Source organism: Mesorhizobium australicum WSM2073 (genome assembly GCF_000230995.2).
In the GTDB taxonomy this organism is placed as follows: domain Bacteria; phylum Pseudomonadota; class Alphaproteobacteria; order Rhizobiales; family Rhizobiaceae; genus Mesorhizobium; species Mesorhizobium australicum.
On sequence record NC_019973.1, the window covers coordinates 457,766 to 511,911 of the forward strand.

At 63.2% G+C, this 54,146-nt stretch carries 60 protein-coding genes (2 of these 60 running past the window's edge); 33 read left to right on the top strand and 27 right to left on the bottom strand.

Annotated features, from left to right (window positions below):
- From yidC to MESAU_RS02115, 4 genes are all read left to right on the top strand, one after another.
- Window positions 1–1,786 carry the 3' portion of a membrane protein insertase YidC gene (gene yidC / locus MESAU_RS02100; protein ID WP_015314391.1) on the top strand. The gene continues 35 nt to the left of window position 1, outside the view, so 1,786 of the gene's 1,821 nt are visible here — the last part of the coding sequence; the start codon falls outside the window, past its left edge; it ends in the stop codon at window positions 1,784–1,786.
- A 374-nt stretch (window positions 1,787–2,160) separates the two neighbouring features.
- Window positions 2,161–2,379, top strand: coding sequence for a hypothetical protein (locus tag MESAU_RS02105; protein WP_015314392.1), 219 nt, complete (start codon window positions 2,161–2,163; stop codon window positions 2,377–2,379).
- A gap of 135 nt (window positions 2,380–2,514) precedes the next feature.
- Window positions 2,515–4,485: a protein-L-isoaspartate(D-aspartate) O-methyltransferase gene (locus MESAU_RS02110; protein ID WP_015314393.1), complete on the top strand. Its 1,971-nt coding sequence runs from the start codon at window positions 2,515–2,517 to the stop codon at window positions 4,483–4,485.
- 213 nt (window positions 4,486–4,698) lie between these two features.
- Window positions 4,699–5,259 carry a fasciclin domain-containing protein gene (locus tag MESAU_RS02115; RefSeq protein ID WP_015314394.1) on the top strand — a complete coding sequence of 187 codons (561 nt, stop codon included), beginning with the start codon at window positions 4,699–4,701 and terminating at the stop codon, window positions 5,257–5,259.
- A gap of 207 nt (window positions 5,260–5,466) precedes the next feature.
- On the opposite strand, the gene MESAU_RS02120 is transcribed toward MESAU_RS02115, so the two are convergent.
- From MESAU_RS02120 to MESAU_RS02130, 3 genes are read right to left on the bottom strand one after another with little or no spacing between them, the layout of a single operon-like run.
- Window positions 5,467–7,014 (bottom strand): DHA2 family efflux MFS transporter permease subunit, encoded by a 1,548-nt coding sequence (locus MESAU_RS02120; protein WP_015314395.1) that lies wholly within the window; start codon window positions 7,012–7,014, stop codon window positions 5,467–5,469.
- A complete protein-coding gene (locus tag MESAU_RS02125) occupies window positions 7,011–8,303 on the bottom strand; it encodes an HlyD family secretion protein (protein ID WP_015314396.1) in 1,293 nt (430 codons plus the stop codon). Before MESAU_RS02125 ends, MESAU_RS02120 begins: the two co-directional genes overlap by 4 nt.
- The gene (locus MESAU_RS02130; protein WP_015314397.1) at window positions 8,296–8,760 is read right to left on the bottom strand and encodes a MarR family winged helix-turn-helix transcriptional regulator; all 465 of its coding nucleotides are present in this window, start codon (window positions 8,758–8,760) and stop codon (window positions 8,296–8,298) included. Before MESAU_RS02130 ends, MESAU_RS02125 begins: the two co-directional genes overlap by 8 nt.
- Window positions 8,761–8,937: 177 nt before the next feature.
- On the opposite strand from MESAU_RS02130, the gene MESAU_RS02135 reads away from it, so the two are divergent.
- The 3 genes from MESAU_RS02135 (at window position 8,938) to yihA (ending at window position 10,669) form a co-directional block, all read left to right on the top strand.
- Window positions 8,938–9,252, top strand: a complete 315-nt coding sequence (locus MESAU_RS02135) for a hypothetical protein (RefSeq protein WP_015314398.1) — start codon at window positions 8,938–8,940, stop codon at window positions 9,250–9,252.
- A gap of 122 nt (window positions 9,253–9,374) precedes the next feature.
- Window positions 9,375–10,013 carry a CatB-related O-acetyltransferase gene (locus MESAU_RS02140; RefSeq protein ID WP_041163589.1) on the top strand — a complete coding sequence of 213 codons (639 nt, stop codon included), beginning with the start codon at window positions 9,375–9,377 and terminating at the stop codon, window positions 10,011–10,013.
- Complete coding sequence (gene yihA, locus MESAU_RS02145) at window positions 10,010–10,669, top strand: ribosome biogenesis GTP-binding protein YihA/YsxC (protein ID WP_015314400.1); 660 nt, start codon at window positions 10,010–10,012, stop codon at window positions 10,667–10,669. The genes MESAU_RS02140 and yihA overlap by 4 nt, the downstream gene beginning before the upstream one ends.
- Before the next feature lie 95 nt (window positions 10,670–10,764).
- Here yihA and MESAU_RS02150 read toward each other — a convergent pair whose 3' ends face one another.
- On the bottom strand, window positions 10,765–11,499 hold the full coding sequence (locus tag MESAU_RS02150) for a TetR/AcrR family transcriptional regulator (RefSeq protein WP_015314401.1): 735 nt from the start codon (window positions 11,497–11,499) through the stop codon (window positions 10,765–10,767).
- A gap of 127 nt (window positions 11,500–11,626) precedes the next feature.
- On the opposite strand from MESAU_RS02150, the gene MESAU_RS02155 reads away from it, so the two are divergent.
- Window positions 11,627–12,814 carry an HlyD family secretion protein gene (locus MESAU_RS02155; protein WP_015314402.1) on the top strand — a complete coding sequence of 396 codons (1,188 nt, stop codon included), beginning with the start codon at window positions 11,627–11,629 and terminating at the stop codon, window positions 12,812–12,814.
- 85 nt (window positions 12,815–12,899) lie between these two features.
- Window positions 12,900–14,495, top strand: a complete 1,596-nt coding sequence (locus MESAU_RS02160) for a DHA2 family efflux MFS transporter permease subunit (protein ID WP_015314403.1) — start codon at window positions 12,900–12,902, stop codon at window positions 14,493–14,495.
- A 118-nt stretch (window positions 14,496–14,613) separates the two neighbouring features.
- Here MESAU_RS02160 and msrB read toward each other — a convergent pair whose 3' ends face one another.
- The 4 genes from msrB to MESAU_RS02180 all read right to left on the bottom strand — a co-directional run bounded on the left by msrB (window position 14,614) and on the right by MESAU_RS02180 (window position 17,380).
- On the bottom strand, window positions 14,614–15,117 hold the full coding sequence (gene msrB / locus MESAU_RS02165; protein ID WP_015314404.1) for a peptide-methionine (R)-S-oxide reductase MsrB: 504 nt from the start codon (window positions 15,115–15,117) through the stop codon (window positions 14,614–14,616).
- A gap of 225 nt (window positions 15,118–15,342) precedes the next feature.
- The gene (locus MESAU_RS02170; protein WP_015314405.1) at window positions 15,343–15,900 is read right to left on the bottom strand and encodes a fasciclin domain-containing protein; all 558 of its coding nucleotides are present in this window, start codon (window positions 15,898–15,900) and stop codon (window positions 15,343–15,345) included.
- Window positions 15,901–16,121: 221 nt separating this feature from the next.
- Window positions 16,122–16,844, bottom strand: coding sequence for an anti-sigma factor (locus MESAU_RS02175; RefSeq protein ID WP_015314406.1), 723 nt, complete (start codon window positions 16,842–16,844; stop codon window positions 16,122–16,124).
- A complete protein-coding gene (locus MESAU_RS02180) occupies window positions 16,841–17,380 on the bottom strand; it encodes a sigma-70 family RNA polymerase sigma factor (RefSeq protein ID WP_015314407.1) in 540 nt (179 codons plus the stop codon). Before MESAU_RS02180 ends, MESAU_RS02175 begins: the two co-directional genes overlap by 4 nt.
- A gap of 181 nt (window positions 17,381–17,561) precedes the next feature.
- Between MESAU_RS02180 and MESAU_RS02185 the strand changes: the two genes are divergently transcribed.
- The 3 genes from MESAU_RS02185 to argB all read left to right on the top strand — a co-directional run bounded on the left by MESAU_RS02185 (window position 17,562) and on the right by argB (window position 20,642).
- On the top strand, window positions 17,562–17,993 hold the full coding sequence (locus tag MESAU_RS02185) for an SgcJ/EcaC family oxidoreductase (protein WP_015314408.1): 432 nt from the start codon (window positions 17,562–17,564) through the stop codon (window positions 17,991–17,993).
- 100 nt (window positions 17,994–18,093) lie between these two features.
- On the top strand, window positions 18,094–19,593 hold the full coding sequence (locus tag MESAU_RS02190; RefSeq protein WP_015314409.1) for an amidase: 1,500 nt from the start codon (window positions 18,094–18,096) through the stop codon (window positions 19,591–19,593).
- 155 nt (window positions 19,594–19,748) lie between these two features.
- Window positions 19,749–20,642, top strand: a complete 894-nt coding sequence (argB, locus tag MESAU_RS02195; RefSeq protein WP_023772298.1) for an acetylglutamate kinase — start codon at window positions 19,749–19,751, stop codon at window positions 20,640–20,642.
- Window positions 20,643–20,651: 9 nt separating this feature from the next.
- Here the strand turns inward: argB and bchE are convergent, their stop codons facing one another.
- Complete coding sequence (gene bchE, locus MESAU_RS02200; RefSeq protein WP_015314411.1) at window positions 20,652–22,217, bottom strand: magnesium-protoporphyrin IX monomethyl ester anaerobic oxidative cyclase; 1,566 nt, start codon at window positions 22,215–22,217, stop codon at window positions 20,652–20,654.
- 110 nt (window positions 22,218–22,327) lie between these two features.
- Entirely contained in the window at window positions 22,328–22,804 is a 477-nt protein-coding gene (locus tag MESAU_RS02205; RefSeq protein ID WP_015314412.1) for an Lrp/AsnC family transcriptional regulator, read from the bottom strand.
- A gap of 134 nt (window positions 22,805–22,938) precedes the next feature.
- On the opposite strand from MESAU_RS02205, the gene phhA reads away from it, so the two are divergent.
- The gene (phhA, locus tag MESAU_RS02210; protein WP_015314413.1) at window positions 22,939–23,775 is read left to right on the top strand and encodes a phenylalanine 4-monooxygenase; all 837 of its coding nucleotides are present in this window, start codon (window positions 22,939–22,941) and stop codon (window positions 23,773–23,775) included.
- 66 nt (window positions 23,776–23,841) lie between these two features.
- Here the strand turns inward: phhA and MESAU_RS02215 are convergent, their stop codons facing one another.
- Window positions 23,842–24,246, bottom strand: a complete 405-nt coding sequence (locus MESAU_RS02215) for a VOC family protein (protein WP_015314414.1) — start codon at window positions 24,244–24,246, stop codon at window positions 23,842–23,844.
- Between the two features lie 104 nt (window positions 24,247–24,350).
- Here MESAU_RS02215 and MESAU_RS02220 point away from each other — a divergent pair, with 104 nt between their 5' ends.
- Window positions 24,351–24,983, top strand: coding sequence for a TetR/AcrR family transcriptional regulator (locus MESAU_RS02220; protein WP_015314415.1), 633 nt, complete (start codon window positions 24,351–24,353; stop codon window positions 24,981–24,983).
- 135 nt (window positions 24,984–25,118) lie between these two features.
- Here the strand turns inward: MESAU_RS02220 and MESAU_RS02225 are convergent, their stop codons facing one another.
- Complete coding sequence (locus tag MESAU_RS02225; protein WP_210161497.1) at window positions 25,119–25,565, bottom strand: Lrp/AsnC family transcriptional regulator; 447 nt, start codon at window positions 25,563–25,565, stop codon at window positions 25,119–25,121.
- Window positions 25,566–25,988: 423 nt separating this feature from the next.
- Here MESAU_RS02225 and MESAU_RS02230 point away from each other — a divergent pair, with 423 nt between their 5' ends.
- The 3 genes from MESAU_RS02230 (at window position 25,989) to MESAU_RS02240 (ending at window position 29,100) form a co-directional block, all read left to right on the top strand.
- Window positions 25,989–26,753, top strand: a complete 765-nt coding sequence (locus MESAU_RS02230) for a transporter substrate-binding domain-containing protein (RefSeq protein ID WP_083883137.1) — start codon at window positions 25,989–25,991, stop codon at window positions 26,751–26,753.
- 77 nt (window positions 26,754–26,830) lie between these two features.
- Complete coding sequence (locus tag MESAU_RS02235) at window positions 26,831–28,135, top strand: NAD(P)/FAD-dependent oxidoreductase (protein WP_015314418.1); 1,305 nt, start codon at window positions 26,831–26,833, stop codon at window positions 28,133–28,135.
- Window positions 28,132–29,100 carry an amino acid ABC transporter permease gene (locus tag MESAU_RS02240; RefSeq protein WP_015314419.1) on the top strand — a complete coding sequence of 323 codons (969 nt, stop codon included), beginning with the start codon at window positions 28,132–28,134 and terminating at the stop codon, window positions 29,098–29,100. The genes MESAU_RS02235 and MESAU_RS02240 overlap by 4 nt, the downstream gene beginning before the upstream one ends.
- Before the next feature lie 17 nt (window positions 29,101–29,117).
- On the opposite strand, the gene MESAU_RS02245 is transcribed toward MESAU_RS02240, so the two are convergent.
- The gene (locus MESAU_RS02245; protein WP_015314420.1) at window positions 29,118–29,609 is read right to left on the bottom strand and encodes a MarR family winged helix-turn-helix transcriptional regulator; all 492 of its coding nucleotides are present in this window, start codon (window positions 29,607–29,609) and stop codon (window positions 29,118–29,120) included.
- A gap of 94 nt (window positions 29,610–29,703) precedes the next feature.
- Between MESAU_RS02245 and MESAU_RS31435 the strand changes: the two genes are divergently transcribed.
- Window positions 29,704–29,871: a hypothetical protein gene (locus MESAU_RS31435; protein WP_015314421.1), complete on the top strand. Its 168-nt coding sequence runs from the start codon at window positions 29,704–29,706 to the stop codon at window positions 29,869–29,871.
- A 68-nt stretch (window positions 29,872–29,939) separates the two neighbouring features.
- On the opposite strand, the gene MESAU_RS02250 is transcribed toward MESAU_RS31435, so the two are convergent.
- From MESAU_RS02250 to MESAU_RS02260, 3 genes are all read right to left on the bottom strand, one after another.
- On the bottom strand, window positions 29,940–31,379 hold the full coding sequence (locus MESAU_RS02250) for a GMC oxidoreductase (RefSeq protein ID WP_015314422.1): 1,440 nt from the start codon (window positions 31,377–31,379) through the stop codon (window positions 29,940–29,942).
- Window positions 31,376–31,561: a hypothetical protein gene (locus MESAU_RS02255; RefSeq protein ID WP_015314423.1), complete on the bottom strand. Its 186-nt coding sequence runs from the start codon at window positions 31,559–31,561 to the stop codon at window positions 31,376–31,378. Before MESAU_RS02255 ends, MESAU_RS02250 begins: the two co-directional genes overlap by 4 nt.
- A gap of 184 nt (window positions 31,562–31,745) precedes the next feature.
- Window positions 31,746–32,507: a GGDEF domain-containing protein gene (locus tag MESAU_RS02260; protein WP_015314424.1), complete on the bottom strand. Its 762-nt coding sequence runs from the start codon at window positions 32,505–32,507 to the stop codon at window positions 31,746–31,748.
- Between the two features lie 163 nt (window positions 32,508–32,670).
- On the opposite strand from MESAU_RS02260, the gene MESAU_RS02265 reads away from it, so the two are divergent.
- Window positions 32,671–33,375, top strand: coding sequence for a pyrimidine 5'-nucleotidase (locus MESAU_RS02265; protein WP_015314425.1), 705 nt, complete (start codon window positions 32,671–32,673; stop codon window positions 33,373–33,375).
- 87 nt (window positions 33,376–33,462) lie between these two features.
- Here MESAU_RS02265 and MESAU_RS02270 read toward each other — a convergent pair whose 3' ends face one another.
- On the bottom strand, window positions 33,463–34,311 hold the full coding sequence (locus MESAU_RS02270; RefSeq protein ID WP_015314426.1) for an LOG family protein: 849 nt from the start codon (window positions 34,309–34,311) through the stop codon (window positions 33,463–33,465).
- 142 nt (window positions 34,312–34,453) lie between these two features.
- On the opposite strand from MESAU_RS02270, the gene dapD reads away from it, so the two are divergent.
- From dapD to MESAU_RS02290, 4 genes are all read left to right on the top strand, one after another.
- The gene (gene dapD / locus MESAU_RS02275) at window positions 34,454–35,308 is read left to right on the top strand and encodes a 2,3,4,5-tetrahydropyridine-2,6-dicarboxylate N-succinyltransferase (protein WP_015314427.1); all 855 of its coding nucleotides are present in this window, start codon (window positions 34,454–34,456) and stop codon (window positions 35,306–35,308) included.
- Between the two features lie 71 nt (window positions 35,309–35,379).
- Complete coding sequence (locus MESAU_RS02280) at window positions 35,380–35,742, top strand: DUF805 domain-containing protein (protein WP_015314428.1); 363 nt, start codon at window positions 35,380–35,382, stop codon at window positions 35,740–35,742.
- Window positions 35,735–36,118: a DUF805 domain-containing protein gene (locus MESAU_RS02285; RefSeq protein WP_027143826.1), complete on the top strand. Its 384-nt coding sequence runs from the start codon at window positions 35,735–35,737 to the stop codon at window positions 36,116–36,118. The genes MESAU_RS02280 and MESAU_RS02285 overlap by 8 nt, the downstream gene beginning before the upstream one ends.
- A 69-nt stretch (window positions 36,119–36,187) precedes the next feature.
- A complete protein-coding gene (locus tag MESAU_RS02290; protein WP_015314430.1) occupies window positions 36,188–36,964 on the top strand; it encodes a hypothetical protein in 777 nt (258 codons plus the stop codon).
- On the opposite strand, the gene MESAU_RS02295 is transcribed toward MESAU_RS02290, so the two are convergent.
- Complete coding sequence (locus MESAU_RS02295; RefSeq protein WP_015314431.1) at window positions 36,864–37,907, bottom strand: 2-dehydropantoate 2-reductase; 1,044 nt, start codon at window positions 37,905–37,907, stop codon at window positions 36,864–36,866. The two genes, MESAU_RS02290 and MESAU_RS02295, sit on opposite strands and share 101 nt — an antisense overlap.
- Before the next feature lie 125 nt (window positions 37,908–38,032).
- Here MESAU_RS02295 and dapE point away from each other — a divergent pair, with 125 nt between their 5' ends.
- Together dapE and MESAU_RS02305 are read left to right on the top strand one after the other, a co-directional pair.
- Window positions 38,033–39,226, top strand: coding sequence for a succinyl-diaminopimelate desuccinylase (gene dapE, locus MESAU_RS02300; RefSeq protein WP_015314432.1), 1,194 nt, complete (start codon window positions 38,033–38,035; stop codon window positions 39,224–39,226).
- A 5-nt stretch (window positions 39,227–39,231) separates the two neighbouring features.
- Window positions 39,232–39,864, top strand: a complete 633-nt coding sequence (locus MESAU_RS02305) for a hypothetical protein (RefSeq protein ID WP_015314433.1) — start codon at window positions 39,232–39,234, stop codon at window positions 39,862–39,864.
- A gap of 31 nt (window positions 39,865–39,895) precedes the next feature.
- Here the strand turns inward: MESAU_RS02305 and truA are convergent, their stop codons facing one another.
- From truA to def, 4 genes are read right to left on the bottom strand one after another with little or no spacing between them, the layout of a single operon-like run.
- On the bottom strand, window positions 39,896–40,648 hold the full coding sequence (truA, locus tag MESAU_RS02310; protein ID WP_015314434.1) for a tRNA pseudouridine(38-40) synthase TruA: 753 nt from the start codon (window positions 40,646–40,648) through the stop codon (window positions 39,896–39,898).
- Window positions 40,649–40,671: 23 nt separating this feature from the next.
- Window positions 40,672–41,178: a GNAT family N-acetyltransferase gene (locus tag MESAU_RS02315; protein WP_015314435.1), complete on the bottom strand. Its 507-nt coding sequence runs from the start codon at window positions 41,176–41,178 to the stop codon at window positions 40,672–40,674.
- Window positions 41,175–42,128, bottom strand: a complete 954-nt coding sequence (gene fmt / locus MESAU_RS02320) for a methionyl-tRNA formyltransferase (RefSeq protein WP_015314436.1) — start codon at window positions 42,126–42,128, stop codon at window positions 41,175–41,177. Before fmt ends, MESAU_RS02315 begins: the two co-directional genes overlap by 4 nt.
- Before the next feature lie 4 nt (window positions 42,129–42,132).
- Complete coding sequence (gene def, locus MESAU_RS02325) at window positions 42,133–42,663, bottom strand: peptide deformylase (RefSeq protein WP_015314437.1); 531 nt, start codon at window positions 42,661–42,663, stop codon at window positions 42,133–42,135.
- 103 nt (window positions 42,664–42,766) lie between these two features.
- Here def and MESAU_RS02330 point away from each other — a divergent pair, with 103 nt between their 5' ends.
- On the top strand, window positions 42,767–44,023 hold the full coding sequence (locus MESAU_RS02330; protein ID WP_015314438.1) for a DNA recombination protein RmuC: 1,257 nt from the start codon (window positions 42,767–42,769) through the stop codon (window positions 44,021–44,023).
- A gap of 3 nt (window positions 44,024–44,026) precedes the next feature.
- Here the strand turns inward: MESAU_RS02330 and MESAU_RS02335 are convergent, their stop codons facing one another.
- The 3 genes from MESAU_RS02335 to MESAU_RS02345 form a co-directional block, all read right to left on the bottom strand.
- On the bottom strand, window positions 44,027–44,431 hold the full coding sequence (locus tag MESAU_RS02335) for a GFA family protein (protein ID WP_015314439.1): 405 nt from the start codon (window positions 44,429–44,431) through the stop codon (window positions 44,027–44,029).
- Between the two features lie 126 nt (window positions 44,432–44,557).
- Entirely contained in the window at window positions 44,558–45,511 is a 954-nt protein-coding gene (locus tag MESAU_RS02340; protein ID WP_015314440.1) for a cation diffusion facilitator family transporter, read from the bottom strand.
- Between the two features lie 118 nt (window positions 45,512–45,629).
- Window positions 45,630–46,439, bottom strand: coding sequence for a transglutaminase-like domain-containing protein (locus MESAU_RS02345; RefSeq protein ID WP_015314441.1), 810 nt, complete (start codon window positions 46,437–46,439; stop codon window positions 45,630–45,632).
- A 211-nt stretch (window positions 46,440–46,650) separates the two neighbouring features.
- Between MESAU_RS02345 and MESAU_RS32165 the strand changes: the two genes are divergently transcribed.
- A complete protein-coding gene (locus MESAU_RS32165) occupies window positions 46,651–46,776 on the top strand; it encodes a hypothetical protein (protein WP_015314442.1) in 126 nt (41 codons plus the stop codon).
- Window positions 46,777–46,973: 197 nt separating this feature from the next.
- Window positions 46,974–47,288 carry a quaternary ammonium compound efflux SMR transporter SugE gene (gene sugE, locus MESAU_RS02350; protein ID WP_015314443.1) on the top strand — a complete coding sequence of 105 codons (315 nt, stop codon included), beginning with the start codon at window positions 46,974–46,976 and terminating at the stop codon, window positions 47,286–47,288.
- A gap of 158 nt (window positions 47,289–47,446) precedes the next feature.
- Here sugE and MESAU_RS02355 read toward each other — a convergent pair whose 3' ends face one another.
- Window positions 47,447–47,875 carry a DUF6481 family protein gene (locus tag MESAU_RS02355; protein WP_015314444.1) on the bottom strand — a complete coding sequence of 143 codons (429 nt, stop codon included), beginning with the start codon at window positions 47,873–47,875 and terminating at the stop codon, window positions 47,447–47,449.
- 339 nt (window positions 47,876–48,214) lie between these two features.
- Here MESAU_RS02355 and MESAU_RS02360 point away from each other — a divergent pair, with 339 nt between their 5' ends.
- The 5 genes from MESAU_RS02360 to MESAU_RS02380 all read left to right on the top strand — a co-directional run bounded on the left by MESAU_RS02360 (window position 48,215) and on the right by MESAU_RS02380 (window position 53,612).
- The gene (locus MESAU_RS02360) at window positions 48,215–49,276 is read left to right on the top strand and encodes an LLM class flavin-dependent oxidoreductase (protein ID WP_015314445.1); all 1,062 of its coding nucleotides are present in this window, start codon (window positions 48,215–48,217) and stop codon (window positions 49,274–49,276) included.
- A 393-nt stretch (window positions 49,277–49,669) separates the two neighbouring features.
- Window positions 49,670–50,839, top strand: coding sequence for an AI-2E family transporter (locus MESAU_RS02365; RefSeq protein ID WP_015314446.1), 1,170 nt, complete (start codon window positions 49,670–49,672; stop codon window positions 50,837–50,839).
- A 70-nt stretch (window positions 50,840–50,909) separates the two neighbouring features.
- Window positions 50,910–51,743, top strand: coding sequence for an arylamine N-acetyltransferase family protein (locus MESAU_RS02370; RefSeq protein WP_015314447.1), 834 nt, complete (start codon window positions 50,910–50,912; stop codon window positions 51,741–51,743).
- A complete protein-coding gene (locus MESAU_RS02375) occupies window positions 51,740–52,741 on the top strand; it encodes an LLM class flavin-dependent oxidoreductase (protein WP_015314448.1) in 1,002 nt (333 codons plus the stop codon). The genes MESAU_RS02370 and MESAU_RS02375 overlap by 4 nt, the downstream gene beginning before the upstream one ends.
- A 76-nt stretch (window positions 52,742–52,817) precedes the next feature.
- Window positions 52,818–53,612, top strand: coding sequence for an inositol monophosphatase family protein (locus tag MESAU_RS02380; RefSeq protein ID WP_015314449.1), 795 nt, complete (start codon window positions 52,818–52,820; stop codon window positions 53,610–53,612).
- Window positions 53,613–53,659: 47 nt separating this feature from the next.
- Here MESAU_RS02380 and MESAU_RS02385 read toward each other — a convergent pair whose 3' ends face one another.
- Window positions 53,660–54,146, bottom strand: the end of a protein-coding gene (locus MESAU_RS02385) for a LacI family DNA-binding transcriptional regulator (RefSeq protein WP_015314450.1). Its footprint extends 533 nt past the window's final position; the window shows 487 of its 1,020 coding nt (coding positions 534–1,020); the start codon falls outside the window, past its right edge — the gene reads right to left on this strand; it ends in the stop codon at window positions 53,660–53,662.

The window sequence follows — 54,146 nt, forward strand, 5'->3', positions numbered from 1 at the left end:
CCTGTCGGTGCTGATCCTGGCGGTATGGCAGTACTTCTACGTGCTGCCGCGCAGCGAGGCGCAGCGCGAGGCCGCCAAGATCGAGCAGCAGCGCGTCGAGGAACAGAAGAAGGCGGCCGATGCGGCCAATCCGGGCGCATCGACACCGGCCCCAGGCGCGACCACCCCGGGCGCCATTCCCAACGCGCCCGGTGGTGACGTGGTCACCGTGGCCGGCCGCGATCAGGCGCTGGCGGCATCCAAGCGCGTCAAGATCGACACGCCGAGCCTCGAGGGCTCGATCAATTTGACCGGCGCGCGGCTCGACGACCTCAAGCTCAAGCACTACACCGAGACGGTCGACAAGAATTCGCCCGAGATCGAGCTGCTCAACCCGCAGGCGCTGCCCACCGGCTATTTCGCCGAGATCGGCTTTGTCGGCAACGACAAGACCGGCGCGGTGCCGGGTGCGGAGACGGTGTGGAGCGTGGACGGCAATCCGACGCTGACCCCGTCGACGCCGGTGACGCTCACCTACACCAATGACAAGGGCCTGACCTTCAAGCGCACCTTCTCCGTCGACGCAAACTACATGTTCACCGTGTCGGACACGGTGCAGAATTCAGGCTCGAGCGCGGTTTCGCTGTTCAACTATGGCCGTGTCACGCGCTACGACAAGCCAGCCGTCGCCAGCACCTATGTGCTGCATGAAGGCCTCATCGGCTTCACCGGCACGGAAGGCCTGCAGGAACACAAATACGCCTCGGTCGAGAAGGACAAGCAGTACCAGCCTGGCAAGTCGACCGACGGCTGGCTCGGCATCACCGACAAATATTGGGCCGTCACGCTGGTGCCGACCGAGAAGCAGCCGTTCCAGCCGCGCTATGCGTATTTCGAGGATGGCCGCCACCGTTACCAGTCCGACTTCCTGACCGACCCGATCAATGTCGAGGCCGGCCAGTCGGCGACCGTCGAGACCGAAATCTTCGCCGGCGCCAAGGAAGTCGGCAAGATCAACGCCTATGCCGAAGAGCGCCATATCAAGCGGTTCGACCTTTTGATCGACTGGGGCTGGTTCCACTTCATCACCAAGCCGATGTTCTGGCTGATCGACACGCTCTACAAGTTCCTCGGCAATTTCGGGCTGGCGATCCTGGCCACCACGGTCATCGTGAAAGCCATTTTCTTCCCGCTCGCCAACAAGTCATACGCGTCGATGGCGAACATGAAGAAGGTGCAGCCCAAGATGCTCGAGATCCGCGAGAAATACGCGGACGACAAGATGAAGCAGCAGCAGGCGATGATGGAGCTGTACAAGACCGAGAAGATCAATCCGCTCGCCGGCTGCTGGCCGGTGGCGCTGCAGATCCCGGTCTTCTTCTCCCTCTACAAGGTGCTCTACATCACCATCGAGATGCGGCACGCGCCGTTCTTCGGCTGGATCCAGGATCTGGCCGCGCCCGATCCGACCTCGATCTTCAACCTGTTCGGGCTGGTTCCGGTCACGCTGCCGCATATGCTGATGATCGGTGTGTGGCCGCTGATCATGGGCGTCACCATGTTCCTGCAGATGCGCATGAACCCGACGCCGCCGGACCCGACGCAAGCCGCGATCTTCACCTGGATGCCGGTCATCTTCACCTTCATGATGGCGGGCTTCCCGGCCGGTCTCGTCATCTACTGGGCCTGGAACAACACGCTGTCGATCCTGCAGCAGGGCGTGATCATGAAGCGCCAGGGCGCCAAGATCGAGCTGTGGGACAATCTGGTGGCGCTGTTCCGCAAGAAACCGTCACCGGCGGAATAGCCGGCGCCTCTTTGGCAAGAGAGCCCGCCCCAGCGACTGAGCCATAAAGTTGGACGGTCTCGGCAAGCAAACAGATTTGACGGCTGGGTCCTGTGTTCTACAGGGCCCAGCCTTTTAGTTTCAGCGATGCGGTGGTCCGGCACGCGATAAAACAGGCACCGAGTCGGCAATTCCTGGTCTCCGTCATTGCCGGCAAATCAGCCGGCCCTCGCCGCTGCCGGATTGTTCCGCATGGAACTTATCCTGCGTTCAAGAGTTCGCGCAAAAGGCTTCCTAAGCTCCCGCGTGAGAGGATCAGGTCGGCGCGCCCATCCAAATTCAAGGCAGTGCAGCGGATCGACCTCATCACATGCAACTTGCAGAGAGGCATTCCGATGAGCAGCAACATTCACCCAAAGACGGCCAAGCCCACCAACAAGGATTTGAAGCAGAATCCCGGAATCGGCGCCTCCAGGGGCACGATCAAGGGAGGCAATCTTCTCGACGAGGACGAGGAACTGGACGGCGAGAACACTTTCAAGGGAGATGTCGATAACGACACCACGCCGCAAGGCGGCGTCAATCCCCGGCAGACCGGGCGAACCAACCAATAAGCCTGCGCGATCGACGTGGGCTGCCGAGGAAGACCGGATGGTCTGCCGGAGCCGGGAGAGCGAATGCCACCGAAACGCCTTCGCTCTTCAGATGACATCACGTCGATCCGATCAATCGCCTGATTGGAGGCTCTCATGCTGGATTTCGAGTACGCCAGGCATCGGATGGTGGAGGCGCACATCGCGCGCCGTGGAGTGCATGACAGGCGGGTTCTGAATGCGGTACGCCGGGTTGCGCGAGAGCAATTCGTCGACGAGGGTTTAGAGGAATTCGCCTATGAGGACAGCCCGCTGCCGATCGGCAGCGGACAGACGATCTCGCAACCCTTCATCGTGGCGAAAATGGCGGAGATCGCCGAGATCGAGGCGACCGATCGCGTGCTGGAAATCGGCACCGGCTCGGGCTACGCGGCGGCCGTGCTGGCCGAACTTGCTGAACACGTCTTCACCATAGAGCGGCATCGATCGCTCGCGCAGCAGGCGGAGCGGCGGCTCAATGCCACCGGGTATCGAAATATCGAGGTCCGGGTCGGCGACGGCACAAAAGGCTGGCAGGAAAAGGCGCCGTTTGACGCCATCGTCGTCGCGGCCGCCGGAACGTCCATCCCCCTCGGCTTGCAGGAGCAGTTGGAGATCGGCGGCAGGCTGATCATCCCGGTCGGTGAAGACCTCTACTCCCAGCGGCTCGTTCGCGTCACGCGGATCGCTGCAAACAAGTTCGAGGAGGAGGACCTCGGTGGTGTCATGTTCGTGCCGCTGATCGGCGAGCACGGCGGACACGACGAAAACGCATCGGTGCGCGAGGCGCGCGCTCCTCCATTGCCGCGGCAAATTGCAAGGGCGGCCGAAGATTTGCCGCAGATCGACGATCCGGCCTTCGGCGCGATGTTCGATCGGTTCGGCAGCCGGCGCGTCGTCCTGCTCGGGGAGGCGAGCCACGGCACTTCGGAATTTTATCGTGCCCGTGCGGCTGTCACCCGACGCCTCCTCCAGCGACACGGCTTCACCATCGTGGCCGTCGAGGCGGATTGGCCGGATGCGGCGCAGATCAACCGGTATGTTCGCGGAGGGGAGCGGCGGTCGGATGCGCAGCCGCTCTTCCAGCGCTTCCCGACCTGGATGTGGCGCAACGCCGAGGTGTCCGAATTCATCGGCTGGCTGCATGAATACAACCGGGATGTGCCCGGTCATGCGCGGAAAGCAGGCTTTTATGGGCTCGATCTCTACAATATGAGCGGCTCGATCGCCACGGTGCTTGCCTATCTGGACAAGGTCGATCCCGAAGCGGCCGCCGTCGCGCGCGAGCGCTATGGCTGTCTGATGCCCTGGCAGAACGAGCCCAGCACCTACGGACGCGCGGCGCTGCGGCCGGGCTACAGAACCTGCGAAGAGGCCGTTGTGCGACAGTGCATGGATCTGTTCGAGCGATCCATGATGGAGGGCGACGGCGATCTCCTCGACGCCAAGCAGAGTGCACGTCTGGTCGCATCGGCCGAGCGCTACTACCGCGTGATGTATTATGGTGGCGCCGAGACCTGGAACCTCCGCGATCGGCACATGTTTGAAACGCTCGATCAACTTCTCGAAGCGCATGGACCGAAGTCGAAGGCCGTGGTGTGGGCGCATAACTCGCATATCGGGGACGCGCGGCATACCGACATGGGCACTGTCCGTGACGAGTTGAACATCGGCCAGCTCTGCCGGGAGCGCTTCGGTGCCCAGGCGGCGCTGATCGGCTTCGGGACGGATACCGGTACTGTCGCCTGTGCCTCGGATTGGGACCGTGAGATGGAGGTAAAGGACCTAAATCCGTCGCTGCCGGGCAGCTTCGAGCGGCTGTGTCACGAGAGCGGCAAACCGTCGTTCCTGCTGGATTTTGAGCGCCATGGCGAGCTCGGCGCCGACCTGGCGGCGCCGAGGCCGGAACGCTATATCGGCGTTATCTACAGGCCTGAGACTGAACGGCTCAGCCATTACATGGACTCGTCCGTCTCCCGCCAGTTCGATGCCTTTGTCTGGTTCGATCGAACGTCCGCGGTCACGCCGCTCAGCAAGCCGACCGACAGCATCGGCAAGGTACCGGATACATTTCCCTTCGGCATCTGAATGTCCGGGACTTACTTCCAGTGCCTGACGGGTCGGCCTGTCCGCAATCGCGCGGCCTGTCGAAAAAGCCTGGTTCGTCCAGATATTTTCTTTGGGCAGGGCTCCGTTCACGTTCCCGTGATCGGCGAAACTGCGAGCACTCGCGCGGCGTGACTGCCTGTGCGTTTCCAAAGGCTATCAATTCCGATCAGCCCTCACCCGGAGGAAGACCACATGCGCTTGCCCACATTCAGGACCATCGCCGTATCAGCCCTTGTCGCCGGCATGGCGATTGCCGCCCCAGCCCACGCCAAGAACCCGAATGTCGGCGGCGCGCCGATGTACGCCACCAAGAACATCGTGCAGAACGCGGTCAAGTCGAAGGATCACACGACGCTGGTCGCCGCCGTCAAGGCCGCCGGCCTGGTCGACACGTTGCAAAGCGCGGGTCCGTTCACCGTGTTTGCCCCGACCAACGAGGCTTTCGCGGCACTGCCGGACGGCACCGTCGATACGCTGCTCAAGCCCGAGAACAAGGACAAGCTCACCAAGGTGCTGACCGCACATGTCGTGGCTGGCAAGATTTCAGGCGCCGAGATGATGAAGAAGGCCAAGGCGATGGGCGGCAAATACGAGATGAAGACCGTCTCGGGCGACACGCTCACCGCCGAGATCAAGAAAGGCAAGCTCTACATCATGGACGAGTCCGGCGGCGAGGCGAAGGTGACGATCGCAGACGTCAACCAGTCGAACGGCGTCATTCACGTCGTCAACAAGGTGCTGTTGCCGAAGTAACGGCGTCCGGCGAAAGGGGGCGTTGGCAGGCCGTTGGGGCTTTCTCGGTCCGCCATCCCCGCCCCGTGACGAGGTGCCATGTTTCTTGGGAAGCCGTATCGGCGAGGCCGGGGTCCTGTCGTCCCTCACAGGACCCCGGTTTCTTTTTGCGTCCTGTGAGGGCGAATGGGCGTCAGCGACGCTCAACTTCCGACCGCTTCCACCGCCTCATTCCATGACAGCGCTGTGGTCGATCTTGGCCGGCGTTCCCGGTTTGCGCAGCAGGAGCACCAGCGGGATGGCGGCCAGCGACAGGAGCATCATCAGCTTGAAGTCGTTCATGTAGCTGATAACGGTCGCCTGCAGCGTCACCACGCCGTCGAGCGCGGCGCGACCGGCGGCGGTGTAGGGGTTCATCGCCTGGAAGATCGCCGGATCGTTGAACGCCTGGTTGAAGGGCGTCACATAGGTGGCGATGCTGGCGTGGTTGATCTGCACATTCTGCATCAGGAGCGCGGTGACCACCGATATGCCGACGCTGGAGCCGATGTTGCGCGACAGATTGTAGAGGCCGGTGCCTTCCGCGCGCCGCTCCGGCGCCAGCGTGGCGAAGGTTATGGTGGTCAGCGGCACGAACAGGAAGCCGAGCCCCGCCCCCTGGATGAACCCGGTGGAGATGATGGTCCATTGCGAAACGTCGGGCGTCCAGCCGGTCATATCGTACATCGCCCAGGCGGTGATCAGCAGGCCGATGAGCAGCAGCCAGCGCGTGTCGACCTTGCCGATCAGCCGGCCGACCAGGAACATGCAGGCCATCGTGCCAAGCCCGCGCGGCCCCATGATGATGCCGGCCGTCACCACGGGGTAGCCCATCAGCGTCTGCAGATAGGGCGTCATCAGCGCCAGCGAGGCCAAGTAGGTGATGCCGATGATGAAGATGAAGATCATGCCGACGGCGAAATTCCGGTCCAGGAACAGCCTCGGATTGACGAAGGTGTTGCGGCCGGTGAAGGTGTGGACGAGGAAGATGTAGAAGGCCGATGCGCAGATCACCGCCTCGACGATGATCTCGGATGACGAGAACCAGTTGAGCTGCTCGCCGCGATCGAGAAACATCTGCAAGGCGGCGATGGTGATGCTGAGCATGCCGAAACCCAGCCAATCCAGCCTCGCCTTGAAGTCCAGCTTGGTTTCCAGGACGTACAGCGACACGCCGGCGAAGGCCAAGGCGCCGATCGGCACGTTGATGTAGAACACCCAGCGCCAGCTGACATTTTCGGTCAGCCAGCCGCCGATGACAGGGCCCAGCACCGGCCCGACCATCACCGAAATGCCGAACAGCGCCATCGCGGAGCCGCGCTCTTCCACACTGTAGATATCGAGCAGGATACTCTGCGAGAGCGGCACCAGAGCCGCGCCGAACAGGCCCTGCAGCAGGCGGAAGCCGACGATTTGCGGCAGCGATTGCGCGAAGCCGCACAGCACCGAGGCGACGACGAAGCCGGTGATCGAGGTCAGGAGGATGCGCTTGCGGCCGAAGCGGTTGGCGAGGTAGCCCGAAGGCGGCGTCATCACCGCCGCCGCCACGATGTAGGAGGTCAGAACCCAGTTGATCTGGTCGGCGCTGGCCGAGACGCTGCCCTGGATGTAAGGCAGCGCGACATTGGCGATGGTGGTGTCCAGCGCCTGCATGATGACGGCCAGGATCACGCAGGCAGTGATGGCGCCGCGATTGGCGACCACCGGCGTGGCAGCTGTCGCGGACGCGCTGGTCATGACTTTTGTCCGAACAGGCCGATGAGATTGGTGACGAAGTCCGGTAGGCCGCGTGCATGGCCCGTCTCGACGTCGACCACCGCGCTCATGCCGCCGCGCAACGGCGGCTTGCCCCCGATACCATCGATCGTCACGCGCATCGGGATGCGCTGCACGACCTTGACCCAGTTGCCGGTGGTGTTCTGCGCCGGCAGCAGCGAGAAGCTTGACGAGGAGGCGGGGCTGATCGAGGCAACGGTGCCGTGCCACACGGCGCCCGGATAGGTGTCGACGCTGATCGTCGCCGTCTGCCCCGGCCTGACATAGGTCAGCTCGGTTTCCTTCGGCTCGGCCGCGATCCACAGGTCGGTCGACGAGACCAGGCTGAACGCCGGCTGCGAAGCCGGCAGGTACTTGCCGACCTGCAGTGCGTCGACATTGGTGACGATGCCGTCGAACGGCGCCTTGACCACGGAATCGCCGAGGTTGCGCTGCGCATCGTCGACGCCCGACTTGGCCTGCAGGTAGAAGGGGTTCTTCTCCACCGGCTGGTTGGCGTCGCCGCCGAGCTGGGCCAGCGTGGCCTGCGCCTGCGCCTTGGCGACGGACACTTTCTGGCGCGCGGCGACGAGGTCGTGCTGGGCGCTGTCGAAAGACGCCTTCGAGGCGGTGGAGGTCTTGAGCAGATCCTGCTGCCGCTGGAAGGCGGCCTCATAATAGGGGATGTCGGCTTGCGCCTGCTCGATCTGCGAGAGCGACTGCTGGTAGCTCGCCTCCAGGGTTAGCACCTGGTTGCGCACGGTGCCGAGCTGGGCCTGGGCGGCGGCGAGAGCGGTCTCGAAGGAGGCCGGACGCAGGCGAAACAGCACGTCGCCCTTCTTCACGGCCTGGTTCTCATGCACGTCGATCTCCTGCACCGTGCCGGAGACGTCGGTGGAGACGCCGAGCGACTGGGCCTGGATATAGGCATTGTCGGTCGTCATCAGCTGGCCGCCGGTGACATAGTAATAGCCACCGACGACGAGCGCGACCGGAAGCAGGGCAAAAAGGACCGGCCGTGTCAGGCTGCGCTTCGGTTTGGCCGGAACAGGAGGGGCGACGGCGGCGGGGGTCTGCCGTGGCTGCGGCTCCTTGGCCGGAGCCTCGAGTGCCGCAGGCTCCAGGGCAACCGGCGCTTCCAGCTCGTCATTGTCGATGACGACGTTGGCTCGCCGCTGCTCCCGCTCATTGTCGAGCCGGATGATCTGGTCTGTCCGACCCGCTGGCGTCTCGTCTCCGGCGGGCTTTTTGGGGTATGTTGATTCAGCCATGTATTTTCTCCCGGTCGACGGCCGGCTGGGTGCAAGCCGCGAGCAGATTGGATTTGATCAAGCTTAGGGTTTGCAGCAGACGCTGCTGTGTTTCAGGCGAAAGGCCGGCGAAGGCCTCGTCTCGACTTTTCTGGCCGTTGCCGCGCATGATCTCGAGCAGCGGACGGGCCTGCGGCTTCAGGTAAAGCAGCCACGCCCTCCGGTCGGCGGGATCGGGCCGGCGCTCAATGAGGCCGCGCGCCTCCATCTTGTCGAGCAGCCGGGCGAGCGTGATCGGCACGATCTCGATAAGGTCGGCGAGCTTGTTCTGGTGGATGCCTTCATGCAGCGAAAGGTACGCCAGCACCTGCCACTGGGCGCGGGTCAGCCCCGAAGCGCGCGACCGCTGCTCGAACCGCTTGCGAAGCAGGCGCGCAACGTCGTGCAGCACGAAGCTGATATTGGGGGAAGATGGCATGGCGGGAGATCGGGGTCGACAGGCAACTTTTCGTGAGCATGCTTATTATCATCATGCACATAATCCTGCTGGACGCCCCGCGCAAGACCGATTAAGCGTCGGGCAGGAAAAAACGCATGGGCCACGGCACCGCGAAGGCCGCCTGGCGATGTGGATTTGCCGGCAAGGATTTTGGCGATGAATTGGATTGGGATCGCGGCCGTCACGGCTCTCGTTGGGTGCCCCGGCGCTGCGGCTGCCAAGGATGCGGTCAGTTGTGGCGGCGCCGCCATGCTGGGCGGCGCACAGCTCAATTGCAGCCACGTCGAATCCAAGGCGCCGCCGCAGTTCTGCACGTTTAGCTGGGATCTACACACGATGGCGGGCGATCAAAAAGTCGTCGAAGGCAGCTTCATGCTGCCGCCCGGAGCGTCGAACGTGCAGGTGTATCAGGGCAGTGGGTTCGACAGCGCGCTGTCCAATCCGATCGTGATCTGCCGCGGCGACAAATGAGCATGGCGAGCAAGGAAGGCTCGCTCGTCAGCCGATTGGTGCTATAGGGCGGATCACGTTATTTTGACCAGGCGCGCGGATTGCGGATCGGCGTGGCTATCAATTCCTGGACGGACTTCGACATGGACGGACCCAACCCCGGCATCAAGCACCCGATCCCGATGCACACACGCGTCGGCTTCCTGAAGCCTCTGGTGACAGTGCCGAATATCGAGATCGGCGACTTCACCTATTATGACGACCCCGACGGGCCGGACAAGTTCGCCGAAAAATGCGTGCTGCATCACTATCCCTTCATCGGCGACAAGCTCATCATCGGCAAGTTCTGCGCCATAGCCGAAGGCGCGCGCTTCATCATGAATGGCGCCAACCACGCGATGTCCGGCTTTTCAACCTATCCGTTCAACATCTTCGGTCATGGCTGGGAAAACGGTTTTGACCCAGCCACGTGGTCGAAGGAAGTGCGCGGCGACACAATGGTCGGCAGCGATGTCTGGATCGGCATGGAGGCTGTGATCCTGCCCGGCGTGGAAATCGGGCATCGCGCCATCGTCGCCGCCAAATCGGTGGTGACGCACGATGTGCCGCCCTATGCGATCGTCGCCGGCAACGCCGCGAAAGTGGTCAAGATGCGTTTCGACGACAGGACGGTCCGGCGGCTGCTGGCGGTGGCATGGTGGGATTGGCCGGTGGACAAGATCGGCCGCAACCTCGACGCCATCAGGGGCGCCGATATTTCTCTTCTGGAGGCAGCAGCTTGAACGTTCCCAACAGCACCGCGATCGGCACCGACCTGTTCACGCGCGGGTGGATCTTCATCCGCGGCGTGCCGGCCATGAAGTTCCTGCCGCCGGAAGGGCCGCCCGAGATCGCCTTCGCCGGCCGCTCCAATGTCGGCAAGTCGTCGCTGATCAATGCGCTGGTCAACCAGAAGGGCCTGGCGCGCACCTCCAATACGCCAGGGCGCACGCAGGAGCTCAACTATTTCGTGCCGGATGGATTTTCGGGCGAGGGCACCGACCTGCCGCCAATGGCGCTGGTCGACATGCCGGGCTACGGCTATGCCACCGCGCCCAAGGAGAAGGTGGACGAGTGGACCAAGCTGGTCTTCGATTATCTCAAGGGTCGGGTCACGCTGAAGCGGGTCTATGTGCTGATCGATGCCCGCCACGGCATCAAGGCCAAGGACGACGAAGTGCTGTCGCTGCTCGACAAGGCGGCGGTGTCCTACCAGATCGTGCTGACCAAGACCGACAAGATCAAGGCCGCCGGCGTGCCGCGGCTGATCGAGGAGACGCTGGCCAAGATCAAGAAGCGTCCTGCAGCGTTCCCGTTCGTGCTGGCGACGTCATCGGAAAAAGGCGAAGGCTTGGAGGAATTGCAGGCCGCGATCGTGCTTGCGGCCAATGGCGGGTAAAAAGCTGGGATAGGTCGGCCATCAGAACGGGCAGCTCTATCTCCCTGTTTTCTCGCATTCGGACGGAAACCTGCACGCAATTTTCTGGATTGCTTCTAAGATTTCGCCTCGATTGCAATCATCTCGTGGCTTTCTTCCTCTGCCAGCCTTTCGGTGCCGTAGGCCTTCAGGAACATGTTGACGCCCGACCTGACGATGTGGTCGATCTCGTCCTGGGTCGGGGCCTTGGTGCGATAGGCGAAGATGCACTGCCGGAAAAGACCGGCCAGGCACAGTTCGGTGAACTGATAGGCGGCGAGGTCGACATCGTCGATCTCCAGCAGGCCGCGCTCGATGGCGGCGTTGAGGAACGTCACCACCTTGTCATGGCCGCGCTTGGGTCCGCGTTCGTAAAAGCGCGCGCCCATATCGGGTATTCTGTCGGAGGCGCCGATCACCGTGCGTTGCGCCTGGATGACCCTGGCCGAGGTGATCTTCATCGACAGAACCTTGCCGAACTTCACCAGCGTCTGGCGCAAGTCGTCGGCGCGGTCGAGCATGTCGTACATGTTCTTGAAGATGGTGCCGCGCTCTTCCTCGATCAGCGCTTCGAACAGCTCTTCCTTGTTGGCAAAGTAGACGTAGATGGTGCCCTTCGAGACCCCGGCCTCGCGGGTGATGTCGTTCATCGAGGCGGCCTCGAAGCCCTTTTCGATGAAGACACGACGGGCGCCATCGATGATCTGGCTGCGCTTGACCGGGTCCTGTCCAGCGGCCGGGCGGCCGCGGCGCAGACCGTCCAGCAGGTCTTCGCACGGATCGGTTTCGCTGTTGCGTACAATCTCAACCATAAAAGTCGGACCTCGAAATAATTCGAACCAATCGGTTCGATTGCCCCTTGATATGGTCCTCTTTACGCGCTATGTCAACGGCCTGATCGAACCGAACGGTTCAGTATTATAACTTTAGAGAGATGTCATGTCCTCGACCGCGTCAACATCAGCCGAAGTCCGCCCTTTCCCCAACGCCAAGGTCGCGCCGGCGACGGAAGCTCCGGAAATTCCCCTCCAGCCGGTCGTCGCACCGCCGCCGGCGGAAGCTCCGGCCAAGAAAAAGCGCTCGGTGCGCTCCTTCCTGCTGCCGATCATCGGCCTTGCCCTTCTGAGCGGCGGCGCCTGGTATGGCTATGACTACTGGACCACGGGCCGCTTCATGATCTCCACCGACGACGCCTATGTCCAGGCCGACATGGCGTTCGTCTCGCCAAAAATTTCGGGCTATGTCGACCAGGTCCTCGTCAGCGAGAACCAGCAGGTCAAGGCCGGCGATCCATTGCTGACGATCGACGCCGGCGACTACAAGATCGCCGTCGCCCAGGCCGAGGCGCAGATCGCCACGCTGGCCAAGACGCTCGACCGCATCGACGCGCAGACCAAGGCCGCGCAAGCCTCGCTTCAGCAGGCGCAGGCGCAGAAGGTCGCCGATCGGGCCGCCGCCGACAATGCCGGCCGGGCCCAGCAGCGCGCCGCGCAACTGGTCAAGACCCATGTCGGCACGCAGGCACAGCTGGACGACGCCCAGACCGCGCTCGACCAGGCCAATGCCGCGCTCGTCGGCGCCGACGCACAGATCGCCGCCGCGCAGGCCAATATCGGTGTGCTCGAGGCACAGCGCGCGGAATCCGCCAGCACGCTGGCATCCCTGCAGCTCGGCCGCGACAAGGCCGCGCGCGACCTCTCCTTCACGGTGCTCAAGGCGCCTTATGACGGCGTCGTCGGCAACCGCTCCGTCGAACAGGGCGATCTGGTCAGCCCCGGCCAAAAGCTCGCCGTGGTCGTGCCTATGGACAAGCTTTACATCGTCGCCAACTTCAAGGAGACGCAGCTTGCCAGGCTCGTGCCCGGCGAAAAGGTCAACATCTCGGTCGACGCCATCGACGGCCAGCCCATCCAGGGAACCGTCTCCTCGCTGGCGCCGGCCTCGGGCGCGGTGTTCTCGCTGTTGCCGCCTGAAAACGCCACCGGCAACTTCACCAAGGTGGTGCAACGCGTTCCGGTCCGCATCGACGTACCGGCCGATGCGCTGAAGACCGGCAAGCTGCGCGCGGGCCTGAGCGTCGTCGTCGCCGTCGACAGCCGTACCGCGCCTGCCGCCACCAGTAACTGATCGCTTTTCGGAGGGCGGCTTGGTGGCTGATTGAAGCACCGAGCCGCCCGGCCTGCCTCAACGGGGCCCCAAGGAGGGCCAGGAAATGGCAACCGCAACCATCACCGCAGGATCGCCGCCGGCAATGCCGGCTGCCCCCGACACGATTTCGACGCGCCGCGTCATCGCTTTCCTGGCGATGGTGTTCGGCATGTTCATGGCGATCCTCGACATCCAGATCGTTTCGGCCTCGCTGGCCGAGATCCAGGCCGGCCTCAGCGCCAGCTCCGACGAGATCCCGTGGGTGCAGACAGCCTACCTGATCGCCGAGGTGGTCATGATCCCGCTGTCGGGCTTCCTCAGCCGCATGCTGTCGACACGCGTGCTGTTCACCGTCGCGGCGGCGGGCTTCACCGCGGCGAGCGCCCTTGCCGCGACCGCCACCAACATCGACCAGATGATCGTCTACCGCGCCGTGCAGGGCTTCATCGGCGGCGGCATGATCCCGAGCGTTTTCGCCGCGGCCTTCACCATCTTCCCGCCCTCGCGCCGTGCCATCGTCTCGCCGATGATCGGCCTGGTGGCGACACTGGCGCCGACCATCGGCCCGACCGTCGGCGGCTATATCAGCCACGCTTTTTCCTGGCACTGGCTGTTCCTGGTCAATGTCGTGCCGGGCATCCTCGTGGCGACCGCTGCCTGGTCGCTGATCGATTTCGACAAGCCCAATCTCAAGCTGTTCTCGAAGTTCGACTGGTGGGGCCTGGCCGGCATGGCGGCCTTCCTCGGCTGTATGGAATACGTGCTTGAAGAAGGCCCGAACAATGACTGGCTGCAGGACCAGGGCGTCTTCATCTGCGCCATCGTCATGACCATCGGCGCGGTGATCTTCTTCTGGCGTGTCTTCACCGCCGAGGAGCCGATCGTCGACCTCAAGGCGTTCAGCAACATCAACTTCGCCTTCGGCTCGCTGTTTTCCTTCGTCATCGGCATCGGTCTCTATGGCCTGACCTATCTCTATCCGGTCTTCCTCGGACGCATCCGCGGCTACGATTCGATGATGATCGGCGAAGCGCTGTTCGTCAGCGGCCTGGCCATGTTCCTCACCGCGCCCATCTCCGGCATCCTGTCGAGCAAGATGGACCTGCGGCTGATGATGATGATCGGGCTGTTCGGCTTCGCCACCGGTACCTGGTGGATGACGCACCTGACCGCCGACTGGGATTTCTACGAGCTGCTCATCCCGCAGATCCTGCGCGGCTGTTCGATGATGCTGTGCATGGTGCCGATCAACAACATCGCGCTCGGCACTTTGCCGCCGGACCGGTTGAAGAATGCGTCGGGACTGTTCAACCTGACCCGCAACCTCGGCGGCGCCGTCGGCCTCGCCCTCATCAACACCGTGCTGATCGACCGTAATGCCTTCCACTATGCCCGGCTCTCCGAGCATGTGCAGTGGGGCAGTGCCGCCGCGCAGGCCAAGCTGCAGAACATGACGCTCAATTTCGAGCAGACCACCGGCCTCGACGCCACCAGTGCCGCGATCTCCAAGCTGTCGGGCATGGTCCAGCAGCAGGCGGCGCTGCTGTCCTTCATGGATGTGTTCTATCTGCTGACCGTGCTGTTCGGGACGCTGGGGTTCTTCACCATGCTGATCAGGAAGCCGGCCGCGCCCGGTGGCGGCGGAGGCGGCGGGCACTGAAGCAAGGAATCGTGGCAGCGGTTTTCGGGAAGCTCCTCCAGTCCACGCCCGAAAGCTCCGACCCACGCAAAAAACTCCGGGCCGCAAAGCCCGGAGTTTTTTTATTGCCTTTGGGTCCTCAGGCGGCGGCGGGCTTGAAGGTCAGCGCCACCCCATTGATGCAGTGGCGCAGGCCGGTCGGCGCCGGACCGTCATCGAAGACATGGCCGAGATGGCCTCCGCAGCGGCGGCAATGCACTTCGGTGCGGGTCATGCCCAGCGACCGGTCCTCGGTCTTGCCGATGCCATTGGCGATCTCTTGCCAGAAACTCGGCCAGCCGGTGCCGGAATCGAATTTCGTCTCCGAGGGATAGACCGGCAGGTCGCAGCCGGCGCAGGCGAAGATGCCCTTGCGGTGTTCGTTGAGCAGGGGGCTGGTGCCTGGATATTCGGTGCCTTCCTTGCGCAGGACGTTAAAGGCGGCCGGCGACAGGATGGCTTTCCACTCGTCCTCGGTCTTGGCGACCTCGAATTTTTCGGCGGCCTGCGCGGCCTGCGGGCTGCCCATGCGCAGCATTGCTGCCGCGGTTCCGATGACGCCGATAGCGGCGGCACCGCTCAAAAGAAAGTCGCGACGGTTCATGACCAGTTCCTCCTGTCGTCTGTTTTGCCAAACTATGCCGCCGCCCGAAAGTCAAAAGCCGGTGACGGTTGCCCCAAACGACACTCCGCGCCGTCCACTTTCGATCGTGGGCGGCGCGGAGCACGCGTGTCGATTGCGGATCACGGGAGCGAGACGGCGCGATCGACGGAGAGCTCTTGCAGCAGGTTCGTCCGCGACAAGCGCCTCGTTACATCTTCGGCCCGATCACATCTTCGGGAGCAGAACCTTGTCGATGACGTGGATGACGCCGTTGGACTGTTCGACATCGGCGATGGTCACATTGGCGACATTGCCGTTCTCGTCGGTGACGGTGACCTTGCCACCGTCGGCCTTCAGCGACAGCTCGCAGCCGCCGACCGTCTTGACCTTGTGCGTGCCGCCATCGGCCTTGGCCATGGACACCACATCCGCCGCCATCGCCTTGGCGCCAATCACATGGCAGGTCAGGATCTTGACGAGCTTGTCCTTGTTCTCGGGCTTGAGCAGCGTCTCGACCGTGCCGGCCGGCAGGGCGGCGAAGGCTTCATTGGTCGGCGCGAAGACGGTGAACGGGCCGGCGCCCTGCAAGGTCTCGACAAGACCGGCCGCCTTGACGGCGGCGACCAGCGTCGTGTGATCCTTCGAATTGACGGCATTGTCGACGATGGTCTTGTTGGCAAACATGGCGGCGCCGCCGACCATCGGGTTTTCAGCATAAGCAGCCGTGGCAAGCGCGGAGACAGCGATCGTGCCGGCGAGCAAAAGGGTGGCGAATCTACGCATTGTATCAAAACTCCTCGGGTTTTCTCTTCCCATTTTGGGGACGCAAGGAGATACGGAACACAGATGCGTGAGTTTCAGAATATTTCGCGGATTTTTGATTTATTTTCACTGTGGATGTATTTTCTGCCTTGGCAATTCGCCGGCTACCGGTCCATTTAGACATATGGAACGGAGATAGACTGAGCCTGTTCTATCCACGCGCCGCCAGTGCGAAGGCTCGATCAGATGCCCTTCAAATCGCCCGCGGCAACCACCGGCCCGGTGGGCTGCCCGGTCGGCGAACCGCCGGCGGGTTCGAGGCTGACGGCCAGCACGGCGCCCTGCGCGAGTTTCCGCTGCGTGGTGGGCGAGACGCCAATATGCGCCGTCGCACCCGCCGGGATGACGCCCATCGAGACCGGCGCGTTCTTGCCCTCGATCATCCAGAGTTCGAAGTCCTTGCCGGCGGCGAGCACGCCGGAAACATGCGAAAGGCTGACTTCATGCCGTTCGGAATCATAGACGGCGAGATATTTGACGTCGCTGCCGTCGGCGGCCAGCGAAGCGACGAGTCGCGCCTGCGGCTGTTCAGCCGGCCGGTTGACATAGGGAACGGCGACGTAGAGCGCCAGCGCGGCAACAGCCGCCACCGCAAGGCCGCGCCAGAAGGCGAGGCTGGACCACAGGCCGGCGCGTGGCTCGGCAGGCGTGGTGGCGGCGGATGAAAACAACCGGCGGTCGATCGCCGGCTTCACCGAAGCCGGCGGCTCGATTTCAAGATAGGCCGCGCCCAGCGGCGACAGGCGAACTTCCCAGCCGTCGACCAGCCGCGCGAAATCGGTCTCGGCGTCGATGCGCCTGGAGGCTATCTGCCGCTCTTCGACCGGCAGCACGCCAAGAACGTATTCGGCGGCGAACAGGTCGTCGCCTCCACGTTCCGGTCCGTTGTCCTCTGCCAGCGTCATCTTTCCAGACATTCCCTGAGTTTCATCAGGCTGCGGCGCAGCCAGGTGCGCATCGTGTTCAACGGCACGCCATGGCGTTCCGCCAGTTCGGCGTAGCTTTCGCCCTTGAGATAGGCGCCCCGGACGGCCGCCGCCCGGTCTTTCTCCAATTCATCGAGACAATGATGGATCCGCTCGGTCTCGTCGCCCGCCACCACCATCGCTTCAGGTCCCGGCGCCGGATCGGCCACATTGAGCGCGGCATCGATATCGGCGGCGGGCTTGCGCCTCGCTCGGATGCGATCGATCGCATGATTGCGCGCGATTGCCACCAGCCAGGAGATCGGGCTCAGATCGGAGACAGCAAAGCGATCCGCCTTCGTCCATATCTTGACGAAGACTTCCTGCAGCGCTTCTTCAGCATCTCCCCGGTCGTTCAATACACGAAGGCATACGCCGAAAAGTTTCGCACTGGTGTGCCGGTAAAGCAGATCGAACGCTGCCCGATCTTTCATCGAAGTCCGGACGATCAGCTTGGTAATGTCCTGCGGCGTCATGCGCGCCAAATTAGGCAATTGCGCTGTATTTGCAACGCCGGAAATATGCTGTGCACCTAAAGTTCGGCGTCCGCACACCTGCCCCGAGACAGTGTCCCGGTTTGAAGTCAAAAGCTGGCAATCGCGTTTGAGGCGCTTCCCCCGACATGCTACGCTTCAGCCGAAGCAAGGGAGATTTGTCATGGGATTGGTGCTCGCCAAACCTGAGGATGTCGCCACTGCCTTTGCCGATGCCTGGAATAGACACGATATGAACGACTTCGCGGCGTTGTTCGCCGACGACGCCAATTTCGTCAATGTCGTGGGCATGTGGTGGAAGAACCGCACCGAGATCGAAAGGGCGCACCGCGCAACTCATGAAACCATGTTTCGTGACAGCCGATTGAAGGGTGTTGTCTCGTCAGTTGTTGAATTGTCTTCCGGCATTGCATCGGTGCACTATTCATGGATCCTGACCGGCGCATCCGCTCCGGACGGCTCATCCGCCGGAAAACGAGAAGGCATTCTGCTTCTGGTTTTGAAGGAAGAACAGTCGGGCTGGCGGATAAAGGTTGCCCAAAACACCGACATTGTTCCGGGGGCGATTGCGCCCCCTTCCAACGCCGGGAGATAGCCGTTTAAAAGTCGCCGCCAAACTCCAAACTGAGACACTATCAGCCTGGATTGCCAAGGGAATTGCCGCTGACTAGCTTGGCAGCAATGGGGGAGCGCACATGTCGGTCGAACGAATCCTTTGGGAAGAAGACGCAACCGGCCTTGCCGGTCTGGTGCGCAGGGGCGAACTATCGGCGATCGAGTTGACCGAAGCGGCGATCGCCCGTGCCGAGGCCACCCGCCCCGAAATCAATGCCACGGCCGAGCCGCTCTACGAGGCGGCACGGACCCGGGCAAAGAGCATCGACCGTTCGCTGCCGCTGGCCGGGGTCCCCTTCGCCATCAAGGATCTCGGCATCGCCATCAAGGGCGTGCCCTCGCATGGCGGCAGCCGCATTCCGGCCTGGGTACCCGATTTCAACTCGGTGATGACCGAGCGCTATCTCGCCGCCGGGCTGATTCCGATCGTCACCTCGACGTCACCCGAGCACGGGCTGCGGCTGATGACGGAATCCAAGGCCTTTGGCGTCACCCGCAATCCCTGGAATACCGGCCACACCACCGGCGGCTCGTCGGGCGGTTCGGCAGCCCTGGTCGCCGCCGGCGTCGTGCCGGTGGCGCATGGGTCGGATGGCGGCGGCTCGATCCGCGTGCCTTCGGCCTGCAGCGGCCTTGTCGGCCTCAAGACCTCGCGCGGCCGTGTCCCGCTGTCCCCGCTGGTGAGCGAAAGCTGGTACGGCATGGTCGTCGATCACGCCGTCACCCGCTCGGTGCGCGACTGCGCGCTGCTGCTCGACCTCACCCATGGTCCCGATGCGCTCGCGCCTTATGCCGCGCGCCCGCCAAAGGGCTCGTTCGCCGCCGCTGCCGCGCGGGATCCCGGCAAGCTCACGCTGGCGGTGTACCGCAAGTCGCCGCTGGGCTTGCCGATTTCGGCCGAGACGCTGAAGGCGCTCGACATTGCCGTGGCGCTCGCCCGCGAGGGCGGCCACTCGGTCGAGGACATCGATCTGCCCTTTATCGGCCGCGATTTCTTCGCCGATTTCTGCACGACGGTCGCTTCCGCCGTCGCCGGCTCGTTGCGGGGTGAAGCGCTGCGCGTCGGCCGCTCGGTGACGGGCGATATCGAGCGCGCCACGCGCGTGCTCGGCCGGTTGGGCGAGATGATCTCGGCCGGCGAAACCTATGCCGGCCTGCAGCGCCTACATGCCACCTCGCGGCAACTGATCACGGAGACCGCGCGCTATGATGCGGTACTGATGCCTGTTATCGCGCACCCGCCGCTCGCCTGCGGCGCCATGGATCCGAAAGGCGCCGACGAACTGATCGAAAACCTGCTCGACAAGCTTCACCTCACCGCGCTGCTCAGGATCAAACCGCTGTTCGGCCAATTGATGGACAAGAGTCTTTGGTTCACGCATTGGCCGGCGATCCACAATGTCAGTGGCCAGCCGTCGATCGCGCTCCCCGTCCATGTCACGGACGCCGGCCTGCCGCTCGGGATCCAGGCCGCCGGCCGGCCGGGCGACGAGGAAAGGCTTTTGTCGCTGGCCGCGCAGATGGAGAAAATCTCGGGCTGGCTGACGCGGCGGGCGCCGCTGATGGTGCCGTCACAATGACGACACCGTGAACCGACTATGACAGCAATGCCATTTGCGGCTCGCGTCAATTCCGGCTAAGACGCCGCCGTCCTTACCTGATGCATGTCGCCCAAATGTGCCCAGCGGTTTGGGACAACGACATGCATAAAACCAAATACCAGGGAACCACGCTGATGACGGACGTCGCCGCCACCGCCGAAATGCAGGCCGCCCTCTTGTCGCGCGCGCTGCCCTACATGCAGCGCTACGAGCACAAGACGGTCGTGGTGAAATATGGCGGCCATGCCATGGGCGATCTCGAACTCGGCAAGGCCTTCGCCCGCGACATCGCGCTGCTCAAGCAGTCCGGCGTCAACCCAATCGTCGTCCATGGCGGCGGACCGCAGATCGGCGCCATGCTGGCCAAGATGGGCATCGAATCCAAGTTCGAGGGCGGCTTGCGCGTCACCGACCAGAAGACGGTCGAGATCGTCGAGATGGTGCTGGCCGGGTCGATCAACAAGGAGATCGTCGCGCTGATCAACGCCGAGGGCGAATGGGCGATCGGCCTGTGCGGCAAGGACGGCAATATGGTGTTCGCCGAAAAGGCGCGCAAGACGATGATCGACCCCGATTCCAACATCGAGCGCGTGCTCGATCTCGGCTTTGTCGGCGAGCCGGTCGAGGTCGACCGCACGCTGCTGGACCTTCTGGCGCGCTCCGAAATGATCCCCGTGCTGGCGCCGGTCGCGCCCGGCCGCGATGGCCATACCTACAACATCAACGCCGACACTTTCGCCGGCGCCATCGCCGGCGCATGCAAGGCCTCGCGCCTGCTGTTCCTCACCGACGTGCCGGGCGTGCTCGACAAGGACAAGAAGCTGATCGACGAGTTGACGGTCGCCGAGGCCAAGGCGCTGATCAAGGACGGCACGGTTTCCGGCGGCATGATCCCCAAGGTCGAGACCTGCATCGAGGCGATCGAGCGTGGCGTCGAAGGCGTCGTCATCCTCAACGGCAAGACGCCGCATTCGGTGCTGCTCGAACTGTTCACCGAACACGGCGCCGGCACGCTGATCGTGCCATAATGCTTGTTGTCAGCCGGCTAACCTTCTGCCTGGCAGGCCGCGATTTACGGCCGCGGGAAGCTCCGGCTTTGTAACCGGCCGCCGGACAACCATCGATTCCTCCTCGTTGTCCTGCGGTGCGCCCCAGAATTCCGCGAGCGTCGGGCCGCCTTTCACCCGGCGGTCGGTCACCAGAAAACCCCAGACCTCGCGGAACCAGACGCGGCGACCCATCTGCGTGTACCAGCGCATCGAATGCCGCTGCTCGGGATCGGGGTGGAACAGGATGCGCGCCAGCGCCTTCGGCCTCGACTGTACGGCGAGCTCAATCAGCTTGACCGAGAAGAACAGCATCCACGGCTTCAGCCGGGTCATCTGCAGCACCTGGTGCTTGTAATCCCACAGGCGGGCATCCCTCTGGATGACCTTGCGATCCCGCGCGATGCGGAAAAACGGCGTCCAGCGATGCGGCGTCACATAGAGCGCCTGGATCTGGTCGGGGTCATAGGCGAGGAGCTGGCGAAAGCCGCGCCACAGATCGCGAAATCCCTCATCCTCGAAGCCGGCGACCCAGGTTGCCATGGACAGGATGCCGTGCTTCCGCAGCAGCCGTATCGCTTCACGATCGGACGAGGTACTGCCGCCCTTGCGGATCAATTGCAGCGTCTGCTCGTCGGTGTTTTCCATGCCGAGCAGCCAGCGGATGACACCGGCCTGGCGGTAGAGGTGCAGCATATCGGCATCGCGCACGATATCGTCGGCGCGGGTCGAGCCGACGATCAGCACCGACACGTTCTCGGCAATCAAGGCTTCGAGAAAGGCGCGCCATGCCTTTTTAGAAACCGTCGGATTTTCATCCGCCAGGTTGATCAGTTCGACGCCATGCTCGCGGTGCAGCCAGGCGATCTCCTTGGCGAACTTGACTGGGTCGCGATGCCGCCAGCGGGTCCAGAAGCCACGCTGGCCGCAATAATTGCACAGATGCGGGCAGCCGCGCGATAACTGCATGACCACCGCACGCTTGCCTCCCCAGTAGCTGTATCTGCGGTGGTCGATCAGCTCCCAGCCGACGCGGTAGGCGTCGAGGTCGGCGATGGTCATCGCCGCTTGCGTAGCGAAGGGACGGTCAAGATCGTCGCGGCAGGCGATGCCGGCAACGCTTGCCGGCGGCTGGCGCATCTCCAGCGCCTCGACCAGCGCCACCACGGTCGCCTCGCCCTCGCCGCGCACGATGAAGTCGAAGGCGTCGGTTGACGCCAGGATGTCGCGCCAGTGATAGGTGGGGAAGACGCCGCCATAGAGGATGATCGTCGCCGGCGCGCGCGCCTTGACCATCCCGGCGATCAACAAGGCGGTCGGATGTGCCGAGGTCGAGCCGGAATGGCCGATCAGAACGAAGTCGGGATAGTCCTTCAGGGCTTCCGCGACAACCGAGGCGAGCGGCATCGGCCCGAACTCGGCATCGACGAGCCGCACCTGATGGCCGGCGTCGAGCAGCGGGCCGCCGATCGCCAGCAGCCCAAGCGGCGGCAAGTGATCGTCGGGCACGCGGCTGCCGATGGCGGTGTGCGGCGGATTGATCAGGACGATTTTCATGGCGGACCTCCTGGAGGAATGGTCCGTGCATGCTGGTTGGAGAGCTGGTCGCCGAAAGGGCCCGTTTCAGCAGTTTGCTTGCAGCTTTTCCGCAGAAACGCGGATGCGATTCACCGCCTGAGATGGGCGAGCGGCACGTGGCCGGGTCCCTTGATGTTCTGCAGCACCAGTTGCGTGTGGACGTCGCGCACGCCGTCGAGCCGCATCAGCCGATGCATGACGAAGGCGTTGAGCTCGTCGACCGATGGCACCATGACATGCAGCAGGAAATCGTGGTCGCCGGTCATCGTCCAGCACGACGACACCTCATCCATGCGCTGAACGGCGGCAATGAAGCTCTCGGGCGAGCCGTCGCTGTGGCTGACGAGGCGCACCTGGATGAATACCTCGACCATCAGGCCGACGGCGCGGCGGCTGATCACCGCGGCAAAGCCCTTGATGATGCCGGCTTCCTGCAGCGCCTCGAAGCGCCGGGCGCAGGGCGTGGTGGAGAGGCCGACCTCCTGCGCCAGCTCGGAAACGGGTTTGCGACCGTTGCGTTGCAGGACATCCAGCATCTTGATCTCGAAATCGTCGAATTGAGGCATTTTCACTCATCCGATGCGAATTGTGAGTGAATGATATCTCGAATGTGGCGGAGGAGCCACCATCAAAACCGAATTGCCTCGGCAGATCGGGTTAGCCTTGCGGCACGTCAACCATTGATGCGAGGAGAAAACCCATGACGACGATGAGCGTTGCCGAATACGCCCGCGACTGCGCGGCGCAAGGGTTGCGCGGGGACTATTCGGTGTGCCGCGCGGATTTCACCGTGGCGCAGGCTTATGACTATTCGACCGAGGAGCAGGCGGTGTGGCGCACGCTGTGCGACCGCCAGACCAAGCTGACGCAAAAGCTCGCCCATCACTCCTATCTCAACGGCGTCGAGAAGCTCGGCCTGCTCGACTGCATCCCCGATTTCGAGGACGTCAGCACCAAACTGCGCAAGCTGACCGGCTGGGAAATCGTCGCCGTGCCGGGCCTCATCCCGGCCGCACCGTTCTTCGACCACCTCGCCAACCGCCGCTTCCCGGTCACCAACTGGCTGCGGACCAAGCAGGAACTCGACTACGTCGTCGAGCCGGACATGTTCCATGACTTCTTCGGCCATGTGCCGGTTCTCTCGCAGCCGGTGTTTGCCGATTTCATGCAGATGTATGGCAAGAAGGCCGGCGACATCATTGCGCTGGGCGGCGACGAGATGATCACCCGGCTCTACTGGTACACGGCCGAATATGGCCTGATGCAGGAGAACGGCCAGAAGCTGAAGGCGTTTGGCGCCGGTCTGATGTCGTCGTTCACCGAGTTGCAGTTCGCTGTCGAGAGCAAGGACGCCCACCATGTACCGTTCGACCTGGAAACGGTGATGCGCACCGGCTACGAGATCGACAAGTTCCAGCGCGCCTATTTCGTGTTGCCGTCCTTCGACGCCTTGCGCGATGCCTTCCAGACGGCGGATTTCGAAGCGATCGTCGCGCGCCGCAAGAGCCAGCCGGCGCTCGACCCGGCGACGGTCTAAAACATAAAGCGCGTCGCATGAATCTGTCTCAACGCGACGCGCTTTGGACGCTTTGATCGCGCTGGGCTATTGCATGGCAGCGGGGTTCATCCACAGGAGCTCCCAGACGTTGCCGTCAGGGTCTTCGATGTGGCGGTTGAACATGAAGCCGAGATCCTGAGCGGGGTTGGGATCGGCGCGGCCGCCGGCCGCGACGCCCTTCTCGATCGTGGCATTGACCTCGTCCTTGCTGCTCGCGGTGAGTGCGATCAGCATCTGGCTGTCACGCCTGGCGTCGCCGATCTGGCGGGTTGTGAACTGGCCGTAATGCTGGTGCGTCAGCAACATCACCCCGATCGCGTCGGAAAACATGACCGAACTGGCCTGGTCGTTCGAGAACTGCGGATTGAGCGTGCCCCCGATCGCGAGATAGAAATTGGTCGCTGCCTGCAGATCCCGCACCGGCAGATTTATGAAGATCATCTTGGTCATCGGTCTAAGCCTTGCCTTCGTTGACAGGTACTAGTCAGTCCAGTACCGTTTCATGGGGCTACCACGAGAGAACGGTACCGTCTAGTACTGGTTAAGAGGGCGCCATGAAAATCGACGGTGAGACCAGATCGGCTCGCAAGGATCGTGAGATCATCCAGGCGGCCACGGCGGCGTTCACCAGCAAGGGATATGACGGGACCAGCATGGAGGAAATCGCCACCAAGGCGGGGGCCTCCAAGCAGACCGTCTACAAGCATTTCACCGACAAGGAGACGCTGTTTGGCGAAGTCGTTCTGTCAACCGCTACCCAGGTCAATGACATCATCGAGTCCGTGACGACGCTGCTTTCCGAGGCGAAATTCATGGAAGGCGGCCTGCAGCAGCTTGCCCGACGCCTGATAGCGGTTCTCATGGATGAAGAGTTGTTGAAGCTGCGGCGCTTGATCATCGCCAACGCGGATCGAATGCCGCAGCTTGGCCGCGCTTGGTACGAAAAGGGGTTTGAGCGCATGCTTGCCTCGACGGCGTCCTGCTTTCAAAAACTCACCAGTCGAGGACTGATACAAACAAGTGATCCCTATCTGGCAGCCAGCCATCTTTTTGGAATGCTTCTTTGGATCCCCATGAATGAAGCCATGTTCACGGGAGGCAACCGGCGCTCCAAGGCCGAACTGGAACGCCACGCGGATGCCTCGGTGGAGGCATTTCTGGCCGTCTACGGAGTCCAGCCGAACTAGTCGCGTCCCCTGCCCACGTTTGCAGGGGTCGAGGACACCACCATGTGCCTTTCGACCTGCAAACAGTGATGCGCACCGGCTACCAGATCGACAAGTTCCAGTGGAACGGCCGGCCGCCGGAACATTCCGCCATTCCTACAGAGCGTAGATGGTCCGGTTGAACTTCGTCTCCATCACCACGTGGGAAGCGGTTTTGACGACGCCGCTGATTTCATTCAGGGCATTCACCTCCCGGTTCAGCTTCTCGAGCGTCTCGGCGGCAAGGTGGATGATCAGATCCCATTCACCGGTTATGGCATAGACCGCCTGGATCGAGGGCATCGCCTTGATCCTTCTGGAGACGTCCGGATAGCTCTTGTTGTTCAGGGCGGCGAGGGTGAAACAGTGGACGGCGTTCTGGGCCACCGTCTTGGCCAGACGGACGGTATAGCCTTCGATGATGCCGCCGGCCTCCAGCTTCTGGATCCGCTCCTGCAGCGCAGTGCGCGACACGCCGAGCTGTCGTGCCAGTGACGCGACTGGCTCCCGCGCGTTCTTCTGCATCAGCGCGAGCAACTGACGATCCTTCTCGGTCAATTCCACAAACAAAACCTCTCGCTCGATCCGCTTAGTAACCACCGCGCGATCCTATCGGCTGAACAGCCCCCGCGACAATCCGCAATACTGGCAGCGGCGAACGGAACAAGGCCAACATATCCGGCACTTTGTCATCCCAAGGGACGCAATGACTGCGCGATCGCCAATATCCCGCATTTCGCCGGGTGGAACCCTTCTTTTTGCGACCTGACTGTCTGGGGTCACGAACGCCGGTCCGTCAGGGGGAATCAGCTTCGGCTGTGATGGGCAAAGTCCGAAACCGATCCGGTTGAACCTGCAGCTGAAGCGCTGAGGTTCGACGTCGGCCACTCAACCTATCAGTTCAACCACAAGGGAGGGATAACTTTGAAAAAACTGCTCAATTTAGCCGTTCTTGCCGCCGCGACATTCGCCATCACGACGGCAGCCATGGCCGGTGAAACCCTGGACCGCGTCACGTCGAAAAAGGCGATGGTCATCGCCACCAACGCGGCCTGGCCGCCACAGAGCTTTCTCAACGACAGCAACGAACTCGCCGGTTTCGACATCGATGTCTCGCGCGAGATCGGCAAGCGGCTTGGCGTCGAGGTCTCGTTCGAAACGCCCGACTGGGCGACGCTGACCGGCGGGCGCTGGCAGGGACGCTACGACCTTGGCGTCGGATCGGTCACGCCGACAAAAGCCCGCTCCAAGGTGATCGACTTTGTCGGCATCTATTATTACAGCCCCTACGTCTATGTCCTGCACAAGGACAGCGGCGCGAAGTCGGTCGCCGATCTCAACGGCAAGATCATCGGCGTCGAGACTGCCACCACCTCGGAGGATTTCATCCGCCGCAAGCTCGAAATCGACGCGCCTGGCCTGGCTCCCATCGAATACAAGCTCGAGCCGGGCGAGATCCGCACCTACGCGGATTCCATGCTTCCCTTCGATGACCTGCGGCTTGGCGACGGCGTGCGCCTGAATGCCGTGATCGCGCCGGAACAGACGGCGCAGAACGCCATCAAGAACGGCTATCCCGTGAAGATCCTGGAAGGCGAGTACGCCTTCCGCGAGCCGCTCGTCGTCATCGCCGAGAAGAAGGATCCCGAGTGGACCGCGAAGGTCGGGGGCATCATCACCGAAATGAAGACGGACGGCACGCTCGCCGCGCTGACCACGAAGTGGTACGGCAAGGACTACAGCGCCAAGTAAAGTCATTCCGCCGGCTGCCTCCTTGGCAGCCGGCGGGCGTCACCTCGCCTCATGAATGCCCTCACCGCAAAGTCGCCATGGCCTATCCGGACACCTATTACGCCCGCACCCTGACCGACCGGAAGACGCGGCCCCCGCTCAAAGGGGAGGCGCGATGTGACGTGGCCGTCGTCGGCGCCGGATTGGCCGGGCTGACGACAGCGCTGCAACTGGCGCGCGCCGGACTGCACGTCGTCGTGCTGGAAGCCCAGGTCGTTGGTTTCGGCGCTTCGGGACGCAATGGCGGCTTCGTCACACCCGGCTTCGCCACCGGCGGCGACACTATCGCCGCACGTGTCGGCGGGGAGGCAGCGCGCGACCTGCACCGGCTGTCGATCGAAGGCATGGACTTCGTGCGCGACACCATCGAAGCGCTCGGAATATCGGCCGCCCAGCCGCGTGCCGGCCTGCTCAGCGTCTTGCGCTACGACGGCGGCGATGCGCTGAAGGCCTATGCCGACCAGATGGCACGCGACCACGGTTACGAGCTTCAATACCTGCGCGGCGAAGACGTGCGCGCGGTGCTGAAGTCGGCTCGCTACCACCAAGGCCTGCGCGACCCAAACGCCTTTCACATCCATCCGCTCAACTATCTGCGTTGCCTGGCCGACGAGATCGAGCGGCTGGGCGGCAAGATCCATGAGAGTTCCGAGGTCGTGCAATGCGACCTGTCGGGACCGCAAAAGATGCTGCGCACGAGCCAGGGCACGCTTCGGGCGCCCCAGATCGTGCTCGCGACCGGCGGCTATACCGGCCCGGTGTTCGGCCAGCTCTACCGCGCCTTTCTGCCCATCGCGACCTATGTGATGGTTTCCGAGGCGGCTCCCCGCCTCATCGCGCAAGCCGTCGCCACCACCGATGCCGTCGGCGACAACAGGCGGGCCGGCGACTATTATCGTCTGGTAGAGAGCGGCAATCGCCTTTTGTGGGGCGGGCGCATCACCACGCGTGCCGCTTCCGCCGACGCGCTGGCGCGCGAATTGCGCCGTGAAATGGTCGGCACCTACCCGCAGCTCGCCGGCCTCAAGACCGAATTGGCCTGGTCGGGGCTGATGTCCTATGCCCGGCATCTGATGCCCCAGATCGGGGAGCTGCAATCGGGCGTCTGGTACTGCACCGCTTTTGGTGGCCATGGCCTCAACACCACGGCGATTGCCGGAAAAATTGTCGCCGAGGGCATTCTGGGCGCTTCGGACCGGTATCGGCAATTCGCGCCATTCGGACTGAGCTGGGCCGGCGGCGCCGGTGGCCTAGCCGCCGCGCAGCTCACCTACTGGAAATTGCAGGCGCAGGACTGGTGGCGGGAACGCCGCGCCACCACCAAGGACAAGGTGACGGCATGATCGGCAGGCTGATGCTCTCCCATCCAGGGCTTGCCCGCCACGCGGCGGCCGCGCTTTTTCCCGCGCTGCTGGCCGCGGCCCTCTACGCCATGGGCATCAAGTCGAGCTGGATCGGCTCGGTGATGCCGCTTGCATCCGACTGGTTGCAGGCCAATCCAGCCTTGTCGCGCGCCCTCTCGGCCGTGTTGATCGCGCTCCTGGTTCTGGTGAACTGCAAGCTGCTGCTGCTCATGCCCCGACGCCAGCAGATCGCCGGCGTCTGGATCGAGCTGTTCGCGCTGCTGATGCTGTTCTTCTATTCCTTCGACCTCTCCTTTGCCTTCATTGCCAGGAAGGTTGGCTTCCTGATCACCCAGGGCGTCACCACGACGCTTTACATTTCGGCGATCTCGATTCTCATCGCAACGACCATCGCGCTTATCGGGGCCATCGCCAAACTGACCGGCAACGGCATCGTCTACGGGCTGGCCACCTTCTACACGTCGCTGTTTCGCGGCCTGCCGTTGCTGATGCAGATCTACATCATCTATCTCGGCCTGCCGCAGGTCGGCTATGTGATCGGCGCGGTGCCGGCCGGCATCGTTGCGTTGTCGCTGTGTTATGGCGCCTACATGACCGAGATCTTCCGCGCCGGCATCGAAAGCATCCCGCGCGGCCAAAGCGAAGGCGCCACGGCGCTCGGCCTGAGCCCCGGCCAGACCATGGCGCTGGTCATCCTGCCGCAGGCCATGCGCGTCATCATCCCGCCGACCGGCAACCAGTTCATCGCCATGCTGAAGGATTCCTCGCTGGTGTCGGTCGTCGGCGTCTGGGAGATCATGTATCTCGCCCGCACGATGGGCCAGACGGAGTTCCGCCATATCGAGATGCTGATCACCGCCTCGATGATCTATTGGATCCTGTCGATCGCGCTGGAATTCGGCCAGGCCTATCTCGAACGGCGCTTCGGCCGATCGGACCGCTAGGGGTTTGACGCCTAAAATCAGCGCGGCTGCGGTGCCTCGGCCTTCAGCCGCACAAGCTGGTCGCGCTGCAGCTCGAGCGCGGCGGTGACGAAGCGCCGGATGGTGGCAAGCTCGGCGTCGCCGAACGTGGCAATGAGCTTTTCACCTTCCCGCGCGATGGCGCCGTAATAGCGCGCCGAGAGCTCCCGTGTTGTCTCCGTTGCCTCGATAACCACCTTGCGCCTGTCCTCGAGGCTGCGCGTGCGCGTCAAGAGACCGCGCGCCTCCAGCCGATCGATCAGCGCGGTCACCGCGGCCGGCGTCAGCCCGGTCGCGGCCGCGATCGCGCCGGCCGATTGCGGGCCGCCATGCAGCAGTCCGATACAGTGGCGCTCGGCCATGTTGAGGCCGAGTCTCGCGCCTACCGCATCGTCATAGGCCTGCGTCGCGTCCTGCCACTGCATGATGGCAAGGCCGATCGCGGCGGTCAGTTCGGCGCGATCTCCGCTTGACGAATTTAGTTCGATCATCTAATTATCAATCTGTCTAATATTTAGACTATTATAGCAATATGCGGCCACGGCTTGCGATAGGCAAGGGGCGGCCGCCAACGAGGAGTGGAAAATGAGCCTGATCCAACAGCGTACGCCTCTCTCGCATGAGGAAGAGTTCAGATACGCGAAGCTGGCGATGGAATGGTACGGCTGGGGATCGCCTATCGGCCTCGGCATCCTGCTGGTGTCGCTCGCCGCCGCCGCCGTGCTGGTGCGCATCGCCCTCTACGGCTTTTGAGCCTCTGCCGGCGCCATCCTTGGCGTCGGCAGAACGGGTGGTGATCCGAGCAGGGACGACGACTGCGCTCAGACCGTGACCACCTTGCTCAGATGCTCACCCAGCCGGCAGGCGAGCGCGGTGATCGTCGTCGTTGGATTGGCTTGTCCCGACGTGCAAAAGACCGAAGAGCCGCCGACATAGAGATTGTCCATGCCATGCACCTTGCAGTTGGCGTCCACCACGCTCCTGGTGACGTCGGTGCCCATGCGCGTGCCGCCCATATGATGGTGGCCCGCCGTCTCTTCGTTGGTCGGATAATCGTCGCCCTTCGAGATCCAGTCGGCAATGCGCACCCGGCCCAGGTTCTTCTGGGCAAGCGTCGTGCCGAACAGCCTTAAGCCTTCGAGAAGGGTGCGGCGTTCCAGTTCCGATTTCTTCCAGTGCAGTTCGATGCGCGGCACGCCGGCATGGTCGACCTCGGTCTTCGACAGCTCGATCTGGTTCGAAGCCAGCGGCGCCTGTTCCCAGGCGACATAAAGCTGAGCGGCGCAACGCAGGTTCTGGTCGAGCTTGCCCGACACCCATTCCGCCATGTGCGGCGCCGTACAGGCAAGATCAGCGATCAGGCTCTTGACGCCCGGATAGGGAGTCTCGATCAGCCTGATGCCGAAATTCATGATCCTGAGCCGTTCCATCGCGGCAGCCATCGGCGAGAAGAAGGCCTCCTTGACGGCATCGACCTCGAACGCGCCGTCGTCGGCCAGGATGGCATTGCCGCCCTCGAAGGTCGGATGCTCCATCCAGTAGCGGCCAAGCGCCGTCGCGTTCGGCACGACGCCGCCGTTGGAGCGCCGGTTGGACCACAAAAGCAGCCGGGAATTCTCCAGTCCGCCGGTGCAGACGATGAAATAGTCGGCGCTGAACGGGCCGGCGTCCTGCCCGTTGGACCATAATCTGGCGCCGGTCACGCGTTTGCCATCTCCGGCAAGCTCGGTGGCGTAGGTGTTGAGCACGACGGCGATGTTTTTGCTCTGGTCGAGTTGGTCGCCGAACTTTTCTGCAAACCGGACCGCCGGGCTCTTGATCAGCTGCACCCAGCGAATGTCGTCCGAGATCGGCACATCTGGCCGGAAATCGGGAAGGTCGAGGATATCGCGCACTTCCGCAAGATAGGGTTCGATGTCGGCGCGCCGGATCGGCCAGCCGGTGTCGGGTGCCCAGGCTTTCGGCTCGAAATCCTGTTTGTCGAGCACGCGACACCAACCGGCCCAGTGATTGGAACTGCCGCCCATGAACCGCAACCGGGTGATATCGAGGTCGAAGTAGAAATCGCCGACCGTGGTGCCGCGGTAGAAATCCTGCGACTCGTCGCTGAATTCCCGCGAGCCGGCTTCCAGCACCACGACCGGGATGCCGGCCGCGCCAAGTTTCCTGGCGATCGTGGTGCCGGCGGGGCCGGAACCAAGGACACAGACCTTTGGCGCGAAATTGGCGGCGCGATACGCGTCGTAGCTGTCGAAGATCATGCCAGGTCGCTCCGCTTCAGGATCCAGCCATTGACCTCGACGATCTCGTCGGGATTGGCCCGGGATGAACCGGCATGGGTGGCGTCGGCATCAGGCAGCTTGCGGAACAAGGACAGGGCAGGCAGGGCGATCAGCGCCTGCACGAGCGTGCGGCGCGACATTCTTTTGATGAAGAAACTCATGACAGGCCTCTCGGCTGGGGCTTCGATGCGCGCATGACATTCCCCGAACGGCACACGCATCGTCACGGAAGCCAGTATTGTGCCAAGCATGGCCTCACGGCGGTAAAAAGCCTGACAAGCGGCACAACCGGATGCAAACAGGGTTAGAGATTTCTTAACCGGCCGGGTGTGCTGGCCAACCCGCTCATGCGGCTTCGGAAATGTCGGTATCGAGGATCGTCAGGTTGCGGCCCGCATGCTTGGCCTGGTAGAGGCGCCGGTCCGCGGCGCGCATCAGGTCCGATACGTTGACATCCTCGCCGCACACGGTGCCGCCGATGCTAACGGTCAACGGAATGGTTCGCTCATCGACGGGTCGGAAGCGGATCAGCTCGACCTCGCGACGGATCCGTTCGGCAACGCGCTTGGCCTCCTGTTCCGTGGCTCCGGTCAGAAACGCGCCGAACTCCTCGCCGCCGATCCGGCCGAGCACGTCGCCGCTGCGCACGCCGCGCTCGATGGCGCTGGCGATCAACAGCAGCGCGTCATCCCCGGTCAGGTGACCGAAATTGTCATTGATCTTCTTGAAATGATCGGCGTCGATGATCAGCAGCGCGCCGCGGTCGGACTTGCGCCGGGAGCCGTCCAGCGCGGCAAAGAAGCTTTCCCGGTTGAGCATGCCGGTCATGTCGTCGCGGCTCGCCTTTTCCGCCAGGCGGCGGTGCGCCGCGGCGAGTTGGGCATGGGCACGGGCCAATTCGCGATGGGCATTTTTCAACCTGTCGCTCTGCCAGAACGTGCCGGCGCATGCCGTCCAGGCAAGGACCAGCGGACAGACCGTCGACGTCAGCCAGATCGTGCGCGTGACCGGGAATCCCATCGCTGGGACTATGATCAATGTCAGCAGGAGCGAGGCAGCGACGGAGGCCAAGGCGATGGCGGCGGATTTGAGAATAATGCTATTCATCGCGGGCTCCCCACAGGACTTGTCTCTGTGCCAGCAAGCCCTGAAGGCCACCTTTCCGGGATGGCTAAAATTTGAATCGTGAGGCCATTTCCGCCACTCTCGACGCGCATAAGTTGTGGATAAAGTCCCTTTCAGAATCCCTGTTTCATGCCATAAGGAGCGCATGACCACGCTTCCCGATCCCGCCCGCTTCGCCCATGTCACCGACTGGGTGTTCGACCTCGACAACACGCTCTACCCGCATCACTCGAATTTGTTCTCCCAGATCGACGTCAAGATGACCGCCTATGTCGGGGAACTGCTGGCGCTGCCGCGCGAGGAGGCGCGCAAGCTGCAGAAGGAGCTCTATCGCGAATACGGCACGACGCTGAACGGGCTGATGACGCGCCACGGCATCGATCCCGACGACTTTCTGGAGAAGGTCCATGACATCGACTATTCGTGGCTGGTGCCCGATCCTGTTCTCGGCACCGCCATCCGCCAGCTTCCCGGCCGCAAATTCATCTTCACCAATGGCGACCGCAGGCATGCCGAGCGCACCGCGCGCCAACTTGGCATCCTCGACCATTTCGACGACATTTTCGATATCGTCGCTGCCGGCCTCAATCCCAAGCCGGCGCGCCAGACCTACGAGAAGTTCGCCGAACTGCACGCCGTCACCGGCCACAATGCGGTGATGTTCGAGGACCTCGCCCGCAACCTGGCCGTGCCGAAGTCGCTGGGCATGACCACGGTTCTCGTGGTGCCGCGCAATTTCGAGCCGACCTTCTCGGAAATCTGGGAACGCGACCCGGCGCAGGAAGACGACGTCGACTACGTCACCGACGATCTCGCGGAATTTTTGACGGGAATAGTGAGTAGTGAGTAGTGAGTAGTGAGTAGTGAGTAGTGGAGGAGCACACCTTTCGCTCGCTCACTACTAATCCCTACTCACTAATTCCCACTGCCTACTCACTCACTCACTCCCTAGCTTGTAGAAGCGGCTGATGATGCCCCAGGCTTCGTCGGCTGTGTCGACGAAATCGATGATATCCTGGTCGCCCGGGCTGATCGTGCCCTGCTCGGCGAGGAAGTCGAGGTCGATCGCCCGCTTCCAGAAGGACTTGCCGAACAGGATCACCGGCACGCGCTCCATGCGTCCGGTCTGGATCAGCGTCAGCGTCTCGAAGAACTCGTCCATCGTGCCGAAGCCGCCGGGAAACACCGCCACGGCCTTGGCGCGCATGACGAAGTGCATCTTGCGGATGGCGAAATAGTGGAAGTTGAAACAGAGCTCCGGCGTCACATAGGGGTTCGGCGCCTGCTCGTGCGGCAGCACGATGTTGAGCCCGATCGACGGCGCGCCGACATCATCGGCGCCGCGGTTTCCCGCTTCCATGACGCCCGGACCGCCACCGGTCACCACCACATATTCGCGATAATATGACGTGGCCGACTGCTGCGAGCAGAGGCGGGCGAATTTGCGCGCCTCCTCGTAATATTTGCTGTTTTCCTCAAGGTTCTTCTTCTGCATCTCGTTCTTGGCCGCCCAGGCCTCGCCGCCGGGCTCCGGCAGGCGCGCGCCGCCGAACAGGATCACGGTCGAACGAATGCCGCGCTCGGCGAGGATCATTTCCGGCTTCAGCAGTTCCAGTTGCAGCCTGACGGCGCGCAGCTCGCGCCGGGTCATGAAGTCGGGATCGTTCCAGGCCAGGCGGTAGGTCTCGGCCCGCGTTTGCGGCGTGTCCGGCACGCTTTTCGACCGCTCCAGATCCTCATCCGAGTGCGGCAGCGGCGTCCATCCCGCCTTTTCCATGGGAGTCATCGAATCCACCCGTCCATTCCTTTACTTGCGCCGTCCCATGACGCTGGCGCGATTGACCCCCATTCCACCTTAACATAGGGTCCGCGCGACTTTTAAACAGGTTAAGGCGCAGCCCTTAACAGCTTGGTAATGGAGCAAATTCATGTCGAAGCCCGATCTGGCGAGCCTCGAAAAGACCATCGACAGGGCCTTCGAGGAACGCGACGCCATTTCGACCGCGACCCGCGGCGAGGTGCGCGACGCCATCCAGTCGGCACTCGACCTGCTCGACCGCGGCACCGCCCGCGTTGCCGAGCGGCAGGCCGACGGCAAGTGGCATGTCAACCAGTGGCTGAAGAAGGCGGTGCTGCTCTCCTTCCGGCTCAATCCGATGGAGATCATCAAGGGCGGCCCCGGCGAGGCCGTGTGGTGGGACAAGGTGGCGTCCAAGTTCGACGGCTGGGGCGCCGTCGATTTCGAGAAGGCGGGCTTCCGCGCCGTGCCGTCGTCGATCGTGCGCCGTTCGGCCTATGTCGCGCCGGGCGCGGTTTTGATGCCGTCCTTCGTCAATGTCGGCGCCTATGTCGATAGCGGCACCATGGTCGATACCTGGGCCTCGGTCGGCTCCTGCGCCCAGATTGGCAAGAACGTCCACCTTTCGGGCGGCGTCGGCATCGGCGGCGTGCTGGAGCCGATGCAGGCCGGCCCCACCATCATCGAGGACAATTGCTTCATCGGGGCGCGTTCCGAAGTGGTCGAGGGCTGCATCGTGCGCGAAGGCTCGGTTCTGGGCATGGGCGTCTTCATCGGCCAGTCGACCAAGATCGTCGACCGCGCCACCGGCGAGATCTTCTATGGCGAGGTGCCGCCGAATTCCGTGGTCGTCGCCGGCTCGCTGCCGGGCAAGGCATTTCCAAACAACGAGCCGGGCCCAGGTCTCTACTGCGCCGTCATCGTCAAGCGGGTCGACGCCAAGACCCGGTCCAAAACCTCGATCAACGAATTGCTGCGCGATTGATCTTTCCGCCCGGCAGGCGCACCTTCCGCCAGCGCGACAATCGGCCGCGCTGGTTCAACTGGAGGGGTGACATGGACTGGAAATATCTGCTCACAAGCTTTGATGGCCGTATCAACCGGAGCAAGTTCTGGGCTGGCATCGGCGTATTCATCGTTATCGGCGTTATTGCTTTCATTCTCGATGCGATCCTCGGCACGCGTGTCACCACGGCCAGCGGTGCCCAGATCGGCATCATCGGCATCCTCTTCGCGCTGGCATCGATCTATTTCGCGATTGCCCTCTATGCCAAACGCTGGCACGACCGCAACAAGTCGGGCTGGTGGACGCTGATTGGCTTCGTACCCGTCATCGGCGGCATCTGGCTGCTGGTCGAACTCGGCATTCTCGAAGGCACCAGGGGTGCCAATCAATATGGATCGGACCCGCTTGCCTGAAAGATCGGATCTCAACTGGCTTTTCTTCAAGACCTCGGGCCGCGTCAGCCGCGCGGCCTATTTTCTCGGCGGGTTGCTCGTCGCCATCATCCAGGCATTTCCGCTGTACCGCTTCACGCTGGTGCCGGAGGGTTCGGCCGAGAGCAACATGTGGTCGTTCATCTTCTTCATCGCCTTCATCGCCTCGCTGTGGTCGAACATCGCGCTGGCGGTGAAGCGGCTGCACGACCTCGACAAGCCGGGTATCGCCGCGCTGATCCTGTTCGTGCCGGTCGTCTCGATCGTCGCCTTCCTTGTGTTGTGCCTGTTTCCAGGGCAGCCTGGACCCAACCGTTATGGCCGGCGCACCAACGAGCCGGCAGAATCAAAGAAATAGAGCATGACGTCGTCGGAAAACCGCTTCACACTTTTCGGCATCATGCCCTAGGGGGCCGATCGGATCGCCATGCGCTACCGCACGCTTGATCCGAAACTGATCATCGAAACCGCCGAGCGGCTGGAAGGGCGTGTGGCCGACCGTTTTCCGGAGGCCGGGTTGCGCGGCGTTGCCGCCGAACTTGTGTCGCTGTCGCGCGATCTGGCCAAGGCCGCCAAGGCCCTGGAAGCGCCTATCTGGTGGCTGCGTGGCATCATCGTCGCCGCCGTCATCGCGGGCGCGCTGATCTTCCTGTTCGTCGGCACCATCCTGCCGCTCATTCACATCTCCCAGGCCGACGACGCGGTGCAGTCGGTGCAAGGCATCGAAGCCACGATCAACATGATCATCCTCGCCGTGCTCGGCTTCCTGGCCCTGATCCGCACCGAGGAGCGCATCAAGCGCAAGCAGGTGTTTCGCCAGTTGCACGGCCTCAGATCGCTGATCCATGTCATCGACATGCACCAGTTGACCAAGGATCCGGCGGCGCTGTCGGCCAGCTTCAAGCCGACGGCGCATTCGCCGGCCCGTCTCACCAATGCCGCGGATCTCGCGCGCTATCTCGACTATTGCTCCGAAATGCTGTCGATCACCGGCAAGATCGCGGCGCTGTTCGCGCAATCCGTCAATGACGCCGTCGTCATCGACGGCGTCAACGACATCGAGAACCTGGCGTACAACCTGTCGCGCAAGATCTGGCAGAAGATCACGTTGATCGACGGCCGGACGGCGGCGCCACAACCTTCTCCGGCACCAGGCTTGGCGAGCCAAGCCGCTCGGCTTCCGCCGCGCGCACCAGCGCGCTGATAAGCTGGACCGTCGGCGCCGGCGTACCGGCTTTTTCAGCGAGCCGCAAAACAGCGCCCTGCAAGTCGTCGATCTCGGTCGACCGGCCACGCTGCAGATCGTCCCACATCGACGAGCGCGCCTCGAGATCGATCGCCAGCATGCGCCGGGCCAGGAGCTTGAACAGCCAGTCGGGCAACCTGAGCACCTTCGGCAGCAGCGTCGGGCGCAGGCCGGCGATCCGCGCCGGCTCGATGCCGGAGGCCTTCATCGCCAGCAAGGCCTCGTCGATCTGGCTGGCCAGGATCAGCCGCCAGCGCCGGTCGGCAAGTTCGGCTACCAGCGGCAGGCCTGACAGCGCCACCAGCGCATTGTTCAGGTTCATCAGAAGCTTCCCCCACAGCACGGCCTTCATATCGCCACGCGTTTCGACAGCCAGGCCTTCGGTGTCGAGAAGATCGGCAAGGCCGGCATTGCCTTCTTCGACCATAACCTTGCCGTCGCTGGCGCGGTGGACGCGCAACGGCAGCTCTCCATCGGCTGATTGCACGACATTGAACGGCACCATGCCAGCCAGCACCGTTCGCGGGCCAAGCACCGCGCGCAGCCTGTCGGCGTTGTCGACGCCGTTCTGCAGGCTCACCACCACGGCATCGGGACGGGCATGGGCCTTGATGAGTGCCGCCATTTCCCGCGTCGCGCCGCTCTTGACGGTGACCAGGATCACATCGGCCCCCGGCAAGGACGCGGCCGGATCGGCGGTGACGACAAGCTCTGCCGGCTTGATCAGGCGATCGCGGCCCTCGAGGTCGCTGACGCGCAATCCGCCCTGCCGGAGCGCTGCCTCGATGCGCGGCCTGGCAAGCAGGACAACCCGCCGCCCGGCGAGCGCCAGGCAGCCGCCGGCATAACAGCCAATGCTGCCGGCGCCGGCGATGACGATTCTCTTTTCGCCGTTTGCCATCTCTTACTCCGCATCAGCCAGAACTATACGACATGAAAACCATAATGTCGGCGGTATCGTCGGCCATTGGCTTGGCCCTATGTCTGGCCGTGACAGGCCATTCGCTTTCGACTATCGCTTTTGCCATGACGCTGCCGACTGACCCCGCCGCAAACCTTGCCTCTCTCATCCGCTGTGCCTCGGTGACACCAGCCGAAGGCGGCGCGCTGAGCGCGCTGGAGGCGATGCTGAAGCCGCTCGGCTTCCTGGTCGATCGGCCGGTGTTCTCCGAAGACGGCACGCCCGACATCGAAAACCTCTATGCACGGCGCTCCGGCAATGGCCCGCATCTGATGTTCGCGGGTCATACCGACGTGGTGCCGGTCGGCGACGAAGCCGCCTGGACGCATCCGCCTTTCGCCGCCGATATCGCCAATGGCGAAATGTATGGCCGCGGCGCGGTCGACATGAAGGGCGGCATTGCCTGCTTCATCGCCGCGGTGGCGCGCCACGTCGAGGCGAATGGTGGCCCGAAGGGCTCGGTCTCGCTGCTGATCACCGGCGACGAGGAAGGGCCTGCCATCAACGGCACGGTCAAGCTGCTCGAATGGGCCGCGTCCAAAGGCGAGAAATGGGACGCCTCGATCGTCGGCGAGCCGACCAATCCGGACACGCTCGGCGACATGATCAAGATCGGCAGGCGCGGCTCGATGTCGGGTAGCATCACCGTCAATGGCCGCCAGGGCCATGCCGCTTATCCGCAGCTTGCCGACAACCCGGTGCGCGGCCTGATGAGCCTGGTGGACGCCTTGCTGCATCCCGTCTTCGACAAGGGAACCAAGGATTTCCAGCCGACCAACCTCGAGGTGACCTCCATCGATGTCGGCAACCCGGCCACCAACGTCATTCCCGCCAAGGCAACCGCCACCTTCAACATCCGCTTCAACGACAGCTGGACGGCCGAGACGGTCCAGGCGGAAATCCACAACCGCCTCGATCAGGCGGCTGGGCGCAAGAAATACCGGCCGGGCAAGAAGACGCCAGTCGACTATGAGCTGGTCTGGCGCGACCGGCCGAGCCACGTCTTCCTGACCCGCGACGACAGGCTGGTCGAGACGCTGAGCGGCTCGGTCAAGGCGGTGGTCGGCAAAAAGCCGGCGCTATCCACCTCCGGCGGCACATCGGATGCGCGCTTCATCAAGGATTATTGCCCGGTGGTCGAATTCGGCCTGGTCGGCAAGACCATGCACATGGTCGACGAGCGCGTGGCCATCGCCGATCTGGAAACGCTGACGCGGATCTACCAGCGCTTCATCGACGACTGGTTCGGACAGGGCTGATCAGCATGCTTTCGGCGGACGAAACCCAAGCTTCGCTGACCGGCGCCTGGCGGCTGATGCTCGGCAAGGCCGACGGCCTGCGCCTGCTCGACCTCACGGCCGACGGCTTCTGGAATTCGTTCTTCGCCATCATCGTCGCGGCACCGGCGCTGATCGTCGGCTGGGTCGGCATCGCCAACGAGATCGGCGATCCCGATGCCTTCGCCGGCCGCTTCAGCATGCTGGTGCGACTGGCGACAGTCGATATCGGCTCCTGGGTACTGCCGCTGGTGGCGCTCGCCTTGGTGGCGCGGCGCGCCGGCATTGGCGGGCGCTTCGTCCACTATGTCGTGGCCAGCAACTGGGCCTCGGCGATCACCGCCTGGCTGATGCTGCCTTCGGCGCTGATCAGGCTTTTCCTGTCCTCGGCAAGCCAGGTCTCGAGCCTTGTGTCGCTGCTGTTATTTTCCCTGTCGATGGTGCTAACCTGGCGCATGACCAACGCGACGATCGGCAGGGGCGCTGCCTTCGGCACCGCAGTTTTCGTCGGCATGTTCGTCGCTTCGCTGCTGGTCCTGTTCGGACTGCAGATGCTGCTTGGCATCTCCGTGCCGGACGATGTCGGGGCCCAGAGCCTTTCCGGGCTTTATCCTGGATAGAACCAGGGTTCTACCCGGCAGAACCAGGGTTCTACCCGGGATAATCGACGCCGATGAGAAAAAGCCCGTCGGGCGGCGCTACCTGCCCGCAGGCGGCGCGGTCTCGCGCCTCGAGCGCCGCCTTGAGGTCGCCCGATGTCCAGCCGCCGTCGCCGACCCGCTTCAGCGAGCCGACCATCGAGCGCACCTGGTTGTGCAGGAAGGATCGTGCAGATGCCCTCACCTCGATCAGATCATCGCCCGCCCGGCTCACATCGAGCCGCTCCAATGTCCTGATCGGGCTGTTGGCCTGGCACTGCGTCGAGCGGAAGGTGGTGAAGTCGTGCCGGCCGAGCAGGAGCTTCGCCGCCTCGTGCATGGCGGCGGCATCGAGCCGCTTCGGCACCCACCACACCTTACCCTTTTCCAGCGCCGAGGGCGCCCGCCGGTTGAGGATGCGGTAGAGATAGTGCCGGCCAATGGCGGAGAAACGGGCATCGAAATCGTCCGGGACGATCGTGGCCTTCAGGATGACTATGCGCGCGCCGGCCGCCTGCAGGTGTGCATTGACGGCATCGCGCACCTTGTCGTCGGGCCACGCCTTGGCAAGGTCGACATGCGCCACCTGCGCGGTCGCGTGCACGCCGGCATCGGTGCGGCCGGCGGCGCGCAGCCGGACCGCCTCGCCGCAGAATTTCTCGATCGCCTGCTCGATCGCCTGCTGCACCGAAGGCTGGTCGGCCTGATGCTGCCAGCCGGCAAACAGGCTGCCGTCATATTCGATATCGAGGCGAAAACGCGGCATGCCGGTCGGCTATACGCCCCCGCCTAGGCGGCGAGAGCGGTGAAGGCGGAGGCGTAGACCAGCCTGCCGGATTCGGGAGCTTCGCCCCAGGCCAGCGCCTGCAGCGCCTCGCCCTGGTATTCGCTTTCGAACTTTTCTGCGCGGGCGTGGCTATAGCCGAAACGGCCGTAATAGGCCGGATCGCCCAGCACGACGGCCAGTGTCTCGCCGGCGTCCTTGAGCCGAATATGGGCCTCGCGGATCAACGCTCCGCCGATGCCGCTGCCATGGAAGGAAGGCTCCACCGCCAGCGGCGCAAGCGCCACGGCGGCAAAACTCTTACCGCCGCTCTGAACGAACAGCCGCGAAAACAGGATATGGCCGACGGCCTGGCCGTCCTCTTCCGCCACCAGTTCGACGACGGCGTCACCGCCGGTCACCAACGCGTCGACCAGTCCGGCCTCCGTCTGCTGGCCGAAAGCGTGTTCCTCGACGAGGCGGATGGCCTCGCGGTCCCGCGGCGTCGCCGCGCGTATCGACATCATGCTCATGAGAATTTCAGTCCTTTTTCGATCTTGGCTCCGCGCAAGAATTCCGACGCGGCGGCGGGCTTTCCGCCCGCACGTTGAACTTCGACCAGCCTAACCGCGCCTTTTCCGCAGGCGACTGTCAGCCGGTCATCGAGAATTCCTCCCGACCCGCCCAAATCTTCCGAAGGCGACACGCCTTCGGATAGCGTCGAGCGAAGCAGTTTCAGCCGTTCCATACGGCCGCCAATTTCAATCTCGGACCAGGCGCCGGGAAACGGCGACAGGCCACGAATGTGATTGTGAACCTCGGCCGCGGGCCGTGTCCACTCCACGCGCGTCTCGGATTTATCGATTTTCCTGGCGTAAGTCACCCCTTCGGCCGCCTGCGCGGTAAATGCCAGGGTGTTCTGTTCCAGCCGCGCCAACGCTTCCACCATCAGGGCAGCGCCGACACTCATCAACCGATCATGCAGATCGCCGGCTGTCATATCGGGGCCGATGGCGCATTTTTCAACCAGTCCCACCGGGCCGGTATCCAGCCCCGCCTCCATGCGCATCACCATCATGCCGGTCTCGGTATCTCCAGCCATGATGGCGCGCTGGATCGGCGCGGCGCCACGCCAGCGCGGCAAAAGCGATGCGTGGCCGTTGACGCAGCCAAGCCGGGGTGCGTCAAGAATTGCCTTGGGCAACAGCAATCCATAGGCGACGACCACGGCGATATCGCCGCCGAGGTCGGCAAAAGCAGCCTGCTCGGCCTCGCTTTTCAACGATGCCGGCGTTCGCGCCTCGATGCCAAGCCGCCCGGCCTCGCGCTGCACCGGTGACGGCGTCAGTTCCAACCCGCGCCGGCCGGCGGCGCGCGGTGGCTGCGTGTAGACGGCTGAAATCTCGTGGCCAGCCTCGGCGATGGCGCGCAGCGTCGGCACCGAAAACTCCGGCGTGCCCATGAAGATGACGCGAAGGGGCATTGCCCTATCCCACCAGCTTGCCTGGCGCCTTGTCCCTGGCGAGCTTCTTGAACTTCTTCACCACCATGTCGCGCTTCAGCTTCGAGATGTGGTCGATGAACAGCACGCCGTTGAGGTGGTCGATTTCGTGCTGCAGGCAGGTTGCCATCAGCCCCTCGGCCTCGATCTCCTGCAGCTTGCCGTCACGGTCCAGATATTTGACCCTCACCGAAGCCGGGCGCTCGACCTCGGCATAGTAATCAGGGATCGACAGACAGCCTTCCTCGTAGACGGACCGCGCGTCGGCGCTTTCGAGAATTTCCGGGTTGATGAAGACGTGTGGCGCCGGGGTTTCGTCTTCCTTGGCGAGATCGATCACCAGCATGCGCAGAGGCTCGCCGACCTGGATTGCCGCCAACCCGATGCCGGGTGCGTCATACATAGTTGCCAGCATATCGTCGGCCAGTTTGCGTACCGGCGCGTCGACGCGCTCCACCGGCTTGGAGACCTGGCGCAGGATGGGATCGGGAAGAATGATAAGCGGCTTGATCGGCATGGCGTTTCACCTAAGACCTCAATAGAAAGGCGTCAACCGGTGCGCCTGCGCCTCGTTCACGTTTTGATCTGTGCCAGACCGCCGAATCGGCTATGCTGTCCACATGAATGATCTGAGCACCATCCTTTCGGAGCCCGCCGCACGGCTCGGCGCCTCGACTATCACGCTCGGCCACGTCTTGGCCGTCGCCACATTGCTGTTTCTCGGCTTGTTCGTGGCGCTCGTCATCGCGCTGTGGCGCTCGGCCAAGGCGCGCGCGGTCGCCGCAGCGGAAGCCGCCGACCATGCCCGCGACGCCGAGGCGCGGATGGCCGGCATTCTGCAATCCCAGGCCGAGATGCAGGGCCGCATGGGCGCCATCGCCGAAGTGTTCGGCGCCCGCCAAGCCGAATTGACGCAGTCGATCGGCCAGCGGCTCGACGCCATGACCGGCCGCATCGGCCAGACCATGACCGAGCAGACCAAGTCCACGCATGAGAGCCTCGCGAAACTGCAGGAGCGGCTGGCGGTCATCGACACCGCGCAAGGCAACATCCAGTCGCTGGCCGGCCAGGTCGTGCAGCTGCAGGCGATCCTCTCCAACAAGCAGACGCGCGGCGCCTTCGGCCAGTCGCGCATGGAGGCGATCGTCGCCGACGGCCTGCCGCACGGCGCCTACGAATTCCAGGCGACGCTGTCGAACGGCAGCCGGCCGGACTGCCTGGTGAAAATGCCGAACGGCGCGCCGTCGCTTGCCATCGATGCCAAATTTCCCCTGGAAGCGTGGAATGCCATCCGGGCCGCCGATAACGCCGACCTGCAGAAGGTCGCGGCCCAGGCCTTCCGCCGCGATATCGAGGTCCATATCCGCGACATTTCGGAAAAATACCTGCTCCAGGGCGAAACCCAGGACACCGCCTTCATGTTCGTGCCGTCGGAATCGGTGTTCGCCGAAATCCACGAGAATTTCGAAGCGGTTGTCCAGAAGGCGCACCGTGCCCGCGTCATCATCGTCTCGCCTTCGCTCTTGATGCTGTCGATCCAGGTCATCCAGGCGATCCTCAAGGATGCGCGCATGCGCGAGCAGGCGCATCTGATCCAGGGCGAAGTCATTAGGCTGATGGAAGACGTCCAGCGTGTCGACGAGCGGGTGCGCAAATTGCAGGGCCATTTCGGCCAGTCGGCCAAGGACATCGAAGACATACTCGTCTCGACCTCGAAAGTGACCAAGCGTGGCCAGAAGATCGAGGCGCTGGAATTCGGAGAAGGCGAACCCGACGCCCCGCGCGGCGGCGCCCCTGCCAAGGTGGAGGCCGCACCGCGCGCTGCCGATTCAAAGACCGGGCAGCTGAGATTGAGGGTCGTCGAAGGCGACGACTGAACGCTACTGCTCTTCGACCGTCGTCATACCCTCGAATTCCGGAAGCCAGTGCAGCGCCGACCGGTGCCATTTCTGGTGTCTCGGGACCAGGTTCTGGCGCTGCCGCGAGGTCCCGACCCTGATCCCATAGACCTTCGGACCGTCGCCGACCGATGTCGCATAGAGATGCGAGCCGCAGTCGGCACAAAAAGCCTGCGTTCGCTTGGCGCCGCTCGCCACGGTCTTGATGTAGATCTTCGGTTCGCCGCTGGTGATCCGGTAGTGATCCTCCGTCGCAGGAACGGTAACGCGAAATGCCGTACCGGTCAGTTGCTGGCAATCGGTACAATGGCAGATCGAGGTCTTCTCCGGGTCGACCTCCGCCTCATAGGTGATGGCGCCACAATGGCAGCCGCCGTCGATCTTCATTGTCATTCCTCCAACTTCGATCGGCTGATTTTAGCGGCACGGAGACCCGAGGCAACGGCAGGGCGCTGGTCCAGAGGCCAGAATCCCGAAAAGTGCACCGCGGTGTCGCAAAGTTCGTACTCGAATCTATCCGGACGCGGATTCGATCAGCTTGCGCCGCTTTTCCCAGGTGCCTGACGTCTGCGGCTTGACGAACAGCCGCGTGATCTCAGGCATCTCCTTCTTCAACCGCGCCTCGATGCGCTCGACACAGGCCTCGATCTCCGGCGCCGACAAATGGTCCTCGAATTCGATGCTCAGGCCGGCGACGATTTCTTCCGGACCCATATGCACCGTCAGCACGCCGTTCGCCCGCTGCACCGCCGGATCCTGCTGGACGATCGCCAGCACCTTCCTCTGCACCTCGGGTGAGGCCGGCTCGCCGATGAGCAGGCCCTTGCTTTCACGCGCCAGGAAGATTGCCGTCGTGCCGAGGATGAGCGAGATGCCGATCGAGGCGGCGCCGTCGAGTTCGGGCATCTCGAAAATCTCCGCCGCCAATATGCCGGCAAAGGCGACGGCCAGGCCGAGAAGGGCGGCACTGTCTTCGAACAGCACGGTATAGACGCTCGGATCCTTGCTCGATTGCACGGCTTGCAGCCAGCCCTGCTTGCCCTTCTGCTTGCGGAATTCCTTCAGCGCCACCAGCCAGGAGCTGCCTTCGAACAGGAAGGACAGGCCGAGAACGATGTAGTTCACCCTAGCGTTGGCGACCGGCTCCGGCGCCATGATGTGGATGATGCCCTCGTAGAACGACACGCCAGCGCCCAGCGCGAAGACCAGAAGGGCGACGATGAAGCTCCAGAAATAGAGTTCACGGCCATGGCCGAGCGGGTGCGAGCTGTCCGCGGGGCGTGCCGCCCGGTGCATGCCGTAGAGCAACAGGCCGCCATTGCCTGTATCGACCAGCGAATGCACGCCTTCCGACAGCATGGCCGAACTGCCGGTGAAAAAGGTGGCGGCGAATTTGGTCAACGCTATGGCGAGATTGCCGGCGAGCGCCGCGTAGATAACCGTTCTGGAGCCGCCGTGTCCAGCCATGCAGGTTCTATCCTCTTCGAGGCAGTGTAGCGGCTCTGCCGCGGAGTTGCACAGCCATCACAACGCGCCAATCGTCGGGTCGTTCAATGTGTTCGAAACCTGCTGGCGGGAAGGCCAGCTATTCCTGGATCTCGTCGGTCCACACTTTGAAGCCCGCAAGCAACCCTGGCCCGAAGATATGGGTTAGCGGCACATCCGCCGCGTCGCGGCCGGAGGCGATCAGGATGCGGCCGATGCGTGGCGCGTTGTTGCGCGGATCGAAAGCGTGCCAGCGGCCGCCGAGATAAACCTCCATCCAGGCGCAGAAATCCATGCTCGCCCAAGGCTTCGGCATGCCGATGTCGCTGATGTAGCCTGTGCAGTAGCGCGTCGGGATATTGAGTGCCCGGCAAAACGTGACGGCAAGATGCGCGAAATCGCGGCACACGCCGCTCCGTTCGCGCCAGGCTTCCGCGGCGGTGCGCGTCACCCGTGCGTTGCCGTAGTCGAAGACGATGTGGTTGTGGACGAAATCGCACACCGCCTGCACGCGCGGGATGCCTGATGGCATATGGCCGAACAGCCGCCATGCCTCGCTTGCCAAGAGGTCGCTTTCGCAAAACCGGCTGGGCAGCAGGAACAGCAGCGTTTCAGCCGGCAGGTCGCGCACCTCATGCTGCCACGCCATCAACTCGCCCATCTCGAACGTGCCGGAGTCGCGGATCACCGCATCCGTACCGAAAGTGAAACGCCCGGGCGGGGCGACGAGCCGGTTGCACCAGTTGCCGAAACTGTCGCGATAACTCTCAATCGGCACTGGCGGGTTGGAGGTCAGGAAATCCGGGCGCTCAAGATCGGAGGCGCGGGAATAGTGTACATTGAGCATTGAGATGAGCGGCGTTTCCTGCGGAAAGTCGAAGCTCATCTCGCAGCCGATATGGATCCGCATTGTCGTCCTGACGGGCCTGCCTGACGATCACCCGGCGGTGCACGGGTCGATGCTGCAGTGCGAAGACAAGCATGGCATGGACTGCCGGGGTTTACGAGCAAATTAGAAACCGGTTGAAAGCGGCCTGCCGGCGCCGGCAGCAGGCACTCGCCTCTTGCAGTCTGGCGTTTGTCTTGTTTCACTCCGTTTCCCGCAACTGGAGGAACGAATCATGGCTAAAGGTGCGATGAAGGCAGGCAAGGAAGCCCGCAAACCAAAGAAAGACGCCAAGAAGCCTGTAGCCGCTCCGGCCCTGAAGGCGCCGCCGGTCAAGGCGACGAGGATCAAGGAAAAGTAGATATCGCAGAGCGTGCATGGATTTCACCGGCGGCGTCCGACATGCCGCCGGCGAATTGTTGATTGGGCGTTCAGACACCCTATATCGACGATGCGGGGACGACCTCGCATTTCCCGAATCCGGTTGGGACGGCCCGCCCATTGTTTGATTGAGCATCCGAAGACCTTTCGGCCGGATGTTCTGGATGGAGCGTTCCGATGCCATGGATTCTTCTGTTCTTCGCCGGCCTGTTCGAAATCGGCTGGGCGATCGGGCTCAAATACACCGACGGCTTCACCAGGCTTGTTCCGACCGTGCTCACGGTCGCGTCGATGATCGTCAGCTTGACCTTGCTTGGCCTGGCACTGAAGACGCTGCCTGTCGGCACCGCCTATGCGGTGTGGACCGGTATCGGCACCGTCGGCACGGCGCTGCTCGGCGTCTGGCTGCTGGGCGAGCCCGCGACGGCGATCAGGCTCGGCTGCATCGCGTTGATCGTCTGCGGTATCATGGGGCTGAAATTCGCGGCCTGAACGGCCTGTCCACCGGCTGACGCTATCGATCGAGCTGACATCCATGAATCGACATCCCTGGATGCAGGGAGGCTTCCCGTGGGCAACACCGATAAACGCGAAAAAGGGCCGCGCCTTGGCGCGTCCCTCATTCATCATCCATCGAGGCGAGTGCGCTGTTAGCGACCCGTAAAGCCGGGCGGTGTCCTGCCGGTGCGCTGCTTGCGTGCCGCATAGCGTGCGTCGCGCTTTGCCTTGCGCTCTGCTTCATCGGCAAGCAAACGAGCGATACGCTCGTTCTCTTCAGCTTCCCGAAGCTTGGCATCCGCTTGCGCTGCCTCTTCGGCGGCAATGCGCGCAGCTTCGGCTGCTGCCTCACGCTCGGCTTTCTCAATCGCCTCGCGTGCCAGCTTTTCCTGCTTCAGCTTGGCCTTCTCGGCCTCGCGGATCTCACGAGCCGCAAGGATCGCCTTGCGTTCGGCCTGTCGTGCCAGCACCGCGGGATCGTCTGCTGCCGGCTTTGACTTGAAGCGCTCCAGAAGCGCCTTCTTTGCCTCGGTCGCGGCATTGCGCCGCTCGAAAATGTCTTTTTCCCTGTAGATAGCCAAGTCCACTTCCTTGAAGTCTATTCGCGACGCTTACATACGCGCGAAAACCGGGAGTTCAAGCGCCAAAACGGCATGCCAGCCATGAAATTCCGGGATGTTGCACCCGGGAGACGCATTTTCCGCCGAAATCGACATGCACTGTTCACCAGCCAGCCTCTGGCGGCGCGACGGACGCGTCGCTACCTCTGGAGCATGATGCCGAAAAGGGGAAAGCGGTTTTCGGACGATATCATGCTCTATCTATCTCTTCGATTTAGGGTCGGATTCAGATTTCAGGTCGAACAGAGCTAAAATCATCCGACCCTAGCGCAACAATCAACACACTGGGATGACATCCAAATGGAACTCGGCCTCTACACTTTTGCCGATGTGAGCCCTGTGCCGGGTCCCGGCGCCATCGGTCCGCATGAGCGGCTGCGCAACCTGATCGAGGAGATCGAACTTGCCGACCAGGTCGGGCTCGACGTCTTCGGCCTCGGCGAACACCACCGGCCGGACTATGCCGCCTCGGCACCGGTCGTGGCTTTGGCCGCGGCGGCGGAGCGTTCGAAGCGCATCAAGCTGACCAGTGCGGTGACGGTATTGTCCTCCGACGATCCGGTGCGCGTTTTCCAGCAGTTTTCCACGCTCGACCTTCTGTCGGGCGGCCGCGCCGAGATCATGGCTGGGCGAGGTTCGTTCATCGAATCCTTCCCGCTATTCGGCTACAACCTCGAAGACTATGACGAGCTGTTCGCCGAAAAGCTCGACCTGCTGCTGGCCATCCGCGATCAGGTGAAGGTTACCTGGTCGGGTAGGCTGCGCGCGCCGATCAACGATCGCGGCGTCTATCCCAGGCCCTTCCAGGACAGGCTGCCGGTCTGGATCGCCATTGGCGGAACGCCGCAATCGGCCGCTCGGGCGGGCGCGCTCGGCCTGCCGCTGGCGCTTGCCATCATCGGCGGCGAACCGGCGCGCTTCGCGCCGCTGTTCGACCTCTACCGTGAGGCCGCCAAGCGCGCTGGCGGCGATCCGACGGGGTTGGCGACCAGCATCAACGTGCATGGCTTCATCGCCGATACGACCGAGCAGGCGGCGGACGACTTCTACGGCCCCCAGGCCGAGGTGATGAACCGCATCGGCCGTGAGCGCGGCTGGGGTCCGACATCGCGCGCGCATTTCGACCAGTCGCGTGGTCCCGACGGCGCGCTGTTCGTCGGCAATCCGGAGCAGGTGGCGGAAAAGATCGTGACCCAGCACAGGGTGTTCGGTAATGACCGCTTCCTGCTGCAGATGGCGATCGGCACCATGCCGCACGCCAAGATCATGAAGGCGATCGAGCTCTACGGCACCAAGGTGGCGCCGATCGTACGCAAGGAAACCGCGAAATCCGCGCCGACCGTGGCGGCGCCTGTCGCGTGAACTTAAGGAGGCCCGCGAGCCTCATTCCATGAGCCCTGGATGAGGATGCTTATCGCGTTGCCCGGTGTAGGGCCGCATTCATCATCGCGGCATGATGGATTTCGGTCGCCTCGTCGGCTGGGAACAGGCACTCGATGCGCAGTTCCTGGGCGGCGACGGTTTGGGGCGTGCCGACTGGCCTGCTCCCGTGCCAGGCCCGCCAGCTGCCCGGACTCAATTACACGGCATGTAATCGTGGAACGCTCGCAGCCGAGCCGTCGGTCTGAGCTATATTGACGGCGCCCGCTCGGCGGCGGCCACGCCGTCAGTGCCGGCTAACGGAACCTTGAAGCCGCGCTGGCGTTTCCGTCTGCGGATTGCATCAGTTGTGATGTGCCCGCCGAGGGGATCGCGATGAAGGCCGAACCCACCGCTTTGGGCGCAGGCGTTGCCGAAGCCGAAGAATCGCGAGTGGCGGCGCGTGCCGATACGCGTCTCATGCGCTCGTTGCTCATCGGTATCTTCCTGTTCATGACCGTCTATGCGCTCTATTTCGCGCGCGCTTTTTTCATGCCGGTCATTCTGGCCTTCCTGCTGGCGCTGACGCTGACCCCGATCGTGCGGCTGCTGCGCAAGCGCGGCATTCCCGAAGTGGTTTCGGCGACGCTTCTGGTGCTTGTGTCGATCTTCGTCTTCGCAAGTGCAGGCTATGTGCTCAGTGGGCCTGTCATCGATCTCATCAACAACACATCGTCCATCGGCCAGCAGCTGACCGAGCGATTGGCGCAGTTGCGACGGCCGCTCGAGAGGATCATGGACATCGCGCACCAAATCGAGGGGCTGACCGAGACATCGCAGGAACCGGGTGTGCAAAAGGTCGCGGTAGCGCAGTCCGGCTTCTTCTCGTCGGCGGCGAGCAACATCCTGTCGGCTGGAACAAGCCTGACCATCATCTTCGTGCTGTCGCTGTTCCTGCTCGCCTCGGGCACGATGTTCTACGAGAAGATCATCCAGTCCTTCGCCAGCCTCACCGAAAAGAAGCGGGCGCTGCGCGTCGTCTACGACGTCGAGCGGGAAATCTCGCACTATCTGCTCACCGTCACCATCATCAACACCGGCCTCGGCACGGTCATCGGCCTCGGCCTGTGGGCGCTCGGCATGCCCAATCCGTTGGTCTGGGGCGCGGCGGCCGCCCTGCTCAATTTCCTGCCCTATGTCGGGGCCATGATCACGCTTGTCCTGGTCACCGTCATCGCGCTCATCACCTTCGACACGATCGCCTATGCGCTGTTGGCGCCTGCTTTCCTGGTTTTGTGCGACATCATCGAAGGCCAGTTCGTGACGCCGATGGTGGTCGGGCGGCGGCTCGAGATCAACGCCGTGGCGATCTTCATCGCCATCGCATTCTGGTCATGGCTGTGGGGCTTCGTCGGCGCGCTGATGGCGGTGCCGCTGCTGGTCGTCGTCAAGGTGTTCTGCGATCATTTCGAGAGCCTCAGTCATGTCGGCAATTTTCTCGCCGCACAACATACAGCGGTCGTTGAGGACGAAGCCGACGAGCAGGACGCCGCGGCAGCCGGATAACCGGCGCACGGTTTGCGACGGCGGGATCGAATGCCTATATCCGGCCGATCAGTGCCCGGTGCCCTTCCCGATGAATGACGTTCCCTTCGACCTCGACGCCTATTTCGCCCGGATCGGCCATGCCGGTTCCGGACAAGCTTCGCTCGACACGCTGAAGACGCTCCATTTCCTGCATCCGCAGGCGATCCCGTTCGAGAATATGGATCCGTTTCTGGGACGCCCGGTCGGACTGGATGTCGCCTCGCTGCAGGGCAAGATCGTCCTTGGTGGGCGTGGCGGCTATTGCTTCGAGCACAATCTCGTCTTCATGCACGCGCTGAAGGCGCTCGGCTTCAAGGTCGGCGGCCTTGCCGCGCGTGTGCTTTGGGGTCAGAGCGAGGACGCCATCACGGCGCGTAGCCACATGCTTTTGCGCGTCGAACTTGACGGCCACACCTATATCGCCGACGTCGGATTCGGCGGCCTGACGCTTACGGCGCCGCTGCTGCTGAAGCCCGGCCGGGAACAAAAAACGCCGCACGAGACATTTCGCATCGTCGAGGCCGGCGATCATTTCCGCCTGCAGGCCTTGATCGGCGGCGACTGGCGCTCGCTATATCGCTTCGACCTGCAGCCGCACTATGAGGTCGACTATTCCGTCGCCAATTACTTCCTGTCGAACAACCCGGCATCGCATTTCCTCACTTCCGTCATAGCGGCCCGCGCCGCACCCGACCGGCGCTATGCGCTGCGCGGCGATCGCCTATCGATCCATCACGTCGATGGCCGCACCGAGCAGAAGCAGATCGCCACCGCCGCCGAACTTGCCGACACGCTGGAAGGCCAACTCGGCATCACCATTCCCGACCGCGAGGCCTTCGAGGCCCAGGTGCGCGAGAAGAAGATCGTGGAGACCAGTATATGACCGAACTGTCCGTTCTCGACCTGTCGCCGATCGTCGAAGGCAGCGATGCCTCGCAATCGCTCGCCAATTCGCTCGATCTCGCCCGCCACGCCGAGCGGCTGGGCTACAAGCGCTACTGGCTGGCCGAACATCACAATATGCCGGGCATCGCCAGTGCGGCCACATCGGTCGTCATCGCCCATGTCGCCGGCGGCACCAAAACCATTCGTGTCGGCGCCGGCGGCATCATGCTGCCCAACCATGCGCCGCTGGTGATCGCCGAGCAATTCGGCACGCTCGCCGCCCTGTTTCCTGGCCGCATCGACCTTGGCCTCGGTCGCGCTCCCGGCACCGACATGAACACGGCGCGCGCGCTGCGGCGCAATCTCGAGGCCGGCGCCGACAATTTCCCGCAGCATGTCGTAGAGCTGATGGGCTATTTCCTGCCGGCCGAGGAAGGCCAGCGTCTGCGCGCCGTGCCCGGCGAGGGCCAGACGGTGCCGATCTGGATTCTTGGGTCGAGCCTCTACGGCGCGCAGCTCGCCGCCATGCTCGGCCTGCCCTACGCCTTCGCCTCGCATTTCGCGCCGGCGGAACTCGATCATGCGCTGGACATCTACCGCTCGCGCTTCCAGCCGTCGGAGCAGCTCGAAAAGCCGCATGTCATGCTCGGCCTCAACGTCTTCGCGGCACCCACCGACGCAGAGGCGCGGCTGCTGTTTACTTCGCTGCAGCAGGCCTTTGTCAATCTGCGCACCGGCAGGCCCGGAAAATTGCCGCCCCCGGTCGAGAACTATGACCGGGATCTCGACCCGATGGCCAAGTCCATGCTCAGCCAGGCGCTGTCCTGCGCCGTCGTCGGCTCACCGGAAACAGTCCGGCAAGGCATCGATGCGTTCGTGCGACGCACCGGCGCCGACGAGTTGATGGTCACGGCGCAGATATCGGACCACGCCGCCCGCGTGCGTTCCTTCGAGATTTTGGCCGAGGCGCATAGATCGTTGTCGCAAGCGGCCTGAAACAGGCGGCCTGGAGCTTTTGCCGACGTCGATGCTCTGCTAAGTGCGGGTATCCTTCGCAACAGCGAGCCTTGCCTTGCCCCATGACCTCGATAGACGCGAGCAGTTTGCCATCGACCTGGCGCGACGCGCCGGCGAACTCGGCCTGAAATATTTCCGCGATCTCGACAGCCTGACCATCGAGAGCAAGGGCCATCAGGACCTGGTCTCGCAGGCCGACCGCGAGGTCGAGCTGTTCATCCGCGCGGCAATCGCCGCCGACTATCCGCAAGACGGCATTATCGGCGAAGAGCACGCCTCGGTCGCCGGCTCGACCGGCCATGCCTGGGTCATAGACCCCATCGACGGCACCGCCAATTTCGTACGCGGCATTCCGGCCTGGTGCGTGGTGATCGCTTGCGCAAGGAATGGCGAGACGATCGTCGGCGTCATCCACGAGCCGTCGACCGGCGAGACCTTCCACGGAAGGCTGGGCGGCGGCGCCTTCGTCAACGGCAAGCCGATCAAAACGAGCGCGGCCACCAGCCTGCAAGAGGGCTCGGTGGGCACCGGCTTCTCAAACCGGGCCGAAGCGGAGAACATCGCCGTGCTGATCAAGAAGATCCTGGCCGAGGGCGGCGTCTTCTTCCGCAACGCGTCAGGCGCGCTGATGCTTGCCTATGTCGCCTCGGGCCGGCTGCTTGGCTATGTGGAGGAACACATGAACCCTTGGGACTGCCTCGCCGGCATGCTGCTGATCGAGGAGGCCGGCGGCACTGTGCTGAAGGCGGATCCGAAGACAGTGCTGCAGAGAGGGACACAGATTATCACCGGCGGCAAAGGCGTCTTTTCGAAGCTGCAGGAACTGTGTTCCGGTGTCTTCACGCCCTGATCAAATCCCGGGAATTGCCCGAAAACCGCTTCACACTTTCGGCATGCTCAGGCGCTCACGCTCTGCACCACTGTCCCCAGCGGGCGGCATGAATTGCGGATCATCAAACGGCCCTTGAGGACGAGCTTGCGCGGCGGCGCGTCCCTGTTGCCGGCGAGACGGTCGAGCAGCAGATTGGCCGCCTGTTCGCCGATCGCCTGCACCGGCTGCGCCACCGTCGTCAGTTGCGGCTGGAACACGTCGGACCAGGGAAAATCGTCGAAGCAGGCTACCGAAATGTCCTCCGGACAGGACAGGCCGATGTCGCGGATCGCCTTCATCGTGCCGATCACCATCGGGTTGTTGGCCGAGAAGATGGCGCTTGGCCGCTCATGCAGCGACAGCAGCTGCATGGTCGCGTTGTAGCCGTCGATCTCGTGGAAATTGCCGGAACGAACCAGTTCCTCGGCCACCGGCAAGCCGGCGGCCTGGAGCGCCTCGCAATATCCGGTCATCCGGTCATGCATGGGTGAAATATCCGAGGTGCCGGTAATG

Bases quoted from the DNA above. Each gene is read 5' to 3' on its own strand.
- fmt (WP_015314436.1), bottom strand. From the start codon at position 42,128: ATGCCCCTTCGCGTCATCTTCATGGGCACGCCGGAGTTTTCGGTGCCG.
- MESAU_RS02205 (WP_015314412.1), bottom strand. From the start codon at position 22,804: ATGCCTCAATTCGACGATTTCGAGATCAAGATGCTGGATGTCCTGCAA.
- MESAU_RS02280 (WP_015314428.1), top strand. From the start codon at position 35,380: ATGGACTGGAAATATCTGCTCACAAGCTTTGATGGCCGTATCAACCGG.
- MESAU_RS02255 (WP_015314423.1), bottom strand. From the start codon at position 31,561: ATGAGTTTCTTCATCAAAAGAATGTCGCGCCGCACGCTCGTGCAGGCG.
- MESAU_RS02245 (WP_015314420.1), bottom strand. From the start codon at position 29,609: ATGATCGAACTAAATTCGTCAAGCGGAGATCGCGCCGAACTGACCGCC.
- MESAU_RS02360 (WP_015314445.1), top strand. From the start codon at position 48,215: ATGGAACTCGGCCTCTACACTTTTGCCGATGTGAGCCCTGTGCCGGGT.
- MESAU_RS02375 (WP_015314448.1), top strand. From the start codon at position 51,740: ATGACCGAACTGTCCGTTCTCGACCTGTCGCCGATCGTCGAAGGCAGC.
- MESAU_RS02150 (WP_015314401.1), bottom strand. From the start codon at position 11,499: ATGGTTGAGATTGTACGCAACAGCGAAACCGATCCGTGCGAAGACCTG.
- MESAU_RS02160 (WP_015314403.1), top strand. From the start codon at position 12,900: ATGGCAACCGCAACCATCACCGCAGGATCGCCGCCGGCAATGCCGGCT.
- MESAU_RS02290 (WP_015314430.1), top strand. From the start codon at position 36,188: ATGCGCTACCGCACGCTTGATCCGAAACTGATCATCGAAACCGCCGAG.
- MESAU_RS02125 (WP_015314396.1), bottom strand. From the start codon at position 8,303: ATGGCTGAATCAACATACCCCAAAAAGCCCGCCGGAGACGAGACGCCA.
- MESAU_RS02130 (WP_015314397.1), bottom strand. From the start codon at position 8,760: ATGCCATCTTCCCCCAATATCAGCTTCGTGCTGCACGACGTTGCGCGC.
- sugE (WP_015314443.1), top strand. From the start codon at position 46,974: ATGCCATGGATTCTTCTGTTCTTCGCCGGCCTGTTCGAAATCGGCTGG.
- MESAU_RS02370 (WP_015314447.1), top strand. From the start codon at position 50,910: ATGAATGACGTTCCCTTCGACCTCGACGCCTATTTCGCCCGGATCGGC.
- MESAU_RS02120 (WP_015314395.1), bottom strand. From the start codon at position 7,014: ATGACCAGCGCGTCCGCGACAGCTGCCACGCCGGTGGTCGCCAATCGC.
- truA (WP_015314434.1), bottom strand. From the start codon at position 40,648: ATGCCGCGTTTTCGCCTCGATATCGAATATGACGGCAGCCTGTTTGCC.
- MESAU_RS02345 (WP_015314441.1), bottom strand. From the start codon at position 46,439: ATGCGGATCCATATCGGCTGCGAGATGAGCTTCGACTTTCCGCAGGAA.
- MESAU_RS02140 (WP_041163589.1), top strand. From the start codon at position 9,375: ATGGACGGACCCAACCCCGGCATCAAGCACCCGATCCCGATGCACACA.
- MESAU_RS02170 (WP_015314405.1), bottom strand. From the start codon at position 15,900: ATGCGTAGATTCGCCACCCTTTTGCTCGCCGGCACGATCGCTGTCTCC.
- MESAU_RS02105 (WP_015314392.1), top strand. From the start codon at position 2,161: ATGAGCAGCAACATTCACCCAAAGACGGCCAAGCCCACCAACAAGGAT.
- MESAU_RS02265 (WP_015314425.1), top strand. From the start codon at position 32,671: ATGACCACGCTTCCCGATCCCGCCCGCTTCGCCCATGTCACCGACTGG.
- MESAU_RS02305 (WP_015314433.1), top strand. From the start codon at position 39,232: ATGCTTTCGGCGGACGAAACCCAAGCTTCGCTGACCGGCGCCTGGCGG.
- MESAU_RS02365 (WP_015314446.1), top strand. From the start codon at position 49,670: ATGAAGGCCGAACCCACCGCTTTGGGCGCAGGCGTTGCCGAAGCCGAA.
- MESAU_RS02215 (WP_015314414.1), bottom strand. From the start codon at position 24,246: ATGACCAAGATGATCTTCATAAATCTGCCGGTGCGGGATCTGCAGGCA.
- MESAU_RS02250 (WP_015314422.1), bottom strand. From the start codon at position 31,379: ATGATCTTCGACAGCTACGACGCGTATCGCGCCGCCAATTTCGCGCCA.
- MESAU_RS02190 (WP_015314409.1), top strand. From the start codon at position 18,094: ATGTCGGTCGAACGAATCCTTTGGGAAGAAGACGCAACCGGCCTTGCC.
- dapE (WP_015314432.1), top strand. From the start codon at position 38,033: ATGACGCTGCCGACTGACCCCGCCGCAAACCTTGCCTCTCTCATCCGC.
- MESAU_RS02260 (WP_015314424.1), bottom strand. From the start codon at position 32,507: ATGAATAGCATTATTCTCAAATCCGCCGCCATCGCCTTGGCCTCCGTC.
- bchE (WP_015314411.1), bottom strand. From the start codon at position 22,217: ATGAAAATCGTCCTGATCAATCCGCCGCACACCGCCATCGGCAGCCGC.
- MESAU_RS02330 (WP_015314438.1), top strand. From the start codon at position 42,767: ATGAATGATCTGAGCACCATCCTTTCGGAGCCCGCCGCACGGCTCGGC.
- dapD (WP_015314427.1), top strand. From the start codon at position 34,454: ATGTCGAAGCCCGATCTGGCGAGCCTCGAAAAGACCATCGACAGGGCC.
- MESAU_RS02180 (WP_015314407.1), bottom strand. From the start codon at position 17,380: ATGACGCCGCAGGACATTACCAAGCTGATCGTCCGGACTTCGATGAAA.
- MESAU_RS02185 (WP_015314408.1), top strand. From the start codon at position 17,562: ATGGGATTGGTGCTCGCCAAACCTGAGGATGTCGCCACTGCCTTTGCC.
- MESAU_RS02270 (WP_015314426.1), bottom strand. From the start codon at position 34,311: ATGACTCCCATGGAAAAGGCGGGATGGACGCCGCTGCCGCACTCGGAT.
- def (WP_015314437.1), bottom strand. From the start codon at position 42,663: ATGCCGATCAAGCCGCTTATCATTCTTCCCGATCCCATCCTGCGCCAG.
- msrB (WP_015314404.1), bottom strand. From the start codon at position 15,117: ATGAACCGTCGCGACTTTCTTTTGAGCGGTGCCGCCGCTATCGGCGTC.
- MESAU_RS02155 (WP_015314402.1), top strand. From the start codon at position 11,627: ATGTCCTCGACCGCGTCAACATCAGCCGAAGTCCGCCCTTTCCCCAAC.
- MESAU_RS02135 (WP_015314398.1), top strand. From the start codon at position 8,938: ATGAATTGGATTGGGATCGCGGCCGTCACGGCTCTCGTTGGGTGCCCC.
- MESAU_RS31435 (WP_015314421.1), top strand. From the start codon at position 29,704: ATGAGCCTGATCCAACAGCGTACGCCTCTCTCGCATGAGGAAGAGTTC.
- argB (WP_023772298.1), top strand. From the start codon at position 19,749: ATGACGGACGTCGCCGCCACCGCCGAAATGCAGGCCGCCCTCTTGTCG.
- MESAU_RS02230 (WP_083883137.1), top strand. From the start codon at position 25,989: ATGGCCGGTGAAACCCTGGACCGCGTCACGTCGAAAAAGGCGATGGTC.
- MESAU_RS02295 (WP_015314431.1), bottom strand. From the start codon at position 37,907: ATGGCAAACGGCGAAAAGAGAATCGTCATCGCCGGCGCCGGCAGCATT.
- phhA (WP_015314413.1), top strand. From the start codon at position 22,939: ATGACGACGATGAGCGTTGCCGAATACGCCCGCGACTGCGCGGCGCAA.
- MESAU_RS02110 (WP_015314393.1), top strand. From the start codon at position 2,515: ATGCTGGATTTCGAGTACGCCAGGCATCGGATGGTGGAGGCGCACATC.
- MESAU_RS02315 (WP_015314435.1), bottom strand. From the start codon at position 41,178: ATGAGCATGATGTCGATACGCGCGGCGACGCCGCGGGACCGCGAGGCC.
- MESAU_RS02235 (WP_015314418.1), top strand. From the start codon at position 26,831: ATGGCCTATCCGGACACCTATTACGCCCGCACCCTGACCGACCGGAAG.
- MESAU_RS02335 (WP_015314439.1), bottom strand. From the start codon at position 44,431: ATGAAGATCGACGGCGGCTGCCATTGTGGCGCCATCACCTATGAGGCG.
- MESAU_RS02175 (WP_015314406.1), bottom strand. From the start codon at position 16,844: ATGACGCTGGCAGAGGACAACGGACCGGAACGTGGAGGCGACGACCTG.
- MESAU_RS02240 (WP_015314419.1), top strand. From the start codon at position 28,132: ATGATCGGCAGGCTGATGCTCTCCCATCCAGGGCTTGCCCGCCACGCG.
- MESAU_RS02115 (WP_015314394.1), top strand. From the start codon at position 4,699: ATGCGCTTGCCCACATTCAGGACCATCGCCGTATCAGCCCTTGTCGCC.
- MESAU_RS02220 (WP_015314415.1), top strand. From the start codon at position 24,351: ATGAAAATCGACGGTGAGACCAGATCGGCTCGCAAGGATCGTGAGATC.
- MESAU_RS02340 (WP_015314440.1), bottom strand. From the start codon at position 45,511: ATGGCTGGACACGGCGGCTCCAGAACGGTTATCTACGCGGCGCTCGCC.
- MESAU_RS32165 (WP_015314442.1), top strand. From the start codon at position 46,651: ATGGCTAAAGGTGCGATGAAGGCAGGCAAGGAAGCCCGCAAACCAAAG.